Origin of the sequence: Treponema pallidum subsp. pallidum str. Nichols (assembly GCF_000410535.2) — a bacterium.
In the GTDB taxonomy this organism is placed as follows: domain Bacteria; phylum Spirochaetota; class Spirochaetia; order Treponematales; family Treponemataceae; genus Treponema; species Treponema pallidum.
The window spans coordinates 57672-115342 of the sequence record NC_021490.2 but is presented as its reverse complement, the minus strand read 5'-3'; the positions used below and the strand labels follow the sequence as shown (position 1 = coordinate 115342).

General features: G+C 52.0%; 56 protein-coding genes (2 of these 56 cut by a window edge). 24 read left to right on the top strand and 32 right to left on the bottom strand.

Annotation, left to right across the window (positions count from 1 at the left end):
• Both nadN and TPANIC_RS00505 read right to left on the bottom strand, forming a co-directional pair.
• Window positions 1–1474: the 5' portion of an NAD nucleotidase gene (nadN, locus tag TPANIC_RS00510; protein ID WP_010881553.1), read on the bottom strand. 308 nt of this gene lie to the left of the window's left edge; only the first 1474 of its 1782 coding nucleotides appear in the window; it begins with the start codon at window positions 1472–1474; the stop codon falls past the left edge of the window.
• A gap of 246 nt (window positions 1475–1720) precedes the next feature.
• Window positions 1721–3544 carry a helicase-related protein gene (locus TPANIC_RS00505; RefSeq protein ID WP_010881552.1) on the bottom strand — a complete coding sequence of 608 codons (1824 nt, stop codon included), beginning with the start codon at window positions 3542–3544 and terminating at the stop codon, window positions 1721–1723.
• A gap of 64 nt (window positions 3545–3608) precedes the next feature.
• On the opposite strand from TPANIC_RS00505, the gene TPANIC_RS00500 reads away from it, so the two are divergent.
• Window positions 3609–5582: an ATP-dependent helicase gene (locus tag TPANIC_RS00500; protein ID WP_010881551.1), complete on the top strand. Its 1974-nt coding sequence runs from the start codon at window positions 3609–3611 to the stop codon at window positions 5580–5582.
• A gap of 37 nt (window positions 5583–5619) precedes the next feature.
• Here TPANIC_RS00500 and TPANIC_RS00495 read toward each other — a convergent pair whose 3' ends face one another.
• Entirely contained in the window at window positions 5620–6414 is a 795-nt protein-coding gene (locus TPANIC_RS00495) for a cytochrome c biogenesis protein CcdA (RefSeq protein ID WP_010881550.1), read from the bottom strand.
• Window positions 6407–7009, bottom strand: a complete 603-nt coding sequence (locus TPANIC_RS00490) for a TlpA family protein disulfide reductase (RefSeq protein WP_010881549.1) — start codon at window positions 7007–7009, stop codon at window positions 6407–6409. The genes TPANIC_RS00495 and TPANIC_RS00490 overlap by 8 nt, the downstream gene beginning before the upstream one ends.
• Before the next feature lie 194 nt (window positions 7010–7203).
• On the opposite strand from TPANIC_RS00490, the gene TPANIC_RS00485 reads away from it, so the two are divergent.
• Together TPANIC_RS00485 and TPANIC_RS00480 are read left to right on the top strand one after the other, a co-directional pair.
• On the top strand, window positions 7204–7959 hold the full coding sequence (locus tag TPANIC_RS00485; protein ID WP_010881548.1) for a UMP kinase: 756 nt from the start codon (window positions 7204–7206) through the stop codon (window positions 7957–7959).
• Window positions 7960–7962: 3 nt separating this feature from the next.
• A complete protein-coding gene (locus tag TPANIC_RS00480; RefSeq protein ID WP_014342266.1) occupies window positions 7963–8619 on the top strand; it encodes a J domain-containing protein in 657 nt (218 codons plus the stop codon).
• Between the two features lie 52 nt (window positions 8620–8671).
• On the opposite strand, the gene infA is transcribed toward TPANIC_RS00480, so the two are convergent.
• Window positions 8672–8890, bottom strand: coding sequence for a translation initiation factor IF-1 (infA, locus tag TPANIC_RS00475; protein WP_010881546.1), 219 nt, complete (start codon window positions 8888–8890; stop codon window positions 8672–8674).
• Between the two features lie 169 nt (window positions 8891–9059).
• On the opposite strand from infA, the gene TPANIC_RS00470 reads away from it, so the two are divergent.
• The gene (locus TPANIC_RS00470; RefSeq protein ID WP_010881545.1) at window positions 9060–9422 is read left to right on the top strand and encodes a TraR/DksA family transcriptional regulator; all 363 of its coding nucleotides are present in this window, start codon (window positions 9060–9062) and stop codon (window positions 9420–9422) included.
• Between the two features lie 73 nt (window positions 9423–9495).
• Here the strand turns inward: TPANIC_RS00470 and TPANIC_RS00465 are convergent, their stop codons facing one another.
• The 5 genes from TPANIC_RS00465 to TPANIC_RS00445 all read right to left on the bottom strand — a co-directional run bounded on the left by TPANIC_RS00465 (window position 9496) and on the right by TPANIC_RS00445 (window position 15342).
• The gene (locus tag TPANIC_RS00465) at window positions 9496–11442 is read right to left on the bottom strand and encodes a tetratricopeptide repeat protein (RefSeq protein WP_010881544.1); all 1947 of its coding nucleotides are present in this window, start codon (window positions 11440–11442) and stop codon (window positions 9496–9498) included.
• Window positions 11442–12452, bottom strand: a complete 1011-nt coding sequence (gene pta / locus TPANIC_RS00460; RefSeq protein ID WP_010881543.1) for a phosphate acetyltransferase — start codon at window positions 12450–12452, stop codon at window positions 11442–11444. The genes TPANIC_RS00465 and pta overlap by 1 nt, the downstream gene beginning before the upstream one ends.
• Window positions 12453–12589: 137 nt before the next feature.
• A complete protein-coding gene (locus tag TPANIC_RS00455) occupies window positions 12590–13198 on the bottom strand; it encodes an anti-sigma factor family protein (protein ID WP_237249922.1) in 609 nt (202 codons plus the stop codon).
• 22 nt (window positions 13199–13220) lie between these two features.
• Window positions 13221–13709: an RNA polymerase sigma factor gene (locus tag TPANIC_RS00450; RefSeq protein ID WP_010881541.1), complete on the bottom strand. Its 489-nt coding sequence runs from the start codon at window positions 13707–13709 to the stop codon at window positions 13221–13223.
• Between the two features lie 70 nt (window positions 13710–13779).
• On the bottom strand, window positions 13780–15342 hold the full coding sequence (locus TPANIC_RS00445; protein WP_010881540.1) for a cysteine--tRNA ligase: 1563 nt from the start codon (window positions 15340–15342) through the stop codon (window positions 13780–13782).
• 181 nt (window positions 15343–15523) lie between these two features.
• On the opposite strand from TPANIC_RS00445, the gene TPANIC_RS00440 reads away from it, so the two are divergent.
• From TPANIC_RS00440 to TPANIC_RS05640, 4 genes are all read left to right on the top strand, one after another.
• Complete coding sequence (locus tag TPANIC_RS00440) at window positions 15524–16588, top strand: UDP-N-acetylmuramate dehydrogenase (protein ID WP_010881539.1); 1065 nt, start codon at window positions 15524–15526, stop codon at window positions 16586–16588.
• Window positions 16589–16670: 82 nt separating this feature from the next.
• A complete protein-coding gene (locus TPANIC_RS00435; protein WP_010881538.1) occupies window positions 16671–17906 on the top strand; it encodes a Crp/Fnr family transcriptional regulator in 1236 nt (411 codons plus the stop codon).
• A 29-nt stretch (window positions 17907–17935) separates the two neighbouring features.
• A complete protein-coding gene (locus TPANIC_RS00430; protein WP_010881537.1) occupies window positions 17936–18550 on the top strand; it encodes a hypothetical protein in 615 nt (204 codons plus the stop codon).
• A complete protein-coding gene (locus tag TPANIC_RS05640) occupies window positions 18510–19073 on the top strand; it encodes a DUF192 domain-containing protein (protein ID WP_014342264.1) in 564 nt (187 codons plus the stop codon). Before TPANIC_RS00430 ends, TPANIC_RS05640 begins: the two co-directional genes overlap by 41 nt.
• Window positions 19074–19075: 2 nt before the next feature.
• On the opposite strand, the gene TPANIC_RS00420 is transcribed toward TPANIC_RS05640, so the two are convergent.
• Entirely contained in the window at window positions 19076–19984 is a 909-nt protein-coding gene (locus tag TPANIC_RS00420; RefSeq protein ID WP_014505404.1) for a PilZ domain-containing protein, read from the bottom strand.
• Between the two features lie 116 nt (window positions 19985–20100).
• Here TPANIC_RS00420 and TPANIC_RS00415 point away from each other — a divergent pair, with 116 nt between their 5' ends.
• Both TPANIC_RS00415 and TPANIC_RS00410 read left to right on the top strand, forming a co-directional pair.
• Window positions 20101–20547, top strand: a complete 447-nt coding sequence (locus tag TPANIC_RS00415; RefSeq protein WP_010881534.1) for a PTS sugar transporter subunit IIA — start codon at window positions 20101–20103, stop codon at window positions 20545–20547.
• 113 nt (window positions 20548–20660) lie between these two features.
• Window positions 20661–20894, top strand: coding sequence for a hypothetical protein (locus TPANIC_RS00410; protein ID WP_010881533.1), 234 nt, complete (start codon window positions 20661–20663; stop codon window positions 20892–20894).
• A gap of 79 nt (window positions 20895–20973) precedes the next feature.
• On the opposite strand, the gene TPANIC_RS00405 is transcribed toward TPANIC_RS00410, so the two are convergent.
• The gene (locus tag TPANIC_RS00405) at window positions 20974–22956 is read right to left on the bottom strand and encodes a putative glycoside hydrolase (RefSeq protein ID WP_014342766.1); all 1983 of its coding nucleotides are present in this window, start codon (window positions 22954–22956) and stop codon (window positions 20974–20976) included.
• 162 nt (window positions 22957–23118) lie between these two features.
• On the opposite strand from TPANIC_RS00405, the gene TPANIC_RS00400 reads away from it, so the two are divergent.
• Window positions 23119–24705: a sigma-54 interaction domain-containing protein gene (locus tag TPANIC_RS00400; RefSeq protein ID WP_014342260.1), complete on the top strand. Its 1587-nt coding sequence runs from the start codon at window positions 23119–23121 to the stop codon at window positions 24703–24705.
• A 46-nt stretch (window positions 24706–24751) separates the two neighbouring features.
• On the opposite strand, the gene TPANIC_RS00395 is transcribed toward TPANIC_RS00400, so the two are convergent.
• The 8 genes from TPANIC_RS00395 to TPANIC_RS00360 form a co-directional block, all read right to left on the bottom strand.
• Window positions 24752–25600 (bottom strand): FAD binding domain-containing protein, encoded by an 849-nt coding sequence (locus TPANIC_RS00395; protein WP_010881530.1) that lies wholly within the window; start codon window positions 25598–25600, stop codon window positions 24752–24754.
• A 6-nt stretch (window positions 25601–25606) separates the two neighbouring features.
• On the bottom strand, window positions 25607–26074 hold the full coding sequence (locus TPANIC_RS00390; RefSeq protein WP_010881529.1) for a (2Fe-2S)-binding protein: 468 nt from the start codon (window positions 26072–26074) through the stop codon (window positions 25607–25609).
• The gene (locus TPANIC_RS00385; RefSeq protein ID WP_010881528.1) at window positions 26071–28293 is read right to left on the bottom strand and encodes a xanthine dehydrogenase family protein molybdopterin-binding subunit; all 2223 of its coding nucleotides are present in this window, start codon (window positions 28291–28293) and stop codon (window positions 26071–26073) included. Before TPANIC_RS00385 ends, TPANIC_RS00390 begins: the two co-directional genes overlap by 4 nt.
• Window positions 28221–29459 (bottom strand): DegT/DnrJ/EryC1/StrS aminotransferase family protein, encoded by a 1239-nt coding sequence (locus TPANIC_RS00380; RefSeq protein WP_010881527.1) that lies wholly within the window; start codon window positions 29457–29459, stop codon window positions 28221–28223. The genes TPANIC_RS00385 and TPANIC_RS00380 overlap by 73 nt, the downstream gene beginning before the upstream one ends.
• A 4-nt stretch (window positions 29460–29463) precedes the next feature.
• The gene (locus tag TPANIC_RS00375; protein WP_010881526.1) at window positions 29464–31080 is read right to left on the bottom strand and encodes a polysaccharide biosynthesis protein; all 1617 of its coding nucleotides are present in this window, start codon (window positions 31078–31080) and stop codon (window positions 29464–29466) included.
• 32 nt (window positions 31081–31112) lie between these two features.
• Window positions 31113–31943, bottom strand: a complete 831-nt coding sequence (locus TPANIC_RS00370; protein ID WP_014342258.1) for a carbohydrate ABC transporter permease — start codon at window positions 31941–31943, stop codon at window positions 31113–31115.
• Between the two features lie 39 nt (window positions 31944–31982).
• On the bottom strand, window positions 31983–32873 hold the full coding sequence (locus TPANIC_RS00365) for a carbohydrate ABC transporter permease (RefSeq protein WP_010881524.1): 891 nt from the start codon (window positions 32871–32873) through the stop codon (window positions 31983–31985).
• 118 nt (window positions 32874–32991) lie between these two features.
• The gene (locus TPANIC_RS00360) at window positions 32992–34458 is read right to left on the bottom strand and encodes an extracellular solute-binding protein (RefSeq protein WP_014505399.1); all 1467 of its coding nucleotides are present in this window, start codon (window positions 34456–34458) and stop codon (window positions 32992–32994) included.
• A 247-nt stretch (window positions 34459–34705) separates the two neighbouring features.
• On the opposite strand from TPANIC_RS00360, the gene TPANIC_RS00355 reads away from it, so the two are divergent.
• The gene (locus TPANIC_RS00355; RefSeq protein ID WP_010881522.1) at window positions 34706–36247 is read left to right on the top strand and encodes an HDOD domain-containing protein; all 1542 of its coding nucleotides are present in this window, start codon (window positions 34706–34708) and stop codon (window positions 36245–36247) included.
• Between the two features lie 69 nt (window positions 36248–36316).
• Here the strand turns inward: TPANIC_RS00355 and TPANIC_RS00350 are convergent, their stop codons facing one another.
• Window positions 36317–36589 (bottom strand): glutaredoxin domain-containing protein, encoded by a 273-nt coding sequence (locus TPANIC_RS00350; RefSeq protein ID WP_010881521.1) that lies wholly within the window; start codon window positions 36587–36589, stop codon window positions 36317–36319.
• A gap of 203 nt (window positions 36590–36792) precedes the next feature.
• Here TPANIC_RS00350 and clpB point away from each other — a divergent pair, with 203 nt between their 5' ends.
• The 3 genes from clpB to TPANIC_RS00335 are packed head-to-tail and all read left to right on the top strand — an operon-like array spanning window position 36793 to window position 40246.
• Window positions 36793–39429, top strand: coding sequence for an ATP-dependent chaperone ClpB (gene clpB / locus TPANIC_RS00345; protein WP_010881520.1), 2637 nt, complete (start codon window positions 36793–36795; stop codon window positions 39427–39429).
• A gap of 50 nt (window positions 39430–39479) precedes the next feature.
• Window positions 39480–39866, top strand: coding sequence for a hypothetical protein (locus TPANIC_RS00340; protein ID WP_010881519.1), 387 nt, complete (start codon window positions 39480–39482; stop codon window positions 39864–39866).
• Complete coding sequence (locus TPANIC_RS00335) at window positions 39863–40246, top strand: hypothetical protein (protein ID WP_014342765.1); 384 nt, start codon at window positions 39863–39865, stop codon at window positions 40244–40246. The genes TPANIC_RS00340 and TPANIC_RS00335 overlap by 4 nt, the downstream gene beginning before the upstream one ends.
• Before the next feature lie 55 nt (window positions 40247–40301).
• Here TPANIC_RS00335 and rlmN read toward each other — a convergent pair whose 3' ends face one another.
• The 5 genes from rlmN to TPANIC_RS00310 form a co-directional block, all read right to left on the bottom strand.
• Window positions 40302–41324, bottom strand: a complete 1023-nt coding sequence (gene rlmN / locus TPANIC_RS00330; protein ID WP_010881517.1) for a dual-specificity RNA methyltransferase RlmN — start codon at window positions 41322–41324, stop codon at window positions 40302–40304.
• A gap of 180 nt (window positions 41325–41504) precedes the next feature.
• Window positions 41505–42686: a tetratricopeptide repeat protein gene (locus tag TPANIC_RS00325; protein ID WP_010881516.1), complete on the bottom strand. Its 1182-nt coding sequence runs from the start codon at window positions 42684–42686 to the stop codon at window positions 41505–41507.
• Window positions 42674–42988, bottom strand: coding sequence for a hypothetical protein (locus TPANIC_RS00320; protein ID WP_010881515.1), 315 nt, complete (start codon window positions 42986–42988; stop codon window positions 42674–42676). The genes TPANIC_RS00325 and TPANIC_RS00320 overlap by 13 nt, the downstream gene beginning before the upstream one ends.
• 44 nt (window positions 42989–43032) lie before the next feature.
• Window positions 43033–43578, bottom strand: coding sequence for a 16S rRNA (guanine(966)-N(2))-methyltransferase RsmD (rsmD, locus tag TPANIC_RS00315; RefSeq protein ID WP_025267548.1), 546 nt, complete (start codon window positions 43576–43578; stop codon window positions 43033–43035).
• A 55-nt stretch (window positions 43579–43633) separates the two neighbouring features.
• Window positions 43634–44209 (bottom strand): hypothetical protein, encoded by a 576-nt coding sequence (locus TPANIC_RS00310; RefSeq protein WP_010881513.1) that lies wholly within the window; start codon window positions 44207–44209, stop codon window positions 43634–43636.
• 141 nt (window positions 44210–44350) lie between these two features.
• Between TPANIC_RS00310 and rpsF the strand changes: the two genes are divergently transcribed.
• The 6 genes from rpsF (at window position 44351) to dnaB (ending at window position 47696) form a co-directional block, all read left to right on the top strand.
• Window positions 44351–44632 carry a 30S ribosomal protein S6 gene (gene rpsF / locus TPANIC_RS00305; protein ID WP_010881512.1) on the top strand — a complete coding sequence of 94 codons (282 nt, stop codon included), beginning with the start codon at window positions 44351–44353 and terminating at the stop codon, window positions 44630–44632.
• An 8-nt stretch (window positions 44633–44640) separates the two neighbouring features.
• Window positions 44641–45171: a single-stranded DNA-binding protein gene (locus TPANIC_RS00300; protein ID WP_010881511.1), complete on the top strand. Its 531-nt coding sequence runs from the start codon at window positions 44641–44643 to the stop codon at window positions 45169–45171.
• 116 nt (window positions 45172–45287) lie between these two features.
• Window positions 45288–45587 (top strand): 30S ribosomal protein S18, encoded by a 300-nt coding sequence (gene rpsR / locus TPANIC_RS00295; protein WP_010881510.1) that lies wholly within the window; start codon window positions 45288–45290, stop codon window positions 45585–45587.
• Between the two features lie 105 nt (window positions 45588–45692).
• Window positions 45693–46163 (top strand): 50S ribosomal protein L9, encoded by a 471-nt coding sequence (gene rplI, locus TPANIC_RS00290; protein WP_010881509.1) that lies wholly within the window; start codon window positions 45693–45695, stop codon window positions 46161–46163.
• A gap of 5 nt (window positions 46164–46168) precedes the next feature.
• The gene (locus TPANIC_RS05175; RefSeq protein ID WP_010881508.1) at window positions 46169–46396 is read left to right on the top strand and encodes a hypothetical protein; all 228 of its coding nucleotides are present in this window, start codon (window positions 46169–46171) and stop codon (window positions 46394–46396) included.
• On the top strand, window positions 46380–47696 hold the full coding sequence (gene dnaB / locus TPANIC_RS00285) for a replicative DNA helicase (RefSeq protein ID WP_010881507.1): 1317 nt from the start codon (window positions 46380–46382) through the stop codon (window positions 47694–47696). The genes TPANIC_RS05175 and dnaB overlap by 17 nt, the downstream gene beginning before the upstream one ends.
• Window positions 47697–47770: 74 nt before the next feature.
• Here dnaB and TPANIC_RS00280 read toward each other — a convergent pair whose 3' ends face one another.
• The 4 genes from TPANIC_RS00280 to TPANIC_RS00265 form a co-directional block, all read right to left on the bottom strand.
• A complete protein-coding gene (locus tag TPANIC_RS00280) occupies window positions 47771–49180 on the bottom strand; it encodes a sodium ion-translocating decarboxylase subunit beta (RefSeq protein ID WP_010881506.1) in 1410 nt (469 codons plus the stop codon).
• Window positions 49181–49191: 11 nt separating this feature from the next.
• Window positions 49192–50973, bottom strand: coding sequence for a sodium-extruding oxaloacetate decarboxylase subunit alpha (gene oadA / locus TPANIC_RS00275; protein ID WP_010881505.1), 1782 nt, complete (start codon window positions 50971–50973; stop codon window positions 49192–49194).
• Window positions 50970–51206, bottom strand: a complete 237-nt coding sequence (locus tag TPANIC_RS00270; protein WP_010881504.1) for an OadG family protein — start codon at window positions 51204–51206, stop codon at window positions 50970–50972. The genes oadA and TPANIC_RS00270 overlap by 4 nt, the downstream gene beginning before the upstream one ends.
• A gap of 206 nt (window positions 51207–51412) precedes the next feature.
• Entirely contained in the window at window positions 51413–52372 is a 960-nt protein-coding gene (locus TPANIC_RS00265; protein WP_010881503.1) for a TrmH family RNA methyltransferase, read from the bottom strand.
• 170 nt (window positions 52373–52542) lie between these two features.
• Between TPANIC_RS00265 and TPANIC_RS00260 the strand changes: the two genes are divergently transcribed.
• The gene (locus TPANIC_RS00260; protein ID WP_010881502.1) at window positions 52543–53598 is read left to right on the top strand and encodes a ribonucleotide-diphosphate reductase subunit beta; all 1056 of its coding nucleotides are present in this window, start codon (window positions 52543–52545) and stop codon (window positions 53596–53598) included.
• 88 nt (window positions 53599–53686) lie between these two features.
• On the opposite strand, the gene prmC is transcribed toward TPANIC_RS00260, so the two are convergent.
• Entirely contained in the window at window positions 53687–54703 is a 1017-nt protein-coding gene (gene prmC, locus TPANIC_RS00255; RefSeq protein WP_014342246.1) for a peptide chain release factor N(5)-glutamine methyltransferase, read from the bottom strand.
• A complete protein-coding gene (gene prfA / locus TPANIC_RS00250) occupies window positions 54703–55758 on the bottom strand; it encodes a peptide chain release factor 1 (protein WP_010881500.1) in 1056 nt (351 codons plus the stop codon). The genes prmC and prfA overlap by 1 nt, the downstream gene beginning before the upstream one ends.
• Window positions 55759–55908: 150 nt before the next feature.
• On the opposite strand from prfA, the gene TPANIC_RS00245 reads away from it, so the two are divergent.
• Together TPANIC_RS00245 and TPANIC_RS00240 are read left to right on the top strand one after the other, a co-directional pair.
• Window positions 55909–56517, top strand: coding sequence for a phosphoribosyltransferase (locus TPANIC_RS00245; protein WP_010881499.1), 609 nt, complete (start codon window positions 55909–55911; stop codon window positions 56515–56517).
• Window positions 56518–56747: 230 nt separating this feature from the next.
• On the top strand, window positions 56748–57671 hold the 5' portion of the coding sequence (locus TPANIC_RS00240; RefSeq protein WP_014342245.1) for a M23 family metallopeptidase. Its footprint extends 168 nt past the window's final position; only the first 924 of its 1092 coding nucleotides appear in the window; its start codon is at window positions 56748–56750; the stop codon falls past the right edge of the window.

The window sequence follows — 57671 nt, the reverse complement described above, 5'->3', positions numbered from 1 at the left end:
AGGGGAAGGCTCCCGTGGAACCATCACCAAGTGCAAACTGCAATGCATCCTCTATAATTTGTTTCAACTCTGCACCGCTGACGTCCACCAACACCAGCGTGTTACTAAAGGGGAGGAGCGTGTATGCGTCATTATACGTAATCTCACCAGGCTGAATATTTGACCGCGCACCGCCTGCATTTTGAATTACGCAATCTACCTTCCCCGCACCAAAACTTTGAATGTCTGAGAGCATCGTCTCTGCTACAAACCGCGTTGCAACCGAACCCTGTGGATTCTGTGCATCGGGAACTCGATGCACAGAACCACCTCGCATTGAGGCACCGGTAATTACGCCAATTGCCTGCGCACCAAGCGCCTCCTTTTCCTTTTTAAATTCTTCCAACACAGATATAATCTGATCATTCTCCTGCGCAAATATAATCTCTGGCGTCATCCTCAGTGCCACAAGCAGCGCTTCACGCTCTGCCTCCTCAAGAGGATAATTTTTTCTATCCGCTCCTTTTTTTTGCAATGTATTCGTATGTAACAAAAAACGCGGCATGCCTACTGCACTCGTTATTACTCCTGTTCGGTCAAAGACTACGTTCAGCTCGCCCAGACACTTACCATACTCCCACGCCTCTACCACATACACAGGCTCCCCTGCAGGGGACATAATCTTTCTGGGATATTCACCAACTACCGGAAGACCTAGCCGTCCGAGTGATTCATCCCCCAAAAGGTAGTGGGTATCACCTGACACGATGACGTCAATACCAGAAATGTTCTGAGCAATTTCACAGTTCTTCTCAAAACCTGCATGAGAAAGGAGGATTATTTTATTTACTCCTTGCTGCTGCATTTCAACAGTTGCACGACGCACCGCCTCTATCTCATCAATAAAATTGATATCCTTACCGGGACTGGATGACTCCACGGTTTTCTTTACCGTATCAAGTCCGATAACCCCAATACGCTCACCTGCACGCTCCACAATAGCGCTCGGCTTCCACAAGCCATGCAACGTGCTGGCAGCATTAGGAACCACATTTGCAGAGAGAACTGGCACTTCCAAATAGTGCAGAAATTCTTTGAGTCCCTCATTCCCATTATCAAATTCGTGATTGCCAAGGGTAAAAAAATCAAATCCTGCATGGTTCATCAGCACCGCGTCCGCACGCCCTCTAAAGAGGGTAGAATACAGCGTACCTATGAGTGCATCTCCTGCATGCAGTACCAATGCGTTCTTCGACTCCGCACGCAACCGTTGTATCTCGTGCACAAGCGCCGCATAACCGCCTACAGCCGCTCTGAGTCTTTCCCCTGCCACTGCAAGCTCTAAGGGTTCTGGTTCCAAATGCGAATGATGATCGTTGATATGTATAATCGTTAACTCAAAATCCCCCGCACGAGAATCGAGTTTCCTACAACCTACAAGTGCAAGCCCGATACACACCGCGTGAATCACCCGATGGGGAATAAACCTTTTCATAATATCCTCCACGAACAGACGCGTCCGCTCGATGTGTTCCGTGCCCGCACGGTACGGAACCTAGACCACACCGTATCGGAGACACATGAACGACGGCTCAGTATATAAAATTGCATAAAAAACCTGTAGAAGTAATGCTAACCACTCGGCCATAAAAATGCGCGTAACTCGCGGAATATACAAGGCAACTGTATGTTCTCGCCATCCTTCTTGCTTTCCTGCAGATACGATTTGCTCGCAGAATCGTTAACGTGCAACATACAGGACATCACCCCACAAGAGTGAATGTTTTTTTTTCACACGTCCTGTTTCGAGCGCGTAATATAGCAAGGCACGTACATCCGCCACACTGAGCACTTTCTGATGTAGCGCGAGGTGCTGCACCAACGATGATACAGTGAATCTGCGCGCATTCTTTTTCAAAAACTGTAAGAGCGCTTCTACATCCTCACATACAAAACGTGCAGTGCCTGCACACACATCACATCCGGCACACACATTCTGTTCCCCCAAAGACTCAAGTAAAACTGCGCGGCGACAACGTCCGCTTTCAGCAAAGTGGCGCAACACGTGCGCACGCACCCGTTGTGCATGCGGCAGTGTTTCTATCGAGCGAGCATCTCGAGGTGACCACAATAAAAATGCGTCTGCACGCATTCCGTCCCGTCCTGCTCTTCCAACCTCCTGTACGTACGCCTCCACAGTCAGTGGCGCATCCACGTGAATGACCGTACGTACATTCGGCTTATCAACTCCCATTCCCCACGCGCAAGTAGTTACCAAAACGGCAGAATCATGGGTATGAAACCATCGCTCCACTGTTTCTTTTTCTTCCCTCTGCAACCCTGCGTGATAAAAACGTATCTGTGTGTCAGAAAGACACGTGCGCAAATGGTGGGCTACACGCTCCACCTGTACCCGACGAGCACAAAAAATAACTGCAGGGCGCACACAACGCGCTACAAGTTGAGTCAGTGCCGTCTGCTTACACAGCACCGTGCGTACGGTGTATCGAATGTTCGGGCGATCTACTGTTCCCTGCAACACGTGCGCACGACCGCCAAACAGCACTTCCATGATGCGCGCAAGCACTGTTTGACTTGCAGTCGCCGTAAATGCAGTCACCACTTGAGGCGCAAGATCCTGCACCAATTCGCCTAGTCGCACGTAATCAGGACGAAACGAATCTCCCCACTCGGACACACAGTGCGCTTCATCAATAACCAAATGCGCAACGCGACATGCACGCACGCGTGCGCGCAGCGCAGGTTGTGTGAGTATCTCTGGACTTGCGATGATGCATACACCTCTTCGACTTTCTGTCCTTTTCTGAGCAAGACGTTCATCCACATGTACCACCTTCGAGAAGGTACTCACGTCATCAGAGAAGAGTGACGCATCAAAAGAGATCGAATCTGCAAGGGAAAATTCTGCCGTCTGGTGTGCAGGAGGCGTAACGCCTCGCATCCGGCCATACGCCTCAGCACACCTATCCAACTGCGCATACATGTACGCGCGCTCTTGCGCATTCAGTCCACCACGTAACAAGATGACCGAAAATCCCACTGCCTGCATCCGACGGCACTGATCACGCATGAGCGATAACAGTGGGTACACCACTAGCGTCGGCCCCTCTAAAAAGAGGGCAGGTACTTGAAAACACAGCGATTTTCCTGCACCTGTCGGCAATAGCACCACTTGATGTGCGCGTGACACGCCATCCTGATCAAAACGTGTGTCTTGCATGGCACCGACGAAATTATCCTCAGGCTGCGCGTCATCCACATGAGTCACCCTCGTAGCATCGGTTTGAGAAGAACCTGCCGCAGCGAACGGAGTTGTATGTGTACACGCATGCGCCGCATCCAGTATGTTAGCAATTACCAAGCGCTGCCAAGGAAACAGCGCACGAATACCAAAAACTGCTTGGGCAGTACGCGCTATGACGTCATGCGACATGTGCGCATCACAAGCAGGATTATCCGTAGGAGCAGGCATGGGGGCCGCACCCTGCGCGGCATACACATAGCGCAATCCATCCATCTCTACCCAATCTGAAGTATTACCCACAGTCTATGCCCTTCCACATACGGATATTCTTTTTTCCGCCCTATTTTGCTACGCTTGTGCGTCTATGCTCTCTACACTTAATCCTGAGCAACGTCGAGCCGTTACCACACTTGAGGGACCGCTTCTCATTATCGCCGGCGCAGGCTCAGGGAAAACGCGCGTAATCACGGCGCGCATCGCGTATATGCTCGAATGCGGTATTCTGCAATCGCGCATTCTTGCACTGACCTTCACTAACAAGGCCGCACACGAGATGTCTGAACGTATTAAAGCTCTCACGGGCAAACCTTTACGCAACACGACCGTCAGTACTTTTCACGCTTTTGGCGTTACGATTTTGCGAGAACATATCCATGTTCTCGGCTGGAGGAAGAACTTTAGCATTTATGATGAAAATGATAAACGTGCTCTCATTCGCGAAGCAGCAAAGGAAGTACATCTCCTGCCAGAAGTTCTTGACACAAACTGCGTGAGCACGCTCTTTTCCGCTATTAAAATGCAGCGTAAGAACTTAAAAGAGCTACAGCACAAGGAACGTGCTCTTTGGCACGAATATCATACTGCGTTGAAATTATTTAATGCGGTAGACTTTGACGATTTGATCGTACTGCCAATCCAGATCTTCAGTGAATATCCTGATATCCTTGCTTCATATAAGAGTCGCTATCATTACATTTTAGTGGATGAATTCCAAGACACCAGTGCACAGCAGTACCGTTTAATGAAAATGCTCGCTACACAAAATATCTGTGTAGTAGGGGACGATGATCAATCAATTTATTCTTGGCGTGGAGCACACCACGACAATATTCTCTCTTTTGAAAAAGACTTCCCCTACGCCACAGAAATTACCTTAGAGCAAAATTACCGTTCCACCGGAACTATTTTGGCTGCCGCAAATGGCGTTATCGCACACAATACACAACGCAAGGAAAAGGCACTGTGGTCCGGTAACGATTCAGGAAAACCTATTGAAATCTTCAATCCCGAAACGGAACGTGATGAAGCAATCTTTATTGCAAACACGATTCTCGCAGAACAAATACGCGCATCCTATTCTTTCAGTAGTTTTGGAGTCCTACTCCGCACGAATAGTTTTATGCGCATAATTGAAGACGTATTTTTGCAAGAAAATATTCCATACCGTGTCTCAGGCGGCATGAGCTTTTTTCAGAGGAAAGAAATAAAGGATGTGCTCAGTTATCTGCGGGTAATTTCTAATCCTGACGACGATGTCAACCTATTACGCATCATTAATACCCCGAGGCGAGGAATTGGAAAAAAAACACTGCATCTAGTCTCCGACATTGCTAATACACAACAATGTTCCGTGTTCAATGCACTGAATCAAATTATCAATAAAACACATGCAGTCGATTTAAAAGAATCACATCGTACCGCTGTGGAAAATTTTCTCCAGCTCATTACCCAGGCGCGTACCCATCTACTTTCGGGGAAAAATCTTGCGTACAAGGTACGCAAATTTGTTGAAGACATTCAGTATTTTAATTACCTCATCCAAGAATTCCAAAAAAACGAACATGCCGCACGTTTTAAATTCTTGCAAATCGAACACTTAGTCGAATCCATCGAACACTGGGAACAGAGTTCAGAACACGGAAGCTTGTACGACTACCTAAACCGCGTTACGTTGCTAGCACGCGATAACGTCCAAAAAGAAACAGAGGGCGCTGTGTCGCTCATGACAATTCATGCGTCGAAGGGGCTGGAATTTCCCGTAGTGTTTATCGCCGGCGTGGAAGCGGGAACCATTCCACACGAACGAAGTATAGAAGAGGTTCACAGCATCGAGGAAGAACGACGCCTTTTCTACGTTGCAATTACCCGCGCAAAAGAGAAGTTGTACCTGACACACTGCCGCACAAGGAAACGCGGCGGAAAAAGGGAAGAGCGCACCGCCTCCCCCTTTCTGGACGAAATTCCCAAACACCTGGTGCGCGCCCATGCACCGGAAGGAAAAATAAGCGAGGAAGAGGTCACGCGGGCCTTCACACGCATCAAAAAACTATTTACGTGATGGCTACCCACCCGCACAGCCCCAAAGCCGCTCGCGCTCAAACCCCCTGGTACAAAAACCACTGCGCAAGAAGTGCCGCTATTTGCCGAAGAGGGGTTATTCCCCGCGTCGAGTATTCCTCTAACGCGAATCCTGCCCGTAGAAAAAGCCGACTGAGTGCCTGCAACCCCGACGTTAGCATCAGCAGTCCGAAAAAGACGATCAACATCCCGGAGGCGAGCTTTACTGCGTGCATGTGACTCTTTACCCACGCAAACACCCGCTCCGCACGTCCAAAAAAGATCCCTGCAAACACGAAGGGAAGTCCCAATCCCAGTGCATACACGGTCAGGAGCCCTGCTGCGTGGAGCAGCTGCCCAGAACTCGCCGCATAGAACAACAGAGAAGAGAGAATCGGCCCCACGCACGGAGTCCATCCCGTTGCGAACAGCAACCCAAAAAGATACGCACGAAACACACCCACCCGTCGCACCGTTGTGTGCATACGCCTTTCCACACGCAAAAACGGAACCACGTCGAAGATTGTGTTTAAGCCGAGGAGTATCACCCCCACGCCCGCTACACGCGTGAGCACAGTGAGCACACCCGCACCTGCAAGCTGCACCCCTCCGCTAAATACGATTGAAAACAACACAAAAACCGTCGTCAGTCCTAATACAAAAAAAACACTGCTGAGAAAAACCTGGAGCCGCGCCGCCCCCGCCCGGATAGAACCGAGCGATTCTCCCGAAATGAAAGAGACGTACGCCGGAATAAGCGGCAGGACGCAGGGACTGAGAAAAGAAAGCAACCCGGCCAAAAAGGAACCCACAACGCCGGGGACACTAGTCACGCGCCAGTTCCTTAAAGAGAGCCACTAGCTCTGGTTGGTCATACTCCACACTCCCGACAACCACTGCCACGATGCGCCCTGCCTTGTCCACAACATAAGTAGTTGGCAGACCACGGGAAGCAAAAACACTCCCCAAACTCCCCTCCTCGTCAAGATAGATAGGAAAGGTATGCTTTCCACGCGCGATAAAACTTTCCACCTGTTTTCTCGAGTCACCAACGTTGACCGCGACAATCTGAAAGTCATTCCCCCTCATAAGAGCCTGCATGCGATCCATAGACGGCATCTCCGCACGACAGGGCGGACACCACGTAGCCCAAAAGTTCAAAAGCGTCACCTTTCCCTTGAAAAGGCTAGGAACCAGTGCCTCCCCCTTCAAGGCCTTCGCATGAAAGTCACTAGAAAGGTCGAGCGGCTTGGGATACACAAAAAAACGGAAACGCTCGAGCGCCTTCAGCGAGCGGGAAGGTACATCCGCATTGTGCGCCACATCGGCGGCTTGTACGCAGGAAACACCCCACACCGCAAGCACCAGGACGGAACGGAACACAAGGGGGACCGCGCGTAAAGCACCGGTCGTACGGGAGCAACTCATGCACAGAGAACACTCACTAGACTACGGAGATACAGTTTTTACGTCGGTTTTTGCACAGAATACAAGAACTAGGAGTCTGTGTCGCCCGTGTAGAACACTCCATCGCCCCGTGCACGCTGGGACGCAATGCCAGATACACACAGGGCCTGGATCCAAAGGGTCTCTTTGCGTTACGATGCCGGCGAGAGGGTTTCATGGTCACCGTTCTGTCACTTGGAGGTTCCATCGTTGCGCCTGAGACGCCCGACATAGAGCTTCTCGGGCGGTTCGTTCGTTCCGTTCAACGGTACCTATACGAAGACGCCTCACGGAAGCTCATTGTCGTTTCAGGCGGTGGTGCACCTGCGCGCACTTATCAAAACGCCTATCGTGCGCTACGCCGGAGCCTGTCTTCTCCGGCCTGTGCGAAACCTGCGCACGAGGGCGATAATCAGGAAGACAGGGAGCTGTATGCCACGGCCGAACACGTTGAACTTGACTGGATTGGCATCATGGCTACGCGTTTGAACGCGCAGCTGCTCAAATCCCTTTTTGGAATCCTTTGTCCAAATCCGGTCGTGTATGACCCGACTGCGGCGAACGTTTTTTCAGGTCAGGTGCTCGTTGCTGCTGGTTGGAAACCGGGTTTTTCCACCGACACCGACGCTGTGCTCCTTGCAGAGCGTTATTCTGCAAAGACGGTTATTAACCTTTCCGACGTTGCGCATGTGTACACGGGGGATCCTCGTTCAGACAAGGATGCGAAGGCGCTCACATCCCTCTCCTGGGATGATTTCCTCCTCCTTGTCGACAAGGAGTGGGTACCGGGCAGCCATGTCCCCTTTGACCCAGTCGCTAGTGTCCGGGCAAAAAAGTCGGGAATTCAGGTCATTTGCGCAACAGGGCGTGACTTACCGAATTTGGAGCGCATCCTGAACAGGCAAGAGTTCGTGGGGACCACCATTGGGTAAACGATGAGCGAGCGCACTGTTCCTGACCATTACGCCATACTGGGCGTTGCTGCCGATGCTTCTGAGGAACACATTAAGAAAGCTTTTCGCGCGCAGGCGCTTAAGTATCATCCGGATAAAAATCCGGGCGACGCGTGTGCGGAGGACCAGTTTAAAAGGATCAACGCAGCTTACGCCGTCCTCTCTGACCGTGCATCACGCGCACGCTACGATGCCGAACGCGCAGGTGGCGCATTTTGGTCCTCGCGTGCAGGACGCGACGCCTCAGAGGGCTTTGGCGCTTGGACCTCAGGTACGGACGACAAGGCAGGAGCGCGCACCCGCTACACACACACGCACGGTCCCTGGAGAGGGCACGCGCGGGAAACCGAACACTTCGAGGGATGGTACACTTTCTTCGGTGGTTTTCCTGGAAATGGGTGGAGTTATTGGAGCAGTGCAGACGCTCCGCCCGATCCGGCGGGTCCTACCGCGCGCACGGGCTCCAGGAAAGACGGGGCGCGCCTTCTCATTCAGGGAGCGGCGCTCGTCCTCCTGGCTCTATTCGGGCTACGCTTCTTTTTAGTATTTGGCTTCTTCGGGATCGCATTCAGCGTGTCCTGCCTGGCGCGCGGAGTGCACACCCTGAGGGCAGGACTCTCAATCCTCCTTGAAGGATGAGCAACCCCGCTGCTAAAGAGGAGCAAGCACCTCTCTCCTGCGAGAGAGGAATCTAACGCTCACGAAACATAATTCTGCCGCGGGAGAGGTCGTAGGGTGAGAGCGCGACCTTCACCGAGTCTCCGGGCACGATACGGATGTAGTGCTTGCGCATCCGACCTGAAAGATACGCAAGGATCTCGTGCCCATTCTGCAATTGCACTCTAAAGGTGGTGTTCGGCAGCGCTTCCTTAACCACTCCGTCCACCTCGATTGCTTCTTCTTTCGTCACTGACCCTCCACGTGCACCGGACGCAACCTGCCGGGCAGAACATTGCCTTTTCCCTCCATCGTCCGTATAATGGACGGAGCGGTCCCTCCAGCAGTCTACGCTCTAGGTCGGGTGCTGTCAATCAGACTGGTGGGTGCCGGGTACGTTGTACCGCATACAGGAGTGTCAGGTGGATCAGTCGTTTGTTGAGGAAATGAAAGTGAGCTTAGTAGAGCGCAAGCGCTCGCTTGCGCGTTCGCTGACAACCAACAATGAAGATTTTCAAGCGATTGTCGCCGGGGTGGACCCTAAGGATTCTGCCGATATTGCCTCTGATGACATGGATCGTAAGATGCTCGAGTCTTTGAGCGCAAAGGATCTCAGATGTCTACAACAGATCGAGTCTGCGCTTTTGCGTATCGAACAGGGACGCTACGGGAAATGCGCCGATTGCGGCGAATCTATCCCCGAGGATCGGCTGCGCGCCATCCCCTACTCGCTCATGTGCATTGAGTGCCAAAGCGCGCGTGAGTCAAAGCGGCGTGCCTTTTAGGGTGCGCCACGCTCCGAACGTGGCTAGCTCGTTTCCCTCTTGGGGGATTGGTCAGGAAGAAGCGCGCCCATGCCTAGGCCCGGCTACTCGCCAGCGCGTAGGCCTTTGCCAGGAGCTCGCTCGCTGCGGTGTAGCCTGGTTGCTGTTCTAGGACCGCGCGGAGTGTGCGGATTGCCGCGTTGATGCGTCTTGTGTGTAAGCACAGCACCCCTTCAATCAGGCGTGATTCCACGCTCGTCCCAAACGCGTTGCACGCAGCGCGGAGCAGCCTTAGCCCTGCGTCTGCCTGCCCCATCTTGTCAAGACAGTATACCAAGTTGTGCAGTAAAACCCGCTCGTCCGGTCTCTGACGTAAGAGCGCCCGGTAGATAATTGCAGCCTGCCTGTACTGGCCGGCTTTTTTACGCGCAAACGCAAGGCGAGTACCCCAAAAACCCCCTCGCTCACCCGAGGCGAGCAACTCGATGTGGTCCGCCGCTTCGGACCACCGTTCTGTTCTCTCAAGAAAGGCTATAAAATCCTTGCGGATAACCCGATTGTCCCTCCAGCGGGACAGGTACGCTCCATACTGGGTGTACGCGCGCGCGTCGTCGCAGAGCGCCTCGTAGCAGGCGATCAGTCCCACGCACGCTTCTTCGTCCTCTGCATCCAGAAGAAGGGTTTTTTCATACCAGCGAAGTGCGAGATCTGCCATTCCCAGTCGCACATACGTTACCCCAAGAGCATTGAACAAAAGCTGATCGGCCTTCCCTCCACGCGCAAGTTCTTGCAGATGCGGTAACACCTCCTCGGGAGGATTGCTCAAATGGGCAGCTGTAATCACCCGGTAGTAGTAGCAATCCTGCGCGTCGCACCCTGCGCCTTCTGCACGTCTGATTGCCTTTGCCAGCTCTTGCCAGCGCCTCGCTTCCTGCAAACACACCATAAGACCATAATGCGGATAACAATTTTTCGGTTCTATTTTCATCGCACGCGTGTAGTGGTTCAAAGCCACGTTCACGCGCCCCGCACGCCGGTGAACCTCTGCCATTAGCAGGTGAATTTCTACAGAACCCCCAAAAGTTTTCAGGTATAAATGCGCTGCAGAAGCGGCACGAGCCCACGCCCCCTCCTCCATGTGCTTGCGCACGGCGCCCATCACTAGAAAACGATCCGAAATCTGATCACGCTCGATGGAAACACCCAACGTCGACAGCAACGCTGCCGCCTGCGACAGACACCCCATTTCTACAAGCATGGCCGCTTCGTACCACTTGAGGGCAGGATCGTGCGGCGCAAATGCGCTTGCTGCACGATACTGGGTAAGCGCTTCAGGAAAATGTTTCAAAGAACGAAACGCGTGCGCCAAGTATAAACGTGGCGCAACCCCGTCTACATCCTGATTAATCAGAAACGTAAACATCTGACGCGCAAGATCTGCGCTCCCCCGTTTTAGATGCTGCACTGCTTCTACAAAAAGCGAATTCAAATACCCTGCGTTCAAACGCTTATTGTCTGGATACTGCGCAAGTGCTTGCTCAAACACCATGCGCGCTGCACGCGGCTTCTTACTCCGCAGATAGGCGAGTCCTAACAGCGCCTGCGCCCCAAGAGAGGCAGGATTTTCTCGTACACTGCGCCGAAGCGCTGCAACCGCATACCCCCCCTGATGCAGTGCAAGATAGCTCCTTCCCAAAAAGAACCAACCTGCGCCGTCGCGCGGCACGCGCCTAGAATACACAGTAGCGTACGCTACCGCGCGCGCATACTGCCTTTGTGCGTGGTATGCACGCGCAAGATACAAATAAATCTCAGGATACGCGTCCTGCGTACCATCCCCACCGTGCGCGTGCGACTCAGACGACCCCTCATTCCACTCTTCCTGTGCCCCCCTCTCATACACCGCACCGCCATCTGGGTGATGACATCCTTCTGCCTTTCCTGAAGCGGCAAGCTCTTCAAGAATACGGATAGCACGCGCATAATCTCGGACGCTCCCTGCACGGACTGCCTCACGTATACGCGCCTGGGTGGACGTCATTAGCGTCCATTCGATTGCACAAGTGTGACTGCACAAGCGGCGACGATATCTTCAACCGAGCACCCACGCGAGAGATCAGACAGTGGTTTTGCAAAACCTTGCAGGAAAGGTCCGTATGCATCCGCATCTGAAAGGCGCTGGACAAGCTTGTACCCAATATTACCCGAAGAAAGATCGGGAAACACGAGTGTGTTCACCTTTCCCGTAATAGGACTGTGAGGCGCTTTTTTTTCGGTAATCTTAGGTACGAGCGCAGCATCGAGCTGCAATTCCCCATCGAAGGTAAAGTCCACCCGCCGTTCGTGTAGAATCCTGACTGCCTCACGTACACGCAGGATATTCTCGTCACTATCACCTCCTGATCCTTTAGTAGAGTAGGAAAGAAGTGCGACAGTCGGTTCCTCTCCAATGAAGGTGCGGCAGCTTTCTGCAGCAGAGCAGGCGATATCAGCCAACTGTTCTGCGGTGGGAGTGGGGATCACTGCACAGTCTGAAAAAATAAATAGACCACGTGTTCCTCCCAGACGGGGGTTATTAGTATCCATAACGAAGCAGGAAGAGGCAGTTTTAACACTCGGAAGGGTTCCGATGATGGTGAGGCCTGCACGAAGAACGCGCGCGGTAGTGTTTTCTGCACCGGCAACCATGGCATCTGCGTGACCTTGGTCAAGCATCATAGCAGCGAAACGCAGAGGATCGCGCATATCCTCTGCAGCCTGGGCAAGACTTATTCCTTTGTGTTTTCGCTTCTGAAAATAACGTTCTGCGAACTGATCTCTGTGCTTGCTAACGCTCGGATCGATGACGACCATGTCGGTAAGGTCGATACCGCACCTGTCTGCGGTGTTTTTGATATCACGCTCGCATCCGACAAGAAAAACTTTTGCGGCTATGTTTCTGAACACAATCAAACGGGCGGCTTCGAGCGTACGCTGCTCGCAGGCCTCAGGAAGCACGAGTCGTTTTTGCGCAAGCACAGCACGCCGCTGCATTGATTCAACGAAGGTCATAGACATTCTCCTTATGGCTACCTGACAAGCAGGTCAATCAAGTTTGCAGACAGGAACACCCAACGATCAGAACGGTTTGAAAAGAACAGGAAACACGTCCGCGCGGGCGCATTATTTTTACTACACATTTGCCTGGATTATGGGGAAAAGAACTGCGCTTTTGAAGCATTGAGCACATAGGAAGGCACAGGAATAACCGATAGCCTCACCGGCACTGTTTCCATTTCATACGCAGGATCTGAGCCATACAACTGCGCAAACGCACAGACGGTGAACACCGCAGCTGGTTTGCGCAGCACGTTGGAATTCGCACTAACGGCAGGACCAAACACTTTCACACCGCGCGCGTACCCAACAGGGGCGCGAACACGCATAGGTACAATGGGGGTAAAACTCGCCTCACCCGCACGGGATACAGGACGCCTTTCAACAATATGAGTAAGCAACAGGGTGCATACACATAAAGATGCGACCGCCACAGCGAGTGCCGCAGCACGGACCGGTCCTGCAGCAGAAAGAGGAGAGGAACGTGCCTGCCACCACGGCCTCGGCATACAGGAAGCGACACGGTGACGCACGCGCAAATATGGAAAAGCCATTGTAAAATCACGGGAAGAAACGCGATCAGCATGCTTGACAAGACTCCGCATGGCGCGATAGTGCGCCACACACGTGGCACAGTGTGTGCAACCCTGCAGATGCGCGCACATCTCACGGCGTTGCAGTTGCGAACCTTCTCCGTCCACATAAGCACACCAAGCAGCACAATCAGGACAGGTACGCATCCGTCTCTCCTAAATACTTCGCTAATCGTTCGCGCGCTCTGAACACCCTCACCTTTACATTCCCCTCGCTGATGCCCAGGATACGTCCGATCTCCTTGTAGTTTAAGTCCCCATACTCGCGCAACTGCAAAACCACACGGAGGTGCTCGGGCAGTCGATCTAAGGCCGCGCGCACCTGCTCAATCGTCTCTATTCTTAACAAGCGAAGCTCACCGGTATCCGGCTCGCACACATGCTCGCGCGACGCTTGCTCACAAGAATGACGCTCACGTACACGACGCTTAGCGTAATTTAACGAGGCATTTTTCACCACGCGGATCAACCAATACTTTGCGTCCGACAGAGACGGAAACTCCATCCTCTTTTCTGTCATTGCAATGAAGGCATCATGGCAGAGCCCCTCAGCGATGTCCTCCTCGCGCACCACGTTGTACGCTACGCGGTAGAGCACTGGCACAAGCTGCTCGTACATGAGCTTAAAATCTGCATCATCCTGTGCTCTTAAAAGCTCCTGCTCATGCAACAATGTATCTCCCAAAATGTTACACGCGCTTCCAAATAGTCCCAAGATGGGTGTCTTCAAGTTCAATCCCTTCAGCCTTCAACTGCCGACGGATCTCATCTGCACGGGGAAAATCACGCGTTTGGCGTGCATGTGCACGCGCACGCACCAACTGTCCAATCCACTCCTCACTCGGTAAAGGACGCTGCGGCAACGTATCGCCAGCAGGAACCTGCGCAGATAGCGATGCGGTCGCTTCCTGTATTATGCCTAACCCTAGCACTGTATCCGCCACCTGGAGTGCCGAAACACACAGCGATGGCGGCACCGAGGTATCACGCACCAATTTTTGTAAGGCGCTCAGAGCACGTGGCGTAGAAAAGTCATCCTCCAACGCAGCACGAAAGTCAGTTAAGAGCAGCTCAGATTCTGATGCGCGCGATTCACACACCCTTTCTGCGGCACACTCTGCACTAGTGCCGCGCACGCTGCCTGTAGTTGCTCGAGCAGCGTCCACTACACGCGCCACTCGCCGCACAAAACTCCGTCGGGCGGCACGCGCCGTTTTTAGCGCATCCCAAGAAAAAGCAAGTTGCGTGCGATACTGTCCACTCAACAAAAAGAAGCGAAAATCAGCTGGCTGAAAGCCACGCTCCTGCAGCGAAGAAAGCGTCAAAAACTGCCCACAGGACTTGGACATTTTAGAAAAAGACGACACCACCGAACTGCCCATATCCGCATGTACTGCGCGCTTTTGCAGCTGCATCAGCAAGAACTCGTGGTGTAACCAGTACCTCACCCAGGGTGCACCAGTAATTGCTTCACACTGAGCACGCTCGTTACGGTGATGCACACGAATATGATCCACCCCTCCGATGTGGATGTCGCAACGTGGTCCTAAAAACTTCATGCTCATTGCAGAACACCCGATGTGCCACCCGGGGTACCCCCGCCCCCACGGAGAATCCCACGTCAACGCATGACGCACAAATTTACTACGGGTAAACCACAGCACAAAATCACGTGCATCACGCTTATGCGTATCGTGTGCCACCCGCGCGCGCGCCGCATCCTCTCCTTCCTGAACATCTTCTACCGCGGCAGAACCGAAGCTTTCGTAGCTAGGAAAGGATCGCACATCAAAATACACGTTCCCTCCTGCACAGTACGCGTGCCCACGCGCGAGCAATTGCTCGATAAACGCGATCATATCCTGGATACAATCGCTGGCATTACAGACAATGGACGGCTCTTCAATACCGAGCAGTGCAGTATCGCGGAAAAAGGCTGCGCGATAGTGCGCTGCAACCTGCAACACCGAGTGGCCATGCGCCTGTGCGCTCCTTACCAGCTTATCCTCACCACTGTCTGCGTCACTTTCTAAATGCCCAACGTCGGTAATATTCATAACGTAGGTGACGCGGTATCCAAGAAAGTGCAAGGTACGTCGAACCGTATCCTGAAAAACGTATGCGCGCAGATTCCCCAGATGGGGATAATTGTACACCGTAGGCCCACAACCGTAGAGACGCACGTGCCCGTGCTCCCAGGGTTGAAAGTGCTCTTGCTGACGAGTAAGGGTGTTGTATACGCGCAAGGCCATGTGCGCCCCTTCGAAGTTTCTCCCAACCGGGCGCAGAACACGTGCGGACCACGCCCAGCCCCATTGTCGCGCAAACGCCTTTGCCCGCCTGCGCTTCAGTCTACCCTCCCTCGAAACGCAAAGAAGGCCAAGACCGCGCCATTGTAGCATAAGCGCGTGAAATCGTATATGTTTTCTGTCCATGTCCGCGCACCGGATACGCGCGCGTCGGATCACGCGCCGTAACGTCCCACTTGCAGAGCGATGTTCTTTCCGCATTGGTGGCGCTGCGCAGTTTTGGGCGGAGCCGCGCTCCTGCACACAGCTGCGCGCGCTTATTGAGGAAGCGCAGCGCGCACGCATTCCGCTGTCCCTTATTGGGGGAGGCTCTAACGTGTTAATCGCAGACGAGGGCGTACCGGGTCTGATGTTGAGCCTTCGTCGCTTTCGCAGTCTACACACCCAAACACAGCGCGATGGCTCAGTGCTCGTACATGCAGGCGCGGGGTTACCTGTGGCCGCCCTCCTGGCCTTTTGTGCCCATCACGCTCTACGCGGGCTTGAGACCTTTGCAGGGCTGCCTGGTAGTGTCGGTGGTGCCGCGTACATGAACGCCCGATGTTATGGGCGTGCAATCGCAGATTGCTTTCACTCTGCGCGCACGCTCGTACTTCACCCCGTGCGTTCGCGCGCAAAAGAACTGCCAGAGGTGAGAAAAAACGCACAAGACAAAAGAGGGGAATGTCTTGGCCTCGACGGCGGACCGTTTACCTGCAGCAGTTTTCAGACCGTCTTCGCGCGCGCGGGGGATTGGGGCTACAAGCGCTCTCCTTTCCAGAGTCCTCACGGTGTTGAACTCCATGCAGGAAGGCGTCTTATCCTCTCGCTGTGTGTACGTCTCACTCCCGGCAATCCGGCGCAGATTAGGAAGCACATGCAGGAGAAGATTGCCGATCGTATTTCAAAGGGGCAGTTTCGCTTTCCGTCAGCAGGCAGCGCGTTTAAAAACAACCCAGCTTTTGGTAAACCGTCTGGCATTCTCATAGAAGAGGCAGGTTTACGGGGCACCTCCTGTGGGGCTGCGCAGGTAGCACCCTGGCATGGAAATCTCATTATCAATACGGGGAATGCCACCGCACATCAGGTGCGCACACTCTTGCGCGTCGTTCGGCAACGCGTGTTTGAAACACACGGAGTGTGGCTCGAACGGGAAATCATTTTTTCTGGAGAATCTGTGAGGATGACTTCCAGTTCGCGAGACTCATGAGGCGGGCACCTGTGCACTGCAAGACGTACGGGTTGTCTTGTAAACAGAGCATAGAGCGACGATTAGGAAGGAGTGGGATACTTTGTTACAGCTGACGTTTGTTAACTTCAAGAAGGGTTCTTACATACTAGTAGAGGGGAAAGCTGACGCAGATCTTTTCTATATCATTCACAGCGGTCAGGTATGTATTGCAAAACAAGTAGAGATAGTTGCAGAGGAGGAAGGAAACGTCCTAACCGCGGGTAACTTTTTAGGTGTAGTTGCCTGCATGTCGCGGCATAATCAGATTGAAACTGCAGTTGCGCTCACTGATGTCGTGCTTATTGCAATTCGTTATGAGCAGTTCCCCCAGCTCATTGAAAAGAACGCGGCGATTGCTATGAAAATCATCCTTTCCTTCACAAAGAAAATGCGCTACCTCAATGAGGCGCTTACCCAATTGACATTGAAAAAACACACTGATGTGGATGTCTCGCATCTTTTCGCTATTGGCGAATACTACGTCAAAATGACGAAGTTTGAACTTGCGCTCTATGCGTACTATCATTATCTCAAGGAAAGTCCCAAGGGGACGTATGCAGAGGAAGCACGCAAACGATTTGTTGCGATTAAATCCACAGGAGTTAAGGTACCAGTAGAAATACTCGAACCTAACATACTTGAAGCCACGCGCTGCTACGATCGAGAGGCGATGGTGTTCTGTGAGTGTCAATTGGGAAATGAGTTTTACATCATTCAAAAAGGACATGTAAAAATTACTAAGATTGTTGATAACAATGAGGTAGTGCTGGCGATTTTAAAAGAAGGAGATATGTTTGGGGAAATGGCGTTGCTGGAGAACAAGCCGCGTTCTGCAAGCGCCATTGTTATGTCTGATGGTTGCCAGCTTTTGGCCGTGAACCGAAAGAACTTCCAACAGCTGGTAGCCACACAACCGCAATTGACTGCGCGTCTTACCACCACGCTCGCAGATCGCATCTGGTCGATGTACCGACAGCTCGCAAATACTTTGCTTCCGGAACCGACTGAAAAAATGTACGATATGTTGGCCATCCAGTTAGAAAAGATTCGCTACATACCTAGCACCGGCAAGGCCTACGATTTTGAATTCGGTCCCATAGAACTCGCACACATGTGCGGTTTCCCTAAAGACATCGTCTCTCAGGTAACCGAAGACTTTTTACGAGAACCTATTGTCCGCTGTGTCGATAACAAAATATCTGTCACCGACGACCTAGAATTGGTGAAGCGCGTTGCCTATTTTAAGAAAAAGCGTACCCTCGCCAAGGCACGCAAGGACCCACACAACAGGCAGTAGATGTATCCACACAAGGAGAGGAAAACGGCATGAATTATGCTAAAAATTGTATGGCGCTTGCGTTGGGCGGGGTGTTGCATATGCAGTCTTATTTATGTTCTTCCCCTTCCCCTAGTCGCGGCGCAGGCGGTGCGAGAATGCTGGCTACAGTCACTCCTCTTTCGCAGACACATTCTCTTGAGAAAATTCCCGCCGTGTACCGCGCGCTGAGTTTGGGTATGGGCGTAACCGAGGTAAAGGAAGCACTGAAAAAGGATAGTATTTTTGGATATCGCGGCGAGCGTGACGTGTCACTGCTAATGAGTGAGAACCGTATCTTGATTGAGACCACGGGTCCCCACTTTATTGCACGCAGCTGGTTTCAGTTCTACCGTGACCGTCTATATGCTATGACGTTCAAACTCAACACTGACGCGATAGATTACTACTCGGTATATGAGAACTTGTGTAAAAAATACGGCGAACCTCATAAGCTCAGTCCTCGGGTTGCCTTGTGGGAAGACGCGTCCACACGCCTAGTGCTCGAGCGGCCTCTTATTATCAAGTACATAGATATCCGCGCCTTTAACGAACAGCTTAGTGCACGCGACACTCAAAAGAGCAATGCTGAAAAGGATCGAAAGCGTTTTGTACAAGGCTTTTGAAGAGCACGTCTCCTTCTACCTGCACAGGACACCTGCTGCGCTGTCGCTTTTGTTACTGGGGTTGCTTTCCTGTGTGGCGTGCAGAACGAATAGCCTAGAAACAGCGCAAATCGCTTTTTGTACAGGAGGGCAGTACGTGCCGGTGGTTGTAGAACTCGCACTCACGGAAGAAGCGCAGCGGCGCGGGTACATGGGGCGTACACGGATCCCCGACGGGACGGGCATGCTTTTCGTGTATAAACAGGACACACGCCTCTCCTTTTGGATGAAGGACACCCCACACCCGCTCTCTCTCGCATTCCTGGATGCTCAAGGGGCGATCGTACAGATAGAAGACTTAGTCCCGCTGAGCACACACAGCGTACGCAGCAACCGGTCAGTACGGTACGCACTGGAAGTGCCACGAGGCTGGTTTGTGCGTTCGAAACTACTGGTCGGAGCGAGGCTCAGTGCACGGAGCCTCGCGCGCATCCGCAGACATGCGGACCCCCCTAAGGGGCAATCCGGTGACAAGCGCCATTAAAACTAAGACAAAGAGAAGGGTACAGAAAGGTCAATACCTTCAGCGCCTGCTGACGACCGCCCTGGATCGCCGGCAGACGCCGCAGAGCAGTCCTCGTCCGTACCGGGAAAACGGCGACAGCGGTCCGATGCGTAGCGGTTCAAACACATACGATACGCGACAGGCACCACATCAAAGTCGTACTCCATGGCCACGGCCACCAGGTCTTTACGCCCCTCAACCTGATCTGCACGCACCACGTGCCCCCTAATACTCATGCTCGTACTCGGCTCCTCAAAATCAAGCTTCAGCACCGTCTCCTTGCCTTTCAAAAACGGCGCAACGCCCATCATGATAAACTTCGCACCACCAAAGGAAACATCCCGCAGAACGCAGCGGCGAGGAATCGCCTGAATGAACACGATGGTCTCCGCTCTCATCAAGCCGATCCTGCGCATACTCTCCTTGTTCACCGCAATACGCTCCGACTTACGCTTCTTGGAACTAATGTTGGCCTCAACAAGCAAACCCAAACGCTCTATGAGCATATCAGGTATGCGCTGCGTATACGCCACGCTTAACACCACTAGCTCCGTACTCTGGGCATAGTCTTCAACACCGAGAACCCTGGCAGTAACGAAGAAGGAAACCGCATCCCGCGCATCGGACTCAAAGAAAGAAAACCGTATGCTGACGCTCGCCCCTTCCACTTGAATGCTCTCAAGCAGACTACTCTTCCTGCTGAGAATAACTTTCGCACCCACCATAGACACAGAATTCATTACGCAGGAACACTGACCTCCCGCGCTTCGCACGCACACCTGCCGCGCATTAAAACAGAGCGCCTGCATCACATCCTTTGAGAAAGTTACATCGACATCCTTGTACAAATCGTAGTACCTATTCAGCTGCTCCCTGGTGGCGAACTCCACGCGCGCATGGTAAAGTCCAAGTAGGCAAAAGGTCAAGATATCCTGGGAGCGGAAAGAGCGTGGGGAGCTTTTCCAAAAAGCTTGACTTTTCCTTTGAGAGTTTTTAGCTTGGGGGAATGAATTTGGAGACCGTGTTGACGCCGGAAACCGTAAGCCTGCACCTGAAGGGTTCTACCAAGGAGGAGATCATCGACGAAATGCTCGAGATGTTCGTCCGTGCAGGAAGGGTGAGCGACAAGGTTGCTGCGCGGGAGTGTGTGCTCGATCGAGAGCGAAAAATGTCTACGGGGATGAAGCATGGCATTGCCATACCCCACGGTAAAACTAATTCAGTGAGTAGTCTGGTTGCAGGGGTTGGTGTTTCTGACAGTCCGGTTGACTTCGACTCTTTGGATCAAGAACCTTGTCGTATTTTCATAATGACCCTTTCTCCACTTGACGTCACTGGTCCGCACCTGCAGTTCTTGGCTGAGATCAGTCTCCTGTTTAAGAGTTCTGAGAAACGTCGGGAGATCCTTGATGCAACAAGTAAAGCGGAGGTTATTAAAATCCTCACCGAGTAGCGGTCTTTTGCGTGTGCTGTGCGCCGAGTTGACTGAACTCGCGTAGCTTGTGCGGTATCGGTGCAGGGGGGGGGTGGTAAGCCCCAGACTGACGGAAACGGAGGGAGTTTGCTATGGTTGTCAACGCTGTGGTAGGGGCAGACGAGGCGAGCGCGCGCCTGCGCGAGTATTGCAGTGGTCTGCCAGATGTAGAAAAAAAGATTGCTGAATCGACTTCCCCCGAAGGGGCCAAGTTGGTCTCGGATTTCGGTATAGGTAGCGTTCCAATGGTTGTTATCCTTGACGAGGACAGCAGCGAGCTTTTTAGGACTGCGGACATAGGCGAGCTAGAGAAGTTCTTCTCCTGAGAGGACGGACGCTGATTTTCGGTCCTGTGTGGGAAAACGGCCCAACAAGGGGCGTCCGCTCGCCGGGTTGCCTTGGCGGCTAACGGAGGCGCGCGCCGTCGGGCCGGACGTCTGAGTAACGCCCTGAGTTGTTCCAGTACGTGTATCCTTCATCGATTGATTCGCGGATGCCAGCCACCTGGCGCTGCACGTAATCCTCGCCGTAGTACGCCCGGTCGTAAGAGACCGGTAGGTAGAAGGCCTGCACCCAGGGTCGGATGACCACCCGGTTGCGGGCCAGCACCCGGTTGCGGTACGCGCCGTAGTAGTAGATGCGATAGGGACGCTCCTGCGCAGGCGCGTAAGCTAGGAAGCTCTGGCTAAAGTGGCTGGGGTAGAACATCGGGCAGATCACATCCACATACTCAGCTAGCAGTTCCACGTCCTGGCCCGTGCGCGCGCCTGTACGGTACCACCCGTTCGCTCCGTAGATATCAATGGAGATTGGCGCGTCTATGCGCTCGCGCGCGTACGCCAGGAACGACATCAACGCACTCTCCCTATCCATCCCGGACTCTCTTGCCGGATACTCCGCCTGGTGAAGGTTATCTCCGTCGGTAGGGAACCGAATATAATCGAACTGTACCTCATCGAAGCCAAACTCAATTGCTTCTTTCGCGATGGCGACATTGTACCGCCACACCTTTTCGTTGTACGGATCCACCCAATGCTCGTGAATTTCTTCCTTACGGAGCGCTCCGTTTTTATACCCCTGCCAAGGCTTACCACCCGCCTTAACCGCAAGCTCAAAGCCATTCCAACGGAACAAATACTTGTCCTTAAACACCACAATACGTGCTATTAGGTACAACTTTTTTTCCTTTGCCTGCTTCACAAACGTCTTCATATCAACAAAAGGACGAACTGCACCGACCGATCGCACAAATGGATCTTGCGACTGATAACGCACCATTCCAAGCTCATCCTTCATGTCGTACACAAGCATATTAAGTTTATTGTCCGCAATCGTTTTGAAGTGCATTGCACGAAGCTTAGGATCCTTAATGTGATGCGCCGGTACGTAGATACCCTTTTTCAAATCTGCCCGCGCAAAACGTCCCTCTTTTGCAAGACTAGACCGGTCGTGCAAAAGCCATAACTCAGAAAGAGACAGCGCATCACCCGTCTGTGACACATGACGCGGAACCCACGCACATAAGATTTGATCCGGGATCCGACGCAAATCCTGTTCAAGACGCGCCAAATCGAAGGGGCGAGGCATAATGAGGGGGATCTCAAACAAACTACCATCCCGACACCCAACGAGCGAAGCGACAGACGCACTCAATCCATCAATGCAGCGCGCATCTTTCAGCGCAGCCGTCCACACACGTACGTCCTGAAAGCGTTTTTTGGCCCAGTTAAGGCGTACGATCTTGGGCACGAACGTGTAGCTTGCAAAAAGCTCATTGCCATGCACGCTCCTGCGCACCGCAATGTCTGAGATTTCTTCAGTGGCTTCAGGACCAAGCGCAAGCGTAGCGCTAATATCAGTCCAAAAACGACCTTTCTCTGGCTGCATCCACGCAATACCACGCAGGGAATGCGAAACAAACACGGTAAGCACTGGCTTACCCGTTTCATCAGGAAAATCGAGCACCGCGACCGCCTTAATCCCACTGCTGTTTGCATTACAGCCCAGATTTTGCCAAGTCCGTCCCCCATTTTTGCTGAGAAACACTGCGTCATTGGTAGCGGTAACCAAAACCGCTCCGTTATCCGGATGTACCTCAAGATCTTTCAATGGCTGCGGCTGAGACACAAAAACCTTTTCCCGATCGACTATCTTCTTCACTACCTTCTTTGGTAGTTGCTCACCCACGTGCGCGAAAGTCCTTAAGTCGCGCGAGGTCATGACACCTCGAGACGTAAGCAAGAACCAGTTCTCTCCCGCAGCAATAATCTTGCTAACCGAAACGCCAGAGAGCAGTACGTCTTGAGCGTAAGGAGTAATACGGTACAATCCCTTTGCACCGCCTGCGAGAAATTCTCCCTGCGCATTTGCCCATACGCAAGGAAACATCAGAACACTTATCCACACGCGTCTCATGCGCGCGATTATACCCCATAAAAAACGCGAGGAAAAGGATTCGAAAAACAAATACCATACCCTGCACACGACACGCCCACAGGCTCCATGCGGAGAATTGCACGGATATGCCTTTTTCTTCTATACTCGGGCCCCATGAACTGTTCGGGCTGTCCTGCACGCGCGCTCTCCCCCCTGCCTGCGGAAAAGTCGCTGGAAATGATTCTGGACGCCCTCTATGAGATTGCCCGTTACGAGCTAGCCGTGGTCCTCAGCTTTGAATCTTCTCAAATACTGCGAGTTCGCAAGGCGCGTGGTCCCCTGTACACTCCCCGCCTCCAACACCACACCATAGACCTCACCAAAAGGCAGGATCTTGCGCGCATCCTATCACAGAAGAGTCCATACCTTTTCGATCCGACGCTTGCCCACACTGATACCTACACAGAGCTTATTCCCATGCCCCAAAATCATTCCTGTCTCATCGCGCCGCTTTACATCGATGATACTCCCATTGGCATGCTCACGCTCGACCATCGCCTGTGCGAGCAGTTTACCCCAGACGTTGTACGCTTCATTACTACTCTTTCTAAACTTATCTCGCTCGCAGTAGCCCAGACCGACGCGTCCGAGACACTGAGTCAAAAGAGTCACGCTCTTTTGACCGAACGAAATGCGCTCTTAGCTCCCCAATCACCTGCATTTAAAAATATGATCGGAACCTCTCCTGCTTGGACACGCACACTCGATGCTATAAAGCTCGTAGCAGCCTCTGACCTCCCTGTCCTTGTTTGTGGAGAAACCGGCACTGGAAAGGAGCTTGTTGCGCGAACCGTTCACCAACTTTCCACCCGCAGCGACAAGCCCTTCGTCCCCGTCAATTGCTCAGCACTCGTCCATAGCCTTGCAGAAAGCGAATTATTCGGACATGAAAAAGGTGCCTTCTCAGGTGCGGTCGGCACCCATCGGGGAAGATTTGAACTGGCTCACGGTGGCACCCTTTTTCTCGATGAGGTCGGAGATCTCCCCCTGGAACTGCAACCGAAGCTCCTCCGCGTACTCCAAGACGGAGTATTTGAGCGCGTTGGAGGGGAGCGTTCGGTAAGCGTCTCGGTTCGCATTATTGCAGCTACGAATATCAACCTTTCAGAAGCAGTCACCCAAGGGAAATTCAGGGAAGACCTCCTCTACCGGCTCGATGTTTTTCCCCTCAGTCTCCCCCCTTTGCGCGAGCGTGCAGAAGACGTTGCGCTTCTAGCGGAGCATTTTATCCAAAAAATTAAGACCCGCCCGGGGTTTGAGCGCACTCAGCTTTCTCCCAGCGCGTTTAAGAAAATCTTCTCGCTCACGTTTCCTGGCAATGTGCGTGAGTTACGCAACCTACTCGAGCGTGCTGCACTTCTTGCACGCGGAGATACCATCGGCGCAGAACACCTTGTATGTAGGACCCCGGAATCCGGCACGCAGACTACTGTCTATCCTCGGGAGCACACCGAAGTGTCAGAAAGCGTTCAACCAGCTATACCTCTGTGCATACGCGATAGCTCTTGCATGGTGCGATGCACACAGGGGAAAAAGGAAGAAACTACGCTGGTGGTCAACTTTCATCAGGCGCAACGCGCAGCAATTCAAGCGGCGCTTGATGCAAGCAACGGTAAGATATACGGAGCAAATGGCGCAGCAGAAATTCTTGGTCTTAAGCCAAGTACATTGCAAAGCAAAATGAAAAAACTCGGTCTTTAGCGTCAGCTGTTTGCGCGTGCCTGGGTAAAACTCGCCACCTGTAGCTTCATCTTAAGCGGCGCAAACAGTCTTCCAGCAGATGAAAGAAGCAGTGCGCGATGTACGCACTCTTAAAGGATTCAGGCGCAAAGAACTCTCTGCTTCGATATACGATTGCCGCAATATCCCCTGCAGAAAGAGGAATCGCTCTGCCTAACAGCAAATTGTCAAATTCTCTATTTCTCATTACTACATCTGAAAAAAATACCATACGCATTTCAGACAACGCGTTTTTCTGCTGCTGTGCAAGAAACACGAAATCGGCACGTTCACCAAATAATGCACGCGACCCAATACGTCTGTAGTAGGAAAAGTCCCAGTAATCTGTTGGAAGGCGAATACGGGTAATTACATGACTCCGGTGTCGCAGCGTGTCAGAACGCGCATGTGCATAGTGTGCCACAGAAATCCAAAAGTTTTCATGTCCAGTCCGCACCTCCATTTTTGCATCAAGCGCGATAAGCGGCGCAAGAGCAGAAGCATGCGGACGCGTACCTGCAATATTCCCCCCAATAGTGGCCAGAGTCCGTATCCCAGGATTTGCTGCGTGCGACAGTGCCTCGTGCAGTGCCACGGGAATATTTTTTCTTCCCAATCGCACAATTGCTTGCAACGACACAGCACCACCAAACTCAAGAAAGTGCTCAGTTTTAGAAATATCTTTCAACTCTGGTACACCGTTTAGAACAACCAAATGTGAAGGCAACGTTAAAACCGGGGTTATCTGATATTGCACCAAGCCCGTTCCACCCCCAACTGGCTGTACCTGCGCGACGTTACGTAGTACCGCACACAATTGACCCAAACTTTTTACGTAATAAATAACACTTGATTCTGAGTTCTTATACAGATGCATACAGTTTTAGGAAAACTCATGACAAGCAGGCATACGTTGAAGTGCTCGAATCAACGCATTGATATCAGTACACCGGCATTGCATGCCTGAAAAGGCGTGTCTTACCTCTTCTTCGTTGGGCACAGAATTCCTTTGTAATAAGCTCTCTGCGGTGAGAATTTTTCCTGCATCGCAATACCCACAAAAAGAAATATGATGCTGCGCAAAGCACGCAACAATCCACCGTCCTCTTTTAGTCTTTTGAAAAAAATCAAGTGTAACTATCTGTGTTTCGTGCGCAAGAAAAAAGGGTATGATATACGCGGATACTGCCTCCCCATTAAACAAAATGGTAGACGCGCCATTCTCTCCATGTCCGTGTGAACCTTTTATCGAAGGAAGATGAAAACATCTCCGTAAAACGGTCGAAAGACGCTCATGAGGCATAGCATCCACATGTACCTGTTCTGTATTCAACGTAAAGCGAATATTCATAGAGAATCGTCTGCACTGAGGGAAAACATCTCATAAAAAATATCCCGCGCAACAAAAGGAACCTTATGGGTAGCGTTTTGAGAAATCGGCAAAATTTGCCGCAGTGCTGCGTAGTACGCAGCAGGAACAATACCTTCGGCAACCGTTCCCACCGCACGCGCAGCAGCATTTGAACTCAAAAGGGTGACGTGATAGGGAGGAGTATCGGATGGATCGATGATAACATACTCGGGTGTGCGCGCACGCTCCCAAATCTTTTCTACAGATACGTGCGAAAGCGCACGAGTAATGCTTCGACTCACGGTACGGTACACATCTTTTTCACAAAAGACATACCCAGGATCGCAAACAAACCACAACCTGACAATCTTAGGTTGCACGCACAACGCATCTAATTCGAGTTCAATAATACAGGCTGCAGGAGTGTGCGTGCTCATTCCGTGCATTTTGGTAAAACCGTTCATATCCTCACATTTTCCGCTAGTATCAGCAGTCACAGGTACCTTTGAGGCACACTGCTCAGATTGCGCATCGGGCACCGAAACATCTGACTTAGCAACAGTCACCACTTGATACACCTGCCCCTTCTTGGCCGTGTTAAAGGACCCCTGTACCGTGATAGGAAGTGGCTTTCTGAAGCGTTGTCTCTGAATTGCTCGTACACACTTTCTCACCAACCGTGCAAACACCCTCATCCCCACTGATTCCACAGACGGACCCAACAGATCCACGCCATACGCCTCATCACTACTTTTAAAAAAGATCGCATCCTCCAGACACGCAAACTCTCTGATGAGAAACGCAACCACTACCCGTTTAAACGAATCAGAAAGCGGAACGCTGTGCACCACAATGCGCGCATCAGTGTGCAGCGTCATTTGTAATACATAGGAAAAACCCGAACGGGCTAACATCGCAGACGGATCATATTGAAACCCCAACGCGAGTCCAATACCACGCCAGGCATGGGTGTCATGTGCTTTTCGTACTGCATTGACCATGCTGAAGGCTGCGTGCTTTCGACGAAAATCTCCTTCCTCACACAGATAGGCGAGCAACCGCGCAAAACGCTGTGTTTCCCGCGTATCTTTCATGTGCGCCACACGCCACTCGTCAGGGAATATATGAAGCTCAGCACATAACTGATTAATATGCATTTCTAATGCATTAGAAGTGTATGCATCTGCCCATCCATTAAAAACATCCGTTAATCCAACATTTGAACGAAACGCTGTGCATTCAATGCGGTACCGAGGAATTTCATAATTTCCTAATGCAGTATGGACCATATGCGCAACCATACGATCGATCAATAAATTCCCCGCTCCTGCATCGAGGGAGATAAAAACAAACATACCTTCTACCGCATGCGCGGCGTTGAGCGCCGTGCGATGTGCAATGGTAATCTTGGGAGTCTTAGGACAGTACTGCACATACTCTTGAAAGGAAAAAGACAAGCGTACCGGCTTTTTCGCACAATAGGCTGCAAGCGCCGCCTGACTTGCCATCACTGAGGGGAACCATATTCTCCCATCACAGGAAAGCGCTTCCTGCTGCGGATGTACGTGCACCGCATGCTCAGAAATATTCAGTACCTGCGCGATAGTTTTTCTCATGTGCGCAGGCCACTGCGTAGCAGCGTACACGTGCAGACCGTGCGCGTCGGGTAGTGCCTGTACTTCTGGCATTTCCGCAAAGTAGTGTACACGCGGCTCAAATGTACAAGAGGAGCATACCGTGTGTGATGCGCGTTTAAAAGCAGTTTCTGCATCTCCTTGCACCGCCACCTTTTGAGCGAGGGGTTCCCCTTCACTGATTCCACAGAGTATTTCCGACGCACAGGCCCGCTCTGCGCACGTATGCACCACCACATCTTGCACTAAATTACGTACCACATGCTCATCAGGCCCAATGAGGATACCCACCGGTTCCCCTGCGTACACCACCTCTCCATGCGCAAAAACCGGCACAGTATTTTCCCCACACCGAACGGCATTGCATCCGGGAATATGTGCTGCAGTATAAAAAGAGTACCCGTCAGGGAGAGAGGGAATATCTATGTTCAGCAGCAATCCTGCAACGCGCGGCGCACGGACAAGCTGTGCATAGACGCTCCCTGTGCGCGCACCGTCTGAAACGAACACGCTCATATATATGCTCTTCCCTTTGCACATTCTTGTGCGGTGCGCACCACGGTCTCTATCACATACGCCACGCAACTGTCATCCATTCCCGGCCACAACGGAAGCGTAAGCGTGTGCTGATACTTGTGCGCACACTCAGGGAAATCTTCCGCTCGTACACACAGACTTTTCTTAAAAAACGTCATCTCGAAATGAGGAATAAAATGCATAGAAACGCCCAATCCCCGTTCCTGCAATAATCTGACGAACTCGTCCCGAGAAACAGAAAGCGTTCCAGGAACTAAGCGCAACAAATACAAATGCCACGCGTTTCCATCCCCATCAGGCGGAGTACAAAAAAATTCATAACGAGAAAAAGCACGCGTGAACGCGGCGGCAATACGCGCGCGTTGTGCAAAAAGATGCGCCGCCTTCTGCAACTGTACGCGTCCAATTGCTGCTAAAATATCCGGCAGGTTACACTTCCACCCAAGGCTTGTTACGTCATAACGCCACGGTGCGGTGCCATTTGTGTACCGATCCCAAATAGCCCGGTCAATGCCATGTGAACGCAAACACGCAATACGCGCTGCAAGCTTCGCATCATTTGTGCAAACCATACCTCCTTCACCGGTGGTTAACGGCTTGGTGGCATAAAAGGAAAATACCCCCGCATGTGACAGTGTGCCTGCATACCCACACGCAGTCTTCGATGGAAAAGCGTGTGCTGCATCTTCCACCACTGCCACTTGATACTTACGCGCAAGAGCATTGAGATCACGCATATTGCATACATTCCCGGCAATATGGATGGGTACAATAGCACGGATGCGCGCATCCTTTTTTAAACACGCTTCAACACACTCTGCACTGATATTATAAGAGTCGCGCTCGATATCGGCGTACACCACCTGCGCACCTAGGTGGAGTGCAGAGCTCGCCGTAGACACAAACGTATAAGGACTGGTAAGTATCTTACTATCCGGCCCAATGCCCATTGCATCAAAGGTGAGAAGCAAACCACTGGTAGCTGAGTTAACCGCACACGCATAGGGAGCACCCACATACGCGGCAAACTCTTTTTCAAACGCGAGTGCTTGTGTTCCCGTCGTAATCCATCCTGAACGCAACACATCGCAGACTGCGCGCTCTTCCGCTTCAGAAAACGAGGGCACAAAAAACGGCACTTGTTTGTTGAACACCGCATGCTGCGCGTTATCATCACGAACACCCTCTTTCTTTTTTTTCACGGTACCTTCCATTTTCCTATGCCTCGCTATTTGGCATATACCGCTGTTTCAGTGTCGCGCACGAGTCGCATAGCACGCGGACAAGTCCTTCTTTGTGCCGGTACCGCACCTTTTCTCCTGAAGGGAAACAGTAAGGATACAGTTGATCCCACAGGCGTTCAAGGTGCGCAAAATCCAAAGGTTCACGTTCACGCAAACGCAGAACCTTTGGATATACCGTCGGCTCTATACGCTCGTCTTTGGAAACGAGTGGCTCACTGAGACGCTCGCCAGGACGCAAGCCCACCACGTGGATAGGAATATCTCTGTCTGGCTCGTAACCAAAATAGCGAATAAGTTGCTGCGCAGTCTCCATAATGCTCACAGGCTCCCCCATGTCCAAAAGATACGACGCTCCATTTACTCCTACTCCACCGACTTGCAAAACGAGTGAACACGCTTCGGGAATAGTCATAAAGAATCGTGTCATGGCAGGATCTGTCACGGTAACGGGCCCCCCTTTCTTTATTTGTTCAATAAAGAGCGGCATGATAGAACCACGGGAACCCAATACGTTTCCAAAACGGACAAACATATACGCGGCATCGTGACCGAAATCGCGCACACGCTCAGCAGCATACAAGACATTCTTCTCGTTGAGCATCTTAGATACTCCGTAGATAGAAACAGGATCCACGGCCTTGTCAGTGGACAAAAGTACAAAGCGCTTAACCCTACACGCAATACAGGCATCGAGCAAGAATTTGGTGCCGAAGACATTATTTTCAATCACTGAAACAGGATTGAGTTCCATCATAGGAACGTGCTTATACGCGGCAGCATGAAAAACCGCATCGCAGCGCAGCTGCTCGATAAGATAGCGCACGTACGCAGCATCCTTTAAATCGCCAATAACAGGAACAATAACTGTGCGAGATCCAACACCCTCTTCCTGCAGCCTACGAATTTTTTTATCGATTTGGTAGATGGAGTTCTCTCCATGACCGAACAAATAGAGACGCTCCACATCACCAGAGAGCAACTGACAGGCTAGTTCGCTGCCGATAGATCCTCCAGCACCAGTAACTAACACGCGTTTCCCGCATAGGTACGCCAGGCTCTTTTTAAGATTAATGGTCACCGGTGTGCGCGTGAGTAAATCCTGCGGATCAATTTCACGTGTTTGCACTAAATGCGCAGTACCATCGATGATTTGAGCAAGCGCCGGCAGAAGTTTGATAACCGTAAACCCCGCAGCGCGCAGCGTCAGGTAAATGTCACGCAAACGCTCAATGGAGATAGAAGGAATTGCAATCAGCGCGTGATCATGCGGAGTAATACGCACAATCCGGGCAACTTCAAAAATGGGACCAAGCACCGGGACACCGTGAAGATTCGATCCGATTTTGCACGGATCGTCATCCAAAAAAGCAATAACTGTGCCGAGTACTTTTTTCGTTTGGATCTCACGGGCAAGGACACTCCCTGCGAATCCTGCGCCAACGATGTAGATGCCATCCCGGTGCGCACTCTCTCTCACCGCAGACCTACCACAGCCCCATACATTTTCTGCACCCACCCCATCTCTCCCTACATACAACGCATTGACACGCGCACACGACCCGACGCAGTCTCCCAGGGATGCGCCGCACATATCTGCTGCACGTACTCACCCGCGCAGAGTGTTTATCCCTTTACCGCACCTGCGGTCAAACCCACCACCAAGTACTTCGCCGCCGCAAAGGTAAAAACACATGCAGGAATTGCAATCAGCGTTGCTGCTGCGGTAATCCGCCCCCATTCGACACCACTATCCGTGAGAAAAAGTGAAAGTGCCACCGGCAGTGTCCGTGTTTTCCGATTGGTCAGCGCAAATCCAAGCATATACTCATTCCATGCAAAACGAAATGTAAAAATACTCACCACCGCAAGTGCGGGTGTAATCAGTGGCATCACAATGCGGGTAAAAATCATCCAGTGAGAACATCCATCCAATTTTGCAGATTCATCCAGCGAAGGGGGAATTTCCGCAACAAAGGTAGTGATTACCCACACATTAAATGGAACATTGAGCGCACCATACACGAGCGCAAGTCCTGCTAAAGAATTCACTAACCCGAGCGCAGTCCACCACACAAAGATAGGAATTACAAGCACAACCGGCGGAATCACTCGCAAGAGCAACAACGCCACCGTGATTGCCTTTTTACCTCGGTACCGAAAGCGCTGCATTGCATACGCTGCTGCAGCCCCTGCACTGACACTCACCACCGTGGAACTCAACGTCACCACCAAGCTGTTATACAGGGCACGTCCAAAATGATGTTCCTGCAAGAGTTGCCGATAGTTTTCAATTGTTGGTATAAAAAACCATGCTGGCGGCAACCGAAATGCGTCCGCATCACGCTTCAAAGAAGTAGCTACCATTTCATAGAGAGGGAACATACTCACCAACGCAATACAGCTTAACAGACACAACACCAACGCGGTACGCCACTTCAAAAAAATCATGTTCATGCTATCTGCTCCTGCTCTTATCTAACCCGTACGCAACCCTCACCGCGCCTGTCTCCTCATCGTAAGGAGAATGAAAATACAAGTCAAAAGACTTGTCAGGAGAAACAGAAGCACAGCAACTGCCGATGCTTTACCCAGACGGTGATCCTCAAAGGCAATACGCTGCAAGTGAAGCGGCAGGATTTCTGTTGCAACTCCCGGACCACCATTTGTCAGTGTCATAATCACTACCAAACCACGGAAAGAATCTATCAAACGGAGGACGGTCGCAATGCCAAGCACAGGCGCAATATGTGGAATCTTTATATGCAGGAGTGTTTGCATATAATTTGCTCCGTCCACTTTCGCCGCATACAAAAGATGTTGCGGAATACCCTGCAAACCTGCAAGCAACACAAGGAATACGAAAGGCGTCCATTGCCACACATCAGTGAGTATCACAGACAAAAGCGCAAGACGCGGATTCGCAAGCCACAATACCGGTCCAAGCTCAAAAGCCTGCAAGGCGTAGTTGATTTTACCAAACTGTGGGTGATACAAAAACCCCCAGAGCACTCCCACCACCACGGGAGCGATCATCATCGGCAACACAAACACTGTACGAAAAAAACGCAACCCGGGTACTCCGTGTTCCAACACCAGCGCGAGTGCAAGTCCAAGTACAACCTCAAGCACCACCACTGAGAGCGTAAAGACAAGCGTCGTTCTTACACTGGCCCAAAAGTGAATACTGGAGAAAAGCTCCCGGTAATTTTCAAAACCCACAAATACAGGTTGCGTGCGCAACGCGCTCAGTTGCCACTGAAAAAAACTCATACGGAGCCCCAAAAAGGCCGGCAACACCAGCACGAACATCAGCAATACAAGCGCTGGAGCGCTAAAACAATACGCGCTTACGGTATCACGTGGTTTGCTCATACTCTTCCCCACGCACTCCCCCTCTTACGCTACCCAACGTAACGCGCTCCACAGATAGAACACGTCATTCTGTTTCCGCTCATATCCAGCATCTTTTCTGCCCTCTCTTCCCCCAAGAAGAAGAGACTTTTTACGGCACATAACGTGCGTGCGCGTGACGACGGAGAATACGACGTGCCGGCAGCACTAATGCGCTCATCGCTTCCTCTGGCTCACTCACACCGGTGAGCACCTCATTTATCCCAATTCCCAAAAGGGTTCCCAACTCCCCCCAGGTAGGCACGATAGGACGCCAATCTGGATCGCAATGTGCAAGCTGACGCTCTAATACCTCAAACTCAGCAAAACGTGCACGCAATGCGCGGTCCGCAAGCTGCGACTGGCGGAATGGTAGCGCACCCTGTTCCACCACTCGCCGTCCTGTTTGCGGCGCCGTAATCCACTGCAAAAGCAAGAACGCTGCTTCGGGCGCAGCACTATTGTGTGGAATTGCAAGCCCGAAGCCGCCAACTTCTCCTGCACGCACCTGCGCCATCGGGTGCAACGCAAATCCCACATGGTGCGGGCGTATGGCTGAGCGTGTCGGATCACGAACTAACGGTCCAATCATATTGGTATCCAAGTACATCCCCGTCTGCCCTTGCAAAAAGGCCTGCAATGCTTCGTTTTGGGCAAAACTCGCCATACCCGGTGGACCGTACGCGAACATTTCTTGCATCCACCGTAATGTGGCGATAGAACGCGAACGATGGAATGCAGGAACTAAAGAATCGTCCAACACCTTAGCACCAAAGGGTGCGGCGTGTAGTAAATATGCGTGCAACGCCTGCTGTCCTGAAGCGCCGCGGCTTGCAAGACCGTATAGTTGCGCGCGTTCACGCAGTCTCTTACAGGCATCCAAAAGCTCATCATAATTTTCTGGTACCTTGATGCGGTACTTGTGGAAGATATCTTTGCGGTAGGCAAGTATACTCGTCTCCGCTCCAAAGGGCACGGCGCACAAAAACGCACCCGGACCCCCAAGCCAGGGTTTGCGTCCACCTACATACCCGATTGTCTCTACGTACACAGGAATGAGATCTTCAAAATCGTAATGCGGCATACACAGGGAAGGATTTTGAAAAAACGAATCGAGTGACCGGAGTAGCCCGCGCGACGCGTACTCCGTCTTCCACGTACACAGCATAGCGATAAGGTCATAGTCACCACGCGGTTTACTCAGTTCGAGTACCTGCTTATCGTGCATGCGCGCATACTGAAGCCAGTCAATTTCAACAGCGATACCCGTCAGTGACTCGAATTCCGGAACAATCGCTTTGAGTGCGCGATAAGAAGCATGGTACGGAAAACACACGCGCAGGCGCGTACCCGCATAGCGCCGCCAGTGAAAGGATGTGGCCTCGGGTACTGCGGCACGGACCGATCCAGAACGCAGAGGCACGGAAGAAGGAGTGCGCACACGACACGCGAGAAACAACACAGTGCAGCACACCGTGCCCACCGCACCACGGGAAAACAACCGACTCCGCGCAAAGCACATCCTGTCCGTTTTTCCCCTCACACCCCAGTCCTGATACATCAAACCAGCACGACACATAGCACCACACCAATCGACGCACGCCCCTACGCAGTCCTACAAAATCTTGCGACCTCAGTCGAGAAGGAGCGTATCCACCGCGCGCATCGCACCCCATATCGATACGGGAAAACAAAGATTACATGAGCACGTACAGTTTGCTCCCCCTTCAACCTAACGGGGCAGATTCTCGTACGCTTTTCTCCCCGTTGTCAACAAAGACATACACCGCACCCACACGCGTTTGCATTCTGGCACAGGGAAAGCTGTGCATTTCGCGCGTGTTGTCAAAAGCATACACAGCGTGTACAGTCTGCCCATGTGTGATACACAAATAGTTGTTGACACTGAAAAAATTCGTAAGGCAATTGAACTGCAGCTCCCGATTGCCATCACCACCTATACGCTCCCCCGTGATATGGACATCTATATTGGACAGGTGGCAAAAACAATCCTAGATCTCATTGGCCAGCCGCACGTGAAGGATTATTTAACGTACTGCATTAGTGAACTCACCACAAACGCGAAAAAGGCCAACACCAAGCGTATTTACTTCCGCGAAAAAGGACTGGACATCTTTGATCCACAGGACTACAAGCGCGGTATGAAAAGCTTCAAGGAAGAAAGCCTTGAGAACATCAATCATTACCTCAAGCTCCAACAACAGGAGGGGTTGTACGTAAAGGTGACCATGCAGGTGCTCTCACATGCGCTTGTCATCGAGGTGATCAATAACTGCAAAATGACTCCCATGGAATTTAAGCGCGTTTTTGACAAGCGCGTTCGTGCGCGCCGTTATTCTGGTTTGGAAGAGGCACTCGCGCACATCCTGGACAATTCCGAGGGGGCCGGCCTCGGGCTCGTAATTATGATGCTCATGCTCAAAAAGCTCGGACTTGAGGAAGACGTGTACCGCCTCGTAGTGGAAGAGGATCGAACCATTTCGCGCATGGTAGTTCCCCGCAACATTGAGATCCAAACTCAAACCACAAAGCTTGCCGCGTCTATCGCCGACCGCATCGACGACATACCCCAGCTGCCAAGCAAACTACTGGAAATTCAACGCGCCATTGAAAATCCTGACGTCCAACTCTCAGACATTGTAGCTCTCATTAGCCAAGACGTAGCGCTCGTAACCGACCTTCTCAAACTCGTCAACTCCGCGCGCTTCGGTATGAACAAACGTTGTTTGGATATCAGCGAAGCGGTGAAGCGCGTCGGGCTGCGCGGATTACAGAATCTGTTGTACTCAGTCGGCGCCGGGCGCGTGCTGCAGTCTACCGACGATGAGCGAAAGCAGCTGTGGAACCAAGCATACCGCACCGGCTACTTTGCGCTCGGTCTTGCCAAAGCCACTGGCGACCAGGCGCTCATCGCAGACTCTTACATCTGCGGCCTCCTGCACAACCTGGGGGAAGTCGTTTTCACCTCCGCATACCCTGAGATGCTCATCAAACTCACAGAAATTCAGGCGGAGCGTAACATACCCCCGCATGTGCTCGACACCATCATGTCCGACGTAGGCCACGCGGAAATTGGCGCGGCGCTCGCACAGCGCTGGAATCTACCTGAACCGGTTATCAACACCATTCGCTTTCACCACAATCTGCCACACGCTCCTGAGGAATATAAGCCGCTCATCTCCACCGTGGCGTTTGCAAACATGACCATCCGCTTTCTCGACGGCGAAACTCCTTACGAGCAGATCCCACGCAGCCTCCTCTCCTTCTTCCGCATTCAATCTGAACAGCAGCTGCGCACAACCGCACAGACGCTCCAGAGCAGCTTTGAAGCAGAGCAAACCGCCTAGCTGGTCGCCCGAAAAGAGCGCAAAGAGGGGGACGACATCACGCCCCCGAACACACCGGCCCACTAACCCCTAGCGAAACGCCGAGAGGTCCAAACCTTCCACACCAAGGAAGACCTGTTCTCCGTCGTTCACCGAAAGACACGGGATACCAATGCGCCCTTCCTTCTTCACGTCATCAAAGAGTGGCATTGAATCACGCATCTTTAAAAAACGCTTGAGGTTCTTCCCGCTGCCGGTGATATCCACGTACTCAAAGTTAATGTGATTGCTCCGCAAATACTCAAGCGCCGTAGCGCATTGTCCACAATGGTTGCTCCCAAAAAGCGTTAACGTTTTTTCCATATTCCCAACCTCCCAACTCGCAGGAGCCTACTTCAAAACAAGAAAATATAAAAGGCTACGCCTTACCGCGGCCTGCCAAAGCGCACCGCATACCATGTACACCCCTGTTCTCCACCGCGACTACTCCCGTAAGTCCCCTGCAAGCGGTAGAAAAAACATACCGATGACGAGAAAAAAGCGTTCAAAAGACCTATAATCACGCCATGAACACAGACAGGTACACAGTCAAAGCAAGCGAAGCGCTCAATGACGCCATATCTCTGGCAGAAGCGGAGAACCACGGTCAAGTTGAGGAGGAACATCTACTCCACGCCCTACTTTCCCAGAAAGACGGGATTATCTCTCCGCTCATTGAAAAAATTGGGGCAAAACCGGACTTCCTGTACGATGAATTACTCCAATGCCTGCGCCGCAAACCACGTGTTACCGGTCCTGCCGCCCAAACGCGCTGTGCACCAACGCTGAGCAAAGCCTGTGCACGTGCAGAACGCCTCGCGCTCAAGAACCAAGATGAATATGTCTCCTGCGAACATCTCCTGCTTGCCATAAGTGAGACAGATAGCAACACTGCACGTCTCCTTCACAGTCAGGGCATTACCAGTAAAACTATCAGTGCCGCCCTCAAAGATATACGCGGCAGCAAGCGCGTTACGAGCCAGGATCCAGAATCAACATTCCAGTGCTTGGAGAAATACTGCCGAGATCTTACTACCCTCGCCCGAGAAGAAAAAATAGATCCGGTTATTGGACGTGATGAAGAGATCCGGCGCGTTATGCAGGTACTCTCACGTCGTACAAAAAATAACCCAGTGCTTATTGGAGAACCCGGCGTAGGGAAAACCGCTATTGTCGAGGGACTTGCACGCCGTATCGTTTCAGGAGACGTACCAGAAAGCCTCAAGGGAAAGCGTTTGCTTTCCCTTGACCTCGGCGCATTGGTTGCCGGTGCAAAGTTCCGCGGGGAATTTGAAGAACGACTAAAAGCGGTAATTGAAGCGGTACAGAAAAGCGACGGTGGCGTTATTTTATTCATTGATGAACTACACACGCTCGTAGGCGCCGGCGCAAGTGAGGGATCTATGGATGCGTCGAACCTTCTGAAACCTGCGCTTGCGCGCGGTGAATTGCGTTCAATCGGCGCAACCACGCTCAACGAATATCGCAAATATATCGAAAAGGACGCAGCGCTCGAACGCCGCTTTCAGCAAGTGTACTGCGTACAGCCTACGGTGGAGGACACCATTGCTATCCTGCGCGGTTTGCAAGAAAAGTACGAAGTGCATCACGGGGTACGTATCAAAGATGAAGCGCTTGTTGCAGCAACCGTTTTGTCTGACCGTTACATCACCAACCGCTTTTTACCAGATAAGGCGATTGATCTGGTGGATGAAGCAGCAAGCCGCCTGAAAATGGAAATTGAAAGTCAGCCTGTTGAGCTAGACCAGGTGGAGCGCAAGATATTACAGCTGAATATCGAAAAGGCCTCTCTCCTTAAAGAAAGTGATCCGGCTTCAAAGGAACGTTTGGAAAAGTTAGAAAAAGAGCTCGCAGGCTTCCTAGAGCGCCGTGCTGCAATGCAGGTCCAATGGCAAAATGAGAAAGGGAGGATAGAAGAGTCACGCCGCTACAAAGAGGAGCTTGAGCGTCTCCGCATTGAGGAAACCATGTTTTCACGTGAAGGGGACCTGAACAAGGCTGCAGAACTTCGGTATGGCAAAATTCCAGAACTTGAAAAAAAAATCATGCTTCTTACTGCAGAAGTAGAGAAAAAATCCGGTCTAGAAGGACAGCTCTTGCGCGAGGAAGTGTGTGAAGAGGACATTGCGAAAATTATTTCTATGTGGACCGGAATTCCGGTATCCAAAATGATGGCAAGCGAGCAACAGAAATATCTGCAGCTTGAGTCAGTACTCATGCAACGTGTGGTAGGGCAGGACGAAGCAGTGCGGGTAATTTCCGACGCGATTCGTCGTAATAAGGCAGGACTTTCTGATACGCGCCGTCCTCTTGGCAGTTTCTTATGTGTCGGTCCCACGGGGGTAGGAAAGACAGAACTTGCACGTACGTTAGCTGATTTTCTTTTCAACGATGAGCGTGCACTGACGCGTATCGATATGAGTGAATACATGGAAAAACACGCGATCAGCCGACTCATTGGCGCGCCCCCGGGGTATGTGGGCTATGACGAGGGGGGACAATTGACAGAAGCGGTACGACGTAGACCCTACAGCGTACTTCTTTTTGATGAAGTAGAGAAAGCGCACCAGGATGTGTTTAATATATTCCTGCAAATACTCGACGATGGGCGCTTGACTGACGGCCAAGGAAGGGTGGTGGATTTCCGCAACACGATCATCATCATGACCAGCAATATCGGATCAGAGCATATTCTTTCTGCACGCGAGTCGCGCACACACACGTCGGACTTGCCTGTACCCGAGACACAATCTACAGAAGAACAAACTCTACCAGAGCAGATACGGGGATTACTGCACACATACTTTCGCCCAGAATTCTTAAACCGGATTGACGAAGTGTTAATTTTTAAGCGTCTCACACGGAAACATATTCGCCTCATCACAGACATCCAACTGCAGATGGTAGTGGAGCGTTTGGAAAGTCGACATATAAAACTTCGTGTGCGTGACGCGGCGAAAGCCTATCTTGCGGAGCGCGGATACGACGACACTTTCGGAGCACGACCACTGAAGCGTGCAATCCAAACGGAATTGGAAAATGCCCTAGCGCGTGAGATTCTCAGTGGCCGATTCAGAGGCGGCTCAACTATCGTGGTGGATATGTGTAAAGATGCTCTGTGTTTCACTGAACAAACATCCTGAGTGCATATTCAAATATGGCAATGTCATGCCACATGTAAGAGGAGACCATCATGTTACCGTTTTACTTTTTATCTGTGGCGACCAACGCTGCGATAGGCTTTATCCTCACGGTGCTCGACTCCCAAGAGGAGAGTGCGCACGACTGTCCCTTTCTGTATGACGCGACTTTCTCTCTAGTGCTGGCGCTTCTCTCGGGAATTGCCGCAGTGTGCAAGTGCGTTAATCCTATCGGTGCCCAACTTCCCGTGCTTGGGGATCTCATACCCACCCTTGCCGGCGGTACAGGATGTGCTCTTTTTCTACATCGGTATTGTGTGGCCCTTTCCAAGCCGTCACCTATTCCGCGCACGCTGGTGCAGTATGCCAAACCCTTGGGATTGTTTTCTCTCGCAGCGAGCATTCTACACCTTCTGTTTGCGCCGACGCTTTTTCTATGAAGGTACGCGGTATCCCCGTGCTGCAGCGCCGCACATGGGCGTTGGTACTGCTCGTACTCAGCAGCACTTCCGCCTGTGTGCGGAAAAATTCACTGGAAGATGTACGGTTCCCCTCGAGCTCTCCAATTGGAGAAGCGCGTCGCTTCGCAGTAATCACCAAGGCTTATGTTTTGCTTCGTGACAAACCAGGTGTCACGGGGATCGTCATTGCGTACGCACGGCGCAAAGACATATTTCCAGTGCTCGGCATTGATTTGCTTTCAAAGGATAAAGAGTCAGCGCTGTGGGTGAACGTAGAAAGAGGTTGGTTACCCTGGGACTGCGTACAGCTCTACTCGAGCAAGGCAAAAGCGCTGGCTGCCTCAAAGAAACTTTCCTGAAAAACAGGAACGAGCATGGCCACACGTACAAACATCTACAAACGGAGCGAAAGAGTTACACGCCGGCTGTTTTACCTAGTTGTCCGCATGCGCCTCCAATGCCATTCCCACGCTGATAGCGGCGTGTCACGGGGATGCGGGCGCGCATGAGAAGCGCCTCAAAATGCGCAACCTCCACTTCCCGAGGTGTTTCAAAGTGGATTGATGCTACCGGATTCCAGGGAATTAAGTTCACGTGCACGTTAAGCCCATGTGCAAAATCGATAACTTCTTGCGCATGCCGTTCAGAAGTATTCACTCCCCGCATGAGGGCGAGCTCGAGTGTCACACGCTTTCCACTCTTCTCGTTAAAATAGCGAATAGCGCTTTTCAGTTTTGCTAAACTGTCGTGCGCAGCACGTGGCATGAGGCGTGCGCGCAACGGTGCATTCGCGGTGGTTAAAGACACCGCCAAGCGAACCTGCAGTGCGCGGTCAGCAAGCGAATAAATACCACGGCAATGTCCAGACGTAGAAATAGTAATACGTTTTTCAGATAGGTCACGACCCTGTGGATGAGACAGTATCTCAATAGCTCTACACACCGCATCCAGATTGAGCATGGGCTCACCCATTCCCATAAACACAACATTATCCAATGTACCGACACATCGTTCCAGATGAAGGAACTGCTCGACGATCTCTGAGGCAGAAAGGTTTCGCGCGAAACCCAACTGGCCTGTTTGACAAAACGCGCACGCCATAGGGCAGCCGACTTGACAGGATAGACAAGCAGTCTTACGCGAGACTTGATCGACGAGTAAGACTGCCTCTACGCGCCGTTTATCTTTCAGTTCAATACCCAGCTTGAGCGTACCATCCACATCACGCAGCGTGGTATAGACACGAGTGTCCGAGATGACGCACGCCCTCGCCAGGCGTGCACGCGTCTCAGAAGAGAGATCACTCATCGCATGGAAGTCAGTGCACCCTGCGGCAATCCATCTGAACACCTGCACCCCACGAAAGCGCTCAGCAAACGCACACACCTTCTGGATTTCTTCTGGCAAAAGCCCCGAAAGGGCGCAGCACCACTCCATATACGCTCCACCCCCTCGTCGCAAAGTCCTGCACCACCTCCGACGAAGAGGAGGACCCCGACCACCACACAAAAAGCGCCGAATCGACAGGCATCGCGCAGCCACACCTGCGCAACGAGCCGTTCACACTTGGCAAACGCCACCCATACCCAAGCTTACCAGGAAGAAAAAGGGGGGAAACTACGATGCACCCTCCAACTCACTCATAAGCTCAGAAACAACACGGTTCTTAACCCCAAACTGCTGAAAGGGACGAAGTGTCTCAAGCGCCTTTTGCTTCTGCCCGAGCTTGCGGTAGCAGTCTGCAAGCTCCACATATACGCGATAGTTTTTCCGATCAAGCTGCACGAGTCGATCAAGACTCACAACCGCCTCTTCGTATCTCCCCTGGAGTTTACAAAGGACTGCGAGCCCGAGCGTGGCATAGGCATCGTAATCGATATCCAACGCCCTTTTATACGTTTGATGGGCCTTTTCGTATTCCCCAATGTGCCGATATGCGTCGGCAATACGGGTGAGGATGACACGATTCTGCGTGTCCTTCTCCAGAATCTTCTCCCAGTACTGGATGGAACGCTCCTGCATGTTCATGCCGCGGTAGCAGTCAGCCATCCCAAAAAATCCATAAAAATTACCTGGGTCACGCTTCAGCGCTTCCTGAAAATAGGGCAATCCCTGACTAAAGAGTTTCATTTTACGATAACAATTCCCGATAGAGGTGAGTACACGGATATCCACACTGTGTTCTGCACACTCCAGGAGCTTTTTCCAGTAGATGAGTGCTTCACGGTACTTCTTGAAGTCGTAGTGCAAGTGAGCAAGCCCAATTAGCGCGTAGGAATTATGTTCATCCAGGGCGATAACCTGGGAGTAAAGGTTTCTCGAGTTTTGAAAATCATGTATTTTACGGTAAGCATCGGCCATGCGCGTAAGCACCGCAATGTTGTGGCTATCCTGCTCCAGGTACTGCTGCCACACTTCCACTGCCTTCACGTACCGACGCATGTTTTTATAACAGTCCGCAAGACCAAAGAGCGCATAGCTGTTGCGAGGGTAATGCTGTAAGCACCTCGTGTAATAGTCAGATGCCTCTTGGTACGCGCGTCTCTTGCGCGCCGCATCCCCGAGCCCCACGAGGGCATAGTTGTTATCCGCTTCAATTTGGAGAATTTTACCGAACTCGCTCTCTGCCCTCTCAAGGTCATTGACCTTTAAGAACGCGTAGCCATCCCGGGACAGACGCATAATCCTGTCCGCATCCACTGACCGTTTGCCCGTTTCAACCGTTTCAAAAGGCGGAACACTACACTCGCACCCCATAAGCCCCATACCCCCCCCCGGCGTCAAAATTATATAAGACATCGAATCAACACTGAGAGCGCTGAAACGATGGGCCTCATTTTCTGCTCATTGCGAGCAAAATAATAAAACCGCAGTGCGGTCAACACGTCCGCCTTGCGCATATACACATCGCCAATCCTGGTCAATCCATCGTGGTAACCAGTGGTAATGAAAACGCGTGCCGCTTCCTGCAGCTTCCCCTCATTCAGGTATGCATTGCCCCGCCTGTTTAGCAGCGCCCGGTCGCGATCGGAGAGAGTGGAAACAGGGCGCTGTATACCTTTAACGAAGTACGGCGTGTCGCTCTCAAGCACCCTCTGCATCCCCTCGCACAAAAAACAGCAAGATCCTACAACGGGTTTCAGTTCTACGCAAGACCGGCTTTATCCCTGCGGTAAAAATCAACTACCGAGCGCCCGTACACACGCTGATCGGTCCGCACAAGTGAATCGATTTTATCCGCAAGTTTTTTCTCTCTTGGTCGGTGCACCATCACCACGCTTCCTTCTCTACACAATGACGCACGAGAAAGCCGCTGCAACAGCTCAGCGTGAAAGCGATAGGGAAAAGGTGGATCAAGATAAACAAAATGAAACAGCGTACGTGCACGCGCAATATACCGCTCCACTGCCATACATCTACATTCCAAACGACACAGCGCCACTTGCACGTTCTGCAACAAAACAGAAAAAGAACGCACATTCCACTCTACAAACACTACCGGATACGCCCCGCGTGAATAAGCCTCCAAGCCGCACACTCCCGATCCGGCGAAAAGATCCAAAAAGGAACAGCCGCGCATATCACCCAAAATCGCAAATAACGACTCACGCATGCGATCCATTGCAGGACGGATAGGACCATCCGGACAACGTAATACGTGGTTTTTTAGCATCCCCCCCGTAATCCTCACCCGTGCCAACCTCCGTACACAAAACGTCGCGCCTTGTAACAAGCAAGCGGATTACCTAATGCTCAAGCAACTCATCTATCTCATCTTGAGAAACCACGTGACTCGCATCTGCGCTCGTGTCCACCTCTTGAATGGAGCGTGCGAGGTTCTCATGCAATGCGCTGTGTCTTTTCTCAATAAACGGGAGCATCCGGGTAAACTCAACCTGCGCAGTCACAGGAGAGGCACGATGAATAAGAAAATTCAATAAGTTCAAGAATCGTGCACCGCAGGAGAATAGGCAATGAAGAATTGGTAAGTAATCGGGGAAGTGAGACTGGCGATCGATATGCGCGCACAACTTTTGCAACGCATGGTCAAAAAAACGCACGTCATACACAACTTTCTCCGCATAAAGGCACTCATCTAAGTTAAGCTGAAGCCCCTCATACAGGACATCAATAGAACGTGCTAGGTGATAAATATTGTCTTGAAACACAAAATTCTGCACCACAGACCTCCCCACACATACGTGACCGACGCGGGCACACAGGAAAGCGCACCTTCTGCGAACAGGTTCCTCACCTCGTCTGCCGTAAGGAGCACACGCACGAATGTACCCCCTCAGACGACGCTGCGCCGTCGGCAGCATCGGATAAAAGGACAAAAGACTTGATGCGGCACACAGATTTACGCTACGCTGGCGTCTCGCCGCGCGTTCTGCGCACGCTACTCCTCCTTGTCGGGTGAGTCTAGTGCAGCCTGATAAGGTGAGCCGTCCATAGGAGTTATTATGAGGACCTACGAGCTAATGGCCGTTTTCAGTGCACACGAGGATCTCTTTCTTCAGGGTTCCACCGCCGTTCGTGCCCTCCTACAGGAAAACGACGCAGTCATCGCCCGCGAAGACCATATTGGAGAGCGGGAACTTGCGTATCCTCTGAAGAAGCAAAAGAGGGGCCGTTACCTGCTCTTCATTGTTCAGTGTGAGCCGGGGAAGGTGCGCGAACTCGATCATAAGCTCAGATTGCGACACGACTTACTCACGCACTTGTTTGTGCGTGTCGATTCCTGAGAGAAGATATGGCAGACGTCAATCATGTAGTGCTCGTTGGTCGGCTTACGCGTGATGCGGAGCTCAAGTACACTTCTGCAGGTGGTGCTCTGTGTCGTTTTTCTGTTGCTATCAATCGGCGCAGGAAAAGTGGTGATGATTGGGTTGAGGAAGTTAATTTCTTCGATATCGTTCTATGGGGACGCCAGGGCGAAGTCATCAGCCAGTATCTTATCAAAGGCAAGCAGGTAGCCGTCGAGGGGGAATTGCGTCAAAGCCGTTGGGAGCAAGAGGGGCAGTCACGCAGCAAGGTAGAGATCTCTGCGACTAACGTTCAACTCCTCGGTTCTGTCCTCGGTGGCGCTGCTCGTGCCGAGGACGGTGAGTTTTCTTCCTCGCGCGTTGCCGCCGAGTCGACCGCTGGTCGTGTCCGCGGCACATCCTCAGATTCTAGGTCACCCACAGGCGATATCTTGGGTGAGAAAAGAGGACTGGACGCAACCTCGTCCCTTGATGAGGCTGATTTTTCAAGTTCAGATCTGGACACCGTTCCATTTTAGGTCTCTTTCCCCACAAGGAGCATGCATAATGAATAAAAGTATGACCGAACCTGGCGTTCGCCTGGACCTCAGAAAGGAATTGGGCGTGCTAATTTTTCCACTTCTAGGAGCATATCATGGCAGAAGATCATCCGAGTGTTGACCTGGATACGCATCTCAGTTCTCCTCGTGAAAGTGAAGAGAGCGCACCCAAGAAAAACAGACAATTCTATCGAAAGAAAGTATGCCGTTTTTGCACGCAGAAGCTTTTAGCTGATTATAAGGATCCGGACACGCTTCGTCGCTTTATCACAGAGCGGGGTAAGATTCTGCCGAGACGCATCACCGGTACGTGTGCCAAACACCAGCGCCGTGTTGCTCTCGAAGTCAAGCGTTCCCGCGCCGTTGCGCTCCTACCTTTCGTTCTGACCGAGTAGCGCTGGTATACAGCGGTTGTTTTTCCTAGTTCAGTAGAAGTTGCTGTGCATAGGCAGAGTGGCTCTGCGTGGACTTTTATTCCTGCGTAGGAGGGGACAAAACGTATGAAGATTATTCTCAATCAAGACGTAAAGATCCTTGGTGAAGAAGGTGATGTGAAAGAGGTCGCCGCAGGCTATTTTCGTAATTACCTCTACCCTCGAAACCTTGCTGTTCCTCATAATCGTTTTACCGTGGCTCGCTTCAAACAGCGACAACAGGACATAGAGATGCGAAAGTCTCTCAAGCGACAAGATGCCGCAAATCTTAAGGCTCGTTTAGAGGCTCAGCCTGTGGTTATTGCCATGCCCGCCGGTACCAACGGTAAGTTGTACGGCGCTGTCACGAGTCATACCGTTGCAGAACAACTTGCGTGCATGGGATTTGAGGTTGAGCGCAAGCGTGTGGAGGTCCCTGGTCTTACTCTGAAATGTGTGGGGAACTATCACGTCACTATAAGACTATACGAGGAAATATGTGCTGTTGTTCCTGTCACCATCAAAAACCAAAGCGAAGCGGACAGTGTGAGTGAGTAGACCGTTTGCGGAAGTATCTCTCTGCACGGAGTATGTGCTGTTCGTTTTTTAGTTGTGCAAAGAACTGTGCCACTTTGGGGCTGGATTCCACGGAAGGGAGACAGTTCTTGGCAGTTGGGCCTCAACCCTTTGCCTCGTTAGAGGGTTTCCACGGAGAGGGGGGGGACTGTCTTTTCACCACCTTCCCTCCTCTGAGTATTCCTCGGAGGAGGTTCTGTGCCGGGCATGCCTAATCCCACTCAGGAACTCAAGGGAAAAATTCCCCCTCATAACCTAGAGGCCGAGCGGGCTGTGCTCGGCGCTGTTCTACTGGATGACTCTGCTCTGAGCACGGCAACAGAGCAGTTGTCTGCGAGCTCTTTTTATTCCGCTGCGCACCAGCGCATCTTTCAAGCACTCGTAGAGTTATCGGATTTAGGTCAACGCCCTGATATCCTCGTGCTCAGCGAGCACCTGCGCTCCTGTGAGGCGCTCGATTTCGTCGGTGGCAGCGCGTATGTTGCCTCTCTCACCGATGCGGTCCCAAGCGCCGCGAATGTTGAATACTACACACGCATCGTTTGCGACGCTGCCATGCGCCGGTCGCTACTAAAAGTAGCCCGCATTATCACCGCAGAGGCATTCAATGACACCGTGTCGGGCAACATCGTACTCGAAACAGCACAAAGGGAAATCTATGACCTAACAAATGCAAGGAGAGTAGCAACCTTCAAATTGCTGAAAAACCTCATTCCTGATTTGGTCAATACTATTGAGACTCGTTACCGAAATCAAAGCGATCTGGTCGGAATTGCCACCGGCCTAACGGCTCTGGATAATCTTACCGGTGGATTCCAGAACTCCGAGCTTATTGTCATAGGTGCGCGTCCTTCCATGGGGAAAACTGCGCTCGCCATGACTATGGCCTCGAACATTGCCATAAGGCAACGTATTCCAACCGCCTTTTTTTCTCTGGAAATGTCTAATTTGCTTCTGATGCAGCGACTTATCGCTGCAGAGTCAGGAGTATCCGCGACGAACCTGCGCAAAGGGCTTTTACAACTTTCCGATTTCGGGCGCATCCAAAACGCCGCAGGAGAGATGTACGACGCCCCACTTTACATCGTGGACGTGCCAAACATGAAGCTACTGGATCTCCGTGCCGTGGCTCGTCGATTATGCGTACAAGAAAAGATCCAGATTATTTTTGTCGACTACTTGGGACTTATCGTAGCAGACAATCCCTTTGCGCCCCGCTACGAACAATTTGCAGCGATCTCCCAATCACTAAAAAGCCTCGCGCGCGAGCTAGACATCCCCATCGTAGCACTTTCGCAAGTCGGTCGACCGGCAGAGGGCTCTGCGCCAAACCTGGCGGACATTCGTGGTTCGGGGGCAATTGAGCAGGACGCCGACGTGGTCATGTTTCTACACCGCGACCGCAACGAAACCGAGACTCAACTCATTTTAGCGAAGCAACGCAACGGCCCCATTGGGACAGTTGAGCTCGAATTCCAAGCGAGCTTTACCCGCTTCGTCTGCAAAAGCCCCTAGCCACCTGAGAGGGTGTGCCCGCGCACGGAGGAAAGGGTACCTAAGCGGCAAAACCCCGCGGTTACTCTTCCTCCCTACCCTCCGTAGGCCGAGATGAACACCCCTGCGGCTATCGCGGTCCCAATGACACCAGCCACGTTAGGACCCATCGCGTGCATAAGCAAGAAGTTAGAAGGATCCTCCTCTAGCCCCACCTTATTAGAAACACGCGCGGCCATAGGAACAGCACTCACCCCTGCGGAACCGATAAGTGGATTAATTTTCTCGCTCAAAAACAAATTCATTAACTTTGCCATGAATACTCCCCCTGCGGTTGCGACAGAAAAGGCAACGAGTCCCAACACGATAATGCCCAAGGCATTGGGGTTCATAATCTTATCGGGTGTCATCTGAGAACCAACACCCAAAGACAGCAAGATCGACACGATGTTCAAAAGCTCGTTAGCCATCGTCTTAGACAACCGCTCCACAACACCGCATTCCTTAACAAAGTTCCCGAAGGCGATCATACCGATGAGTGGGGAAGCCGCAGGAATGAGCAGCACCGAGAGCAAGAGCAAGACAAGCGGAAAGAGTACTCTCTCTATCCGCGAAACAGGACGCAGCTGTTTCATCCTAATAAGACGTTCTTTTCTGGTAGTTAACAGGCGCATAAGCGGAGGCTGAATAATAGGTACAAGAGCCATATACGAATATGCCGCCACCGCGATAACGGCCATGAGTTCGGGAGCAAGCTTCGCAGATACGTAGATGGAAGTTGGCCCGTCCGCCCCACCGATAATGGCAATGGCGCAGGCATCCAGGATGGAGTAGCGGATCCCGGGTACAAAGTTCAACGCTGCAACCCCAAAGAGAGTAAGGAACACCCCTAACTGGGCAGCGGCACCAAGGACTGCCATTTTAGGATTCGCAATCAGTGGTCCAAAATCGGTAAGTGCACCGATACCCATAAAAATGAGCATAGGGAAAAACTCATTCCCCACCCCAGCATCGTAAATGAGTTTGAGCATACCATGCTCACTATACATGCCCGCACCAGGGATGTTGACGAAGACAGTACCAAAGCCAATAGGAATGAGCAGCAGCGGCTCAAAGCCCTTAGCAGCACCGAGATAAATGATGAGCAGACCAACCACGAGCAGCAACGCCTGTTGATAACCGAACACGCTGTGTGTTCGCTGCGGATTTGCAAGATCCGGCACCTGTGTTACGCCATGAAAGAAAGCGTAGAGACCGGTACTATGCCACGTATTGAGTAAAAATTTCCTTACAGAGAGAAGCGGCGCAGCTCCGTGTGACGCACGCATGTCCTCACGCATGGACGACGCCGGCGCACATCGTGCCCCCGTGTCTTTACAACTCTGTACCATAGGCACCGGCGCAGAAGCACGTACCGGGCGGCGCGTAGCTGCACACAGGGGCCCGCACACAAGCAATCCCACCAACACGCACTGGAGTACTCGAAGGGGTAAACGCGTATTCATGGTCACATCCTCTAGCGAATCTCTGCTAAGACTTGCCCCGCACTGACATGCGCGCCAGGCGCTATTAGGAAATGGATAGTACCAGCAGCGGTGGCCTTCACTTCAAGTTCCATCTTCATGGACTCCACCATGAGCACCGTCTCCCCCGAATTTACCGTAGCTCCATCTTGCACGGTGTGTTTAACTACGCTACCTGCGACCGGCGCGGGTAGCGTAGTACACGCCCCAACCTTTGCCGTAGTCACGGTACCCTGCGACGTACCCGAAGCAACGGACGGGCCTGCCTCAACCCTAACGGTGTAGGGAGTACCATTTACCCGGAGAACAGCGCCTTCCTGCACAACTGTGTACGCAGTACCATTTACGGTAGCCACATAAGAAGCTACCGACCCTGCACTCTCACCCTTCTGTTTTTGCCCCTGCCCCTTTCCTCTGAACGAAATAGGCCCTTGCGCACGGGAAGCAAAGAATGTGGGAGCGATCTTGGGAAACATAGCATACGTGAGCACATCCTCAATGGTATCCTGTGCGCCTGCGGCGCGCGCCTCAGACCTCATGCGATCAAGCTCATGAGGCAAGGCATCCGCTGGGCGGCAGACAAGCGACTGCGATAACTTTTCTTCCTTCAAGGCCCGCTCCACCAAACCTGCATCACAGGAGGCGGGAGTCCGGCCATACTGACCCGTGAGCAGACGCCTTGTCTCAGCAGTAAGCCGGTGGTACCGGCCAAACAGCACGTTCAATACTGACTGCGTACCTACAATCTGACTCGTAGGAGTCACAAGCGGGATATAACCGCAGTCCTTCTGTACCAGGGGAATTTCCTTAAGAACCTGGTCCATCTTATCCAGGGCTCCCTGCTCACGCAACTGGTTTTCTAAATTGGAAAGCATACCCCCAGGCACCTGGGACACGAGGATACGCGTGTCTGCACCCAGAAAACTAGACTCAAACTGGGCATAGCACTTCCGTACCTGACGGAAGTAGGCTGCTATTTCTAGCAGGAGATTTATGTCGAGCCCTGAGTCACGGCCCGTGTGCCGTAGGATTTCCACTAAAGTCTCTGTAGGGCTGTGGGAAGTACCCATGGACATAGAAGCAATGGCAGTGTCAATTACATCAACACCTGCTTCTGCCGCCTTCACCAGGGTTGCAACAGACATACCAGTAGTGGCGTGGGTGTGCAACTCAACGGGCAAATCGACACTCTTTTTAATGGCAGAAACCAGATCGTACGCCCCGTACGGGGTCAGCAACCCCGACATATCCTTAATGCAAATAGAATCCGCACCGAAGCGCGCATACTCCTTTGCTAACTCTACGTACTTCTCTGCGGTATGATAGGGTGTGGTAGCGTAAGAGATAGCCATCTGCACATGCTTGCCTGTTTTCTTTGCAGCACGCGCAGCCTGACTGAGGTTACGTGGGTCATTAAGTGCATCGAAGATGCGGAACACATCAACGCCGTTGCGTGCAGCGGCCTCTACGAACGCATCTACAACGTCATCCGCGTAATGCCGGTAGCCTAGCAAGTTTTGCCCACGCAAAAGCATCATAATAGGGGTCTTAGGTAACCGAGATTTGAGAGCACGCAAACGCTCCCAGGGATCCTCATTTAGAAAGCGAATGCAGGCGTCGTACGTGGCGCCTCCCCACGCCTCCAAACTCCAATACCCAACGCGATCTAGCTTGTCACAAATAGGGAGCATGTCTTCGGTAGTCATGCGCGTAGCGTGCAAAGACTGATGCGCATCACGTAGGACCATTTCGCTAATGCGAACCGGGGTACTCATGAAGTACTCCTTGCCTTCTCATGAACGGCGACTGCGATAGCCGCGGCGAGTGCTCCTCCTGCAGGGACTGCAGCGCCGACACCTTCGTCAGGACCGCGATCCCAGCCGAAAGAAGAGACAAGCGCGCCCACACAGCGCACAACGCATATGAGCAAAAGGAGGAAGGCAAAAACCATCCCCATACCCATGACGCTCACAAGCGCACTCTGGGCAAACAGGCGGATCTGATTCATGCGGGCAACTCCTACGTGATGAATTCAGGCGAACGGGGTCGAGGGTAAAAAAAAAAGACGCTTTGTGCAAGCTCTTTACAAGTTTTCCTACGCGACAACAGAGCAGGCTGCGTTCTCAGAGGCACACGCGGACGCACGTCAACACGCACTGCAAAACCAATTGCGCTGTAGGTTCCATACCTCACACCCGTCTACTTTCCCTACTCTCAACTTTCACGGGAATTGGCACGCGCCCCCGAGCGGGGAATAAGAACACGTGCTCCATTTTTCTGCCCCTTTTCCTCTAATTGCCCACAGCGGTGCACACGCTCTTGTGCACGTGGCGTGGCCCGATGTCCCTGCGTGTAGTCCTGAGGAGATTGACGCAACTGTACGATAGTGGACAAAAAAAGCGCACCCGCTTGCGCAACATTTAGACTTTCCACCTGACCACTGCCTGCAATCCGACAGAGATGATCGCAATGCGCAGTCAAATGCTCAGAAAGCCCTGTCTCCTCGTTTCCCAGTACTAATATTACCGCTTCTTCAGGCGAGAGTATGTTTGAAAGCCGTGTAAGCGATCTGAACGCATGAGGGGAGGCTCCCACACGGGTCATTTTACCTGCACACATTTCCAATACTTCCTGCGCATTTGTACAGCGCAACAATTGCACAAACTCCATTCCTCCCTGCGCAACCCGATATGTTGCGCTTGTAACCTGCGCCTGCTGTCGACAGTCACTCACCACCAGTGAGTGCACTCCAAAAAAAGCAGCACTACGTATAATCGCCCCCAGATTGTGGGCATCTCCTACGCGATCGAGTAACACAACAAACTCACGCCGTTGTACCCAAAATTCAACCTGAGAATGAGTCACGGCTGGAAAGCGCGGCTCGTCTATGGTAGCAGCAACCCCCTGATGGTGAACGGATTGCGTCAATCGCTCAAGTTCCTGCGTATTAGCGCTACGGTAGAGCCTCTTTCGTGCAGCAAGGTATGCACACAGGGGTCCGAAGCGTTTCGCACGCACAGGGGTAAAAAAGAACCGATGAATTTTCTCTGGATGTATGCTGCCAAGCGTTTCCACAGCACGCAGGCCGCAGACGGTTAGAGAGGCTCGGCGCCGCTTAGGAGGCTCGTGTGATAGCTGACTTCGTGCTTGTTCACGCTTCATGTGCTCGAGCATAACGGATTTCCTACGTCTCTGTTAGGTTTCCCCAAACCTACCCACAAAACAGGGACCACCACACAAGACACAGAGCCCTGCAGACAGACATTTTTACGCCCGCCGCAATTGAGAATTCAAAGTCCATCAAGTATACTACCCTGTGCCCGCACTCAGGAGGAGGTTTCATCATGATGGAAAGTTCAACGATACTGCAAAGACGCGCGCTGTTTAATGAGGCAGGAGACATTGAACTTCATAAGCGACGCATGGTCGGGGGGAACACTACCAATCTCAACGACTTTAACAATATGAAGTATCCCTGGGTCAGCAAGTGGTATCGGCAGGCAATGAACAACTTCTGGATCCCCGAAGAAATCAACATGAGCAGTGACGTGCAAGATTATCGTAATCTATCCGCTATCGAGAAAACCGCGTACGATAAAATCCTCTCCTTCCTTATTTTCCTAGATAGCATCCAGACTGCGAATCTGCCAAATATTGGTCAGTACATTACCGCAAATGAGATTAACCTGTGCCTAACCATTCAGGCTTTCCAAGAGGCTGTGCATTCGCAGAGTTACAGTTACATGCTGGACACCATTTGCTCCCCCGAAGAACGCAATGACATTCTATACCAGTGGAAGGACGACGAGCATCTGCTTGCGCGCAATAAATTCATTGGCAACTTGTACAACGAGTTTCAAGATGACAAAAGCGTACTCGCACTGCTGAAGGTAGCAATTGCGAATTATGTTTTGGAAGGAATTTATTTCTATTCGGGTTTTATGTTCTTCTATAACTTGGGGCGTAATAACAAGATGCCCGGCTCGGTGCAGGAAATTCGTTATATCAACCGCGATGAAAACACACACCTGTGGCTTTTTCGATCCATTATTCAAGAACTGCAAAAGGAAGAGCCACAGGTGTTCACTGCACGCAATGTACGCTTATTTCGCGATATGATTCGCGAAGGATGCGAACAAGAAATTAAGTGGGGGGACTATGTCATTGGGGATCAGATCCCTGGACTAAATCGCCACATGGTGGCAGACTATATCCGGTATTTGGGTAATCTTCGTTGCGAAAATTTAGGCTTTGAGCCCTTGTACGAGGGGCACCGTGTAGAACCGGAATCGATGAGCTGGGTAAGTCAGTACAGCAACGCAAACTTGATTAAAACCGATTTTTTTGAAGCAAAATCAACCGCGTACGCGAAGTCATCCGCAATGGTGGATGATCTCTAACTCCTTCATGTACTCAGCCTATCGGCCAACGCGGCGCGGACATCCACCTGCAAACGCCAGGATAACCACTCAGTCGCCGTGTTTCACCCTAGCCACTCGGCGCTGTTACAGCTCTAGACTGCGAGCGCAGTATCCCGCTAATCAGGCGCTCTTTCCCGGAGAGATCTTTTGAAATTTTCACCGTGGCAAACCCTGCTGCCTGGAAGATGCGCGCTGCACGTTGTGCGTGGTTTGAGCCGACCTCGCAAAACACGCACCCGCCTTCCTTTAGCGCTGCGGCACTGTGGTGTGCGAATGCGCGAACCAAGTCTAGCCCATCTGCACCCCCATCTAAGGCACCGAGAGGCTCCCCTCTCCCGTCCTGCAACAGCGCGCGCGCTTGCGCACTCGGTACGTAAGGCGGATTTGCACATATCACATCATACGGAACGCACACCCCGCGCTCCTGTACCACGTCCGTGCCTTCAGAAGGAGAAAAGAACGGAATAGGAGCACGCACATCTGCGTGCACGAAACGTACGCGCGAATTTGCAGATACATCCAAGAGTCGGCGCGCGTTATACCGCGCTACGGCAAGGGCCCGCATGCAAATGTCGGATGCAATGACATAGAGAGGTGGCGTGCCACGCGCACGCAACATATGCATAAGTGCAATGGCAATACACCCGCATCCCGTACACGCCTCGAATATCTTCAAGACAGGCAGTGCACTTGTGTCTTTATGCACAGATACTGAACGCGGCTTCATCATTTGGGACGCAACGTGCGCCAGGACACTTTCTACAAGCAATTCGGTATCCGGTTTAGGGATAAGCGTAGCACGGGTGACACGGAATCTCAGACCAAAAAACTCTTTTTCTCGAGTCAGATACGCCAACGCACGTCCCCTACAACGAAGATGCACGAGACGCTTAAACTCGTGTGCAACGGAGGCAATCTCATCCTGCTGGTGGGCGAGAATCCACGCACGCGGCTTCGCAAGCAACTTCGACAGAATAAGGTCTGCATCTAAAAGCGGTGTGTTCTGTCCGCGCAAACAGGGGGCGTCTTGAAACAACGCTCGCGCGTACATACGCGCCTGTCGAATCGTACAGAGTTCTTGCACTAGATTACACTCTCTCGAGACGCAATACACAATGGCTCGATAATGTCATCCAACGCACCCTGCATCACTGCATCTAGCTTGTAGAGCGTAACACGCACGCGATGATCCGTAACACGGTTCTGAGGAAAATTATACGTGCGAATGCGCTCGGAACGATCCCCTGAACCAACTTGACTTTTGCGTTCCCTTGCACGGGCAACCTGGCGCTTCGATTCCTCTAAATCATACACTCTGCTGCGCAATACACGCATGGCCTTGGCTTTGTTTTTGATTTGACTCTTCTCGTCCTGACAGACAACGACAATGCCCGTAGGTAGATGTGTAAGACGCACCGCAGAATCAGTGGTGTTGACACACTGCCCACCAGGACCACTTGCACGCATGACATCAACACGCACGTCCTCAGCACGAATGTCCACTTCAGTCTCTTCCATCTCAGGCAGCACTGCAACGGTAACCGCACTGGTATGGATGCGCCCCGACGCTTCAGTGCTAGGGACACGTTGAACGCGATGCACACCCGATTCATAACGTAAACTGCCATACACATCGCGCCCCGAGATAGAGAACGTAATTTCCTTAAATCCTCCCAACTCTGTTTCGCTCACTGCAAGGACTTCATAGCGCCATTGTTTTGACTCAGCGTAGTGCGTGTACATTCTAAATAGATCTGCAGCAAAGAGCGCTGCTTCATCACCGCCGGTACCGCCGCGAATTTCCATGATAATATTCTTCTCTTGCAAAGAGTCGGGGGGAATAAGCAGCGTCTTTAGTCGCTTTTGACTCGTGTGCAGTGCAGCTTCAAGTGTACGGATCTCTTGCCGAATAACGTCCTTAAAATCAGCATCCGACTCATCTTGGATGAGAACGTGCGCGTCTTCCAACTGCTTCTCAGTAAGCAAATAGCGATCATACTCTTCCATCAGTCTGGAAAGATAGGCGTGATCGCGCATACGTTCACGATAACTCTGAGTGGAAGAGAAAAGCGAAGGATTCTCCACTTCCTGCTGTAGTTTTCTCCACTGAGCGCGCAGTTCTTCCAACTTTTCTATCACGGGGGCCCTCGCGCAGGAGCATAAAATATTCAGGCGAAGCTTTCAACAAAGACAGTTCCAGGCCACGACACGAATAGAAAAAGAGCTTGCCATGATGCTAAAAAAGCATTAGATGTAGGGTGTTTTCGTGCTCGTGCAGGAGAGGCTAACGTGAAAAAGCGATTTATTCCGTACAATGTGATCCGTGATGAGGGTTTCGGTATGGCCCGGCGCATCGTGGCAGACAGGTTCGTGCCAACGGTTATGTACGTCCCCATACGGGGTGGAGTATATCTGGGTAACGTGCTCAATGAGTATTTAACCATCGCGTACAAGGCAGAGCCTCCTATCCTGTACGCAGCGGTAGTTGCTCACTCGCACTGTGATTTGCGTAAGCGGCGCGTCATCAGCGTAGATGGCTGGACCTACCCTCCTGAGTACCTACGCGTCGGGGATAAGGTGCTCATCGTAGATGATATCTTCGATTCAGGCGCAACCATCAACTACATCGCTTCCCTGCTTATGCAAAAGGGCCTTGCGCGTGGCGACATCCGCGTGGCTGTCTTCAATTACAAAGTATTCGTGGGAGAAAAACAGCCCCCGGTGTTGCCGGACTACTGGTGCATCAAGCACGAGGTACGTAGCGAGGCAGATAACGAGTGGTTCCATTACATGAGCCACGAGCTCTCTGGGCTTACTGCAGCGGAGCTCGAGCAGTACTACTACGCGCAGAACCCTGCCCTGCGCAAAACGTTGGCTGATATCAACAATCAGCTATAGCAGCACGGAAAAGTCCTCCCGCTTTTCCCTCAGCGCGGGGGCCAAGCCAGTGCTCGCTCCTGGCCAGGGTTGGGGCTCGTGTGCCCTCTTGGTCCTCTTTAAAGAAAAGAGCAAGTAGAACCGAAGCTTGGGTTGGGTGCCCGCGTCCTCGTGCTCAGACCGTCCCGTAGTTCCACGGTTTGACAGTATCTAACCGCGGTGATACCGTTTTCCCCGGAGAGGTCTTGCGCATGGCACGCATCCGAAGATACAAGCGTATTGAGTACGCGTTCGTTCGTTTTTGTATTGACCGGTGTACGCGTTGTGCGCGGCTTGTACGCGAAGCCGCAGCGCGCCTGGGCGCCGCAGGCCGTGCAGAACTCACCGTCATGTTAGTACCACACTCTCAGTGTGCGGCCCGGACTTTCTGTACTACCGCTCGCACGCTCTTGTGCGTTCTTCTGTGCGGTGTTGGCGTGTTGGCTTCTTTTTTTTGGTTTGCCCATCAGTCTGTCACCTCCGCACGTCGCCTGGCGGCGGTCCGCGCAGAGGTGGACAGAACGCAGGTGCACCTTGCACTCCTGCGCCAAGAAGCAGCAGAACTTATTCGCACTTCTAAGGCGTTCCAGACTTCCCTTTCCCAAACTTTCTCTCAGGTTGGCCTCAGTGGGCTCCAATCTGGGGCAGAAAAACCAGTACGAAGTGTATCCGACACAAACCAGTCTAACGAGCCGGATGATGCGTCAGCAAAGGATGGAGCACAAAAGGGAAACGTTGGAGTGACAGAACAGCATGGCAAAAACGCGCAGGGCGTTGGGTCGGAGCCAGAGGAACTGCGGCGCATAGCCGCCTATTTTCAGAACTCTGTGCAGCCAGTACGGGAGATAGGAAAGTTGCTCAATTCGCAAACAGCACTTTTTTCTGACATTCCCAGCCTGTGGCCCATAAAGGGAGGCGTAGGTCACATTTCCATGGCATTTGGCAAGAACCGACATCCATTTACAGGGCAGTGGTATGTACACAAGGGTATTGATCTATCCACTCACCGTTCAGGGGATCCTATCGTTGCCACTGCAGACGGACATGTGGTGACGGTAGAATACGATTCGGGTTGGGGAAACTACGTTATTATCAAGCACAAACATGGGTTTTATACCCGCTACGCGCACATGCAA

Excerpts from the sequence above, each read along its gene's own strand:
- TPANIC_RS00415 (WP_010881534.1), top strand. The coding sequence starts at position 20,101 with ATGAATTTGGAGACCGTGTTGACGCCGGAAACCGTAAGCCTGCACCTG.
- rplI (WP_010881509.1), top strand. The coding sequence starts at position 45,693 with ATGAAGATTATTCTCAATCAAGACGTAAAGATCCTTGGTGAAGAAGGT.
- rpsF (WP_010881512.1), top strand. The coding sequence starts at position 44,351 with ATGAGGACCTACGAGCTAATGGCCGTTTTCAGTGCACACGAGGATCTC.
- rlmN (WP_010881517.1), bottom strand. The coding sequence starts at position 41,324 with ATGGAGTGGTGCTGCGCCCTTTCGGGGCTTTTGCCAGAAGAAATCCAG.
- rpsR (WP_010881510.1), top strand. The coding sequence starts at position 45,288 with ATGGCAGAAGATCATCCGAGTGTTGACCTGGATACGCATCTCAGTTCT.
- TPANIC_RS00480 (WP_014342266.1), top strand. The coding sequence starts at position 7,963 with ATGAGCGAGCGCACTGTTCCTGACCATTACGCCATACTGGGCGTTGCT.
- TPANIC_RS00405 (WP_014342766.1), bottom strand. The coding sequence starts at position 22,956 with ATGTTTCCTTGCGTATGGGCAAATGCGCAGGGAGAATTTCTCGCAGGC.
- TPANIC_RS00445 (WP_010881540.1), bottom strand. The coding sequence starts at position 15,342 with ATGGCCTTGCGCGTATACAACACCCTTACTCGTCAGCAAGAGCACTTT.
- TPANIC_RS00375 (WP_010881526.1), bottom strand. The coding sequence starts at position 31,080 with ATGTGCGGCGCATCCCTGGGAGACTGCGTCGGGTCGTGTGCGCGTGTC.
- TPANIC_RS00380 (WP_010881527.1), bottom strand. The coding sequence starts at position 29,459 with ATGGAAGGTACCGTGAAAAAAAAGAAAGAGGGTGTTCGTGATGATAAC.
- oadA (WP_010881505.1), bottom strand. The coding sequence starts at position 50,973 with ATGAGTACCCCGGTTCGCATTAGCGAAATGGTCCTACGTGATGCGCAT.
- TPANIC_RS00400 (WP_014342260.1), top strand. The coding sequence starts at position 23,119 with ATGAACTGTTCGGGCTGTCCTGCACGCGCGCTCTCCCCCCTGCCTGCG.
- TPANIC_RS00485 (WP_010881548.1), top strand. The coding sequence starts at position 7,204 with ATGGTCACCGTTCTGTCACTTGGAGGTTCCATCGTTGCGCCTGAGACG.
- pta (WP_010881543.1), bottom strand. The coding sequence starts at position 12,452 with ATGACCTTCGTTGAATCAATGCAGCGGCGTGCTGTGCTTGCGCAAAAA.
- TPANIC_RS00280 (WP_010881506.1), bottom strand. The coding sequence starts at position 49,180 with ATGAATACGCGTTTACCCCTTCGAGTACTCCAGTGCGTGTTGGTGGGA.
- TPANIC_RS00370 (WP_014342258.1), bottom strand. The coding sequence starts at position 31,943 with ATGAACATGATTTTTTTGAAGTGGCGTACCGCGTTGGTGTTGTGTCTG.
- TPANIC_RS00450 (WP_010881541.1), bottom strand. The coding sequence starts at position 13,709 with ATGTACGAGCAGCTTGTGCCAGTGCTCTACCGCGTAGCGTACAACGTG.
- TPANIC_RS00320 (WP_010881515.1), bottom strand. The coding sequence starts at position 42,988 with ATGCAGAGGGTGCTTGAGAGCGACACGCCGTACTTCGTTAAAGGTATA.
- TPANIC_RS00500 (WP_010881551.1), top strand. The coding sequence starts at position 3,609 with ATGCTCTCTACACTTAATCCTGAGCAACGTCGAGCCGTTACCACACTT.
- TPANIC_RS00465 (WP_010881544.1), bottom strand. The coding sequence starts at position 11,442 with ATGACGTCCACCCAGGCGCGTATACGTGAGGCAGTCCGTGCAGGGAGC.
- TPANIC_RS00310 (WP_010881513.1), bottom strand. The coding sequence starts at position 44,209 with ATGCTGCCGACGGCGCAGCGTCGTCTGAGGGGGTACATTCGTGCGTGT.
- TPANIC_RS05640 (WP_014342264.1), top strand. The coding sequence starts at position 18,510 with ATGCTGAAAAGGATCGAAAGCGTTTTGTACAAGGCTTTTGAAGAGCAC.
- TPANIC_RS00395 (WP_010881530.1), bottom strand. The coding sequence starts at position 25,600 with ATGCATCTGTATAAGAACTCAGAATCAAGTGTTATTTATTACGTAAAA.
- TPANIC_RS00260 (WP_010881502.1), top strand. The coding sequence starts at position 52,543 with ATGATGGAAAGTTCAACGATACTGCAAAGACGCGCGCTGTTTAATGAG.
- TPANIC_RS00490 (WP_010881549.1), bottom strand. The coding sequence starts at position 7,009 with ATGAGTTGCTCCCGTACGACCGGTGCTTTACGCGCGGTCCCCCTTGTG.
- TPANIC_RS00300 (WP_010881511.1), top strand. The coding sequence starts at position 44,641 with ATGGCAGACGTCAATCATGTAGTGCTCGTTGGTCGGCTTACGCGTGAT.
- clpB (WP_010881520.1), top strand. The coding sequence starts at position 36,793 with ATGAACACAGACAGGTACACAGTCAAAGCAAGCGAAGCGCTCAATGAC.
- TPANIC_RS00340 (WP_010881519.1), top strand. The coding sequence starts at position 39,480 with ATGTTACCGTTTTACTTTTTATCTGTGGCGACCAACGCTGCGATAGGC.
- TPANIC_RS00430 (WP_010881537.1), top strand. The coding sequence starts at position 17,936 with ATGAATTATGCTAAAAATTGTATGGCGCTTGCGTTGGGCGGGGTGTTG.
- TPANIC_RS00410 (WP_010881533.1), top strand. The coding sequence starts at position 20,661 with ATGGTTGTCAACGCTGTGGTAGGGGCAGACGAGGCGAGCGCGCGCCTG.
- TPANIC_RS00270 (WP_010881504.1), bottom strand. The coding sequence starts at position 51,206 with ATGAATCAGATCCGCCTGTTTGCCCAGAGTGCGCTTGTGAGCGTCATG.
- TPANIC_RS00360 (WP_014505399.1), bottom strand. The coding sequence starts at position 34,458 with ATGTGTCGTGCTGGTTTGATGTATCAGGACTGGGGTGTGAGGGGAAAA.
- TPANIC_RS00265 (WP_010881503.1), bottom strand. The coding sequence starts at position 52,372 with ATGCTCGAGCACATGAAGCGTGAACAAGCACGAAGTCAGCTATCACAC.
- TPANIC_RS00335 (WP_014342765.1), top strand. The coding sequence starts at position 39,863 with ATGAAGGTACGCGGTATCCCCGTGCTGCAGCGCCGCACATGGGCGTTG.
- TPANIC_RS00325 (WP_010881516.1), bottom strand. The coding sequence starts at position 42,686 with ATGTCTTATATAATTTTGACGCCGGGGGGGGGTATGGGGCTTATGGGG.
- TPANIC_RS00440 (WP_010881539.1), top strand. The coding sequence starts at position 15,524 with ATGTCCGCGCACCGGATACGCGCGCGTCGGATCACGCGCCGTAACGTC.
- TPANIC_RS00390 (WP_010881529.1), bottom strand. The coding sequence starts at position 26,074 with ATGAATATTCGCTTTACGTTGAATACAGAACAGGTACATGTGGATGCT.
- TPANIC_RS00350 (WP_010881521.1), bottom strand. The coding sequence starts at position 36,589 with ATGGAAAAAACGTTAACGCTTTTTGGGAGCAACCATTGTGGACAATGC.